At 74.2% G+C, this 57,671-nt stretch carries 34 protein-coding genes (1 of these 34 cut by a window edge); 26 read left to right on the plus strand and 8 right to left on the minus strand.

Features of this window, described 5'->3' with window-relative positions; genetic code table 11:
- Positions 1-107: 107 nt before the first annotated feature.
- Positions 108-434, minus strand: a complete 327-nt coding sequence (locus tag ACFVTF_RS12795; RefSeq protein ID WP_371521493.1) for a hypothetical protein — start codon at positions 432-434, stop codon at positions 108-110.
- Positions 431-736: an SAV_915 family protein gene (locus ACFVTF_RS12800; RefSeq protein ID WP_371521495.1), complete on the minus strand. Its 306-nt coding sequence runs from the start codon at positions 734-736 to the stop codon at positions 431-433. The genes ACFVTF_RS12795 and ACFVTF_RS12800 overlap by 4 nt, the downstream gene beginning before the upstream one ends.
- A gap of 236 nt (positions 737-972) precedes the next feature.
- Here ACFVTF_RS12800 and ACFVTF_RS12805 point away from each other — a divergent pair, with 236 nt between their 5' ends.
- From ACFVTF_RS12805 to ACFVTF_RS12815, 3 genes are all read left to right on the plus strand, one after another.
- Positions 973-1,407, plus strand: a complete 435-nt coding sequence (locus ACFVTF_RS12805) for a helix-turn-helix domain-containing protein (RefSeq protein WP_371521497.1) — start codon at positions 973-975, stop codon at positions 1,405-1,407.
- A 105-nt stretch (positions 1,408-1,512) separates the two neighbouring features.
- Positions 1,513-1,869 carry a DUF4180 domain-containing protein gene (locus ACFVTF_RS12810; RefSeq protein WP_387812838.1) on the plus strand — a complete coding sequence of 119 codons (357 nt, stop codon included), beginning with the start codon at positions 1,513-1,515 and terminating at the stop codon, positions 1,867-1,869.
- Between the two features lie 166 nt (positions 1,870-2,035).
- Positions 2,036-4,258 carry an NADP-dependent isocitrate dehydrogenase gene (locus ACFVTF_RS12815; protein WP_387812841.1) on the plus strand — a complete coding sequence of 741 codons (2,223 nt, stop codon included), beginning with the start codon at positions 2,036-2,038 and terminating at the stop codon, positions 4,256-4,258.
- A 97-nt stretch (positions 4,259-4,355) separates the two neighbouring features.
- Here ACFVTF_RS12815 and ACFVTF_RS12820 read toward each other — a convergent pair whose 3' ends face one another.
- Together ACFVTF_RS12820 and ACFVTF_RS12825 are read right to left on the minus strand one after the other, a co-directional pair.
- The gene (locus tag ACFVTF_RS12820; RefSeq protein ID WP_371521501.1) at positions 4,356-4,988 is read right to left on the minus strand and encodes a YdcF family protein; all 633 of its coding nucleotides are present in this window, start codon (positions 4,986-4,988) and stop codon (positions 4,356-4,358) included.
- Positions 4,989-5,073: 85 nt separating this feature from the next.
- The gene (locus tag ACFVTF_RS12825; protein WP_387812844.1) at positions 5,074-6,096 is read right to left on the minus strand and encodes a cytochrome c oxidase assembly protein; all 1,023 of its coding nucleotides are present in this window, start codon (positions 6,094-6,096) and stop codon (positions 5,074-5,076) included.
- Between the two features lie 248 nt (positions 6,097-6,344).
- Between ACFVTF_RS12825 and ACFVTF_RS12830 the strand changes: the two genes are divergently transcribed.
- Positions 6,345-7,334 (plus strand): NAD-dependent epimerase/dehydratase family protein, encoded by a 990-nt coding sequence (locus ACFVTF_RS12830; protein WP_387812848.1) that lies wholly within the window; start codon positions 6,345-6,347, stop codon positions 7,332-7,334.
- Between the two features lie 129 nt (positions 7,335-7,463).
- Here the strand turns inward: ACFVTF_RS12830 and ACFVTF_RS12835 are convergent, their stop codons facing one another.
- Positions 7,464-9,575 (minus strand): phosphocholine-specific phospholipase C, encoded by a 2,112-nt coding sequence (locus ACFVTF_RS12835; protein WP_371521507.1) that lies wholly within the window; start codon positions 9,573-9,575, stop codon positions 7,464-7,466.
- Positions 9,576-9,850: 275 nt separating this feature from the next.
- Between ACFVTF_RS12835 and ACFVTF_RS12840 the strand changes: the two genes are divergently transcribed.
- Positions 9,851-11,869 carry a transglycosylase domain-containing protein gene (locus tag ACFVTF_RS12840; protein WP_387812852.1) on the plus strand — a complete coding sequence of 673 codons (2,019 nt, stop codon included), beginning with the start codon at positions 9,851-9,853 and terminating at the stop codon, positions 11,867-11,869.
- Positions 11,870-11,956: 87 nt separating this feature from the next.
- Here the strand turns inward: ACFVTF_RS12840 and ACFVTF_RS12845 are convergent, their stop codons facing one another.
- Entirely contained in the window at positions 11,957-13,234 is a 1,278-nt protein-coding gene (locus ACFVTF_RS12845) for a hypothetical protein (RefSeq protein ID WP_387812854.1), read from the minus strand.
- A 186-nt stretch (positions 13,235-13,420) separates the two neighbouring features.
- Positions 13,421-16,759 carry a cytochrome P450 gene (locus ACFVTF_RS12850; protein ID WP_387812856.1) on the minus strand — a complete coding sequence of 1,113 codons (3,339 nt, stop codon included), beginning with the start codon at positions 16,757-16,759 and terminating at the stop codon, positions 13,421-13,423.
- 174 nt (positions 16,760-16,933) lie between these two features.
- Here ACFVTF_RS12850 and ACFVTF_RS12855 point away from each other — a divergent pair, with 174 nt between their 5' ends.
- The 3 genes from ACFVTF_RS12855 to ACFVTF_RS12865 all read left to right on the plus strand — a co-directional run bounded on the left by ACFVTF_RS12855 (position 16,934) and on the right by ACFVTF_RS12865 (position 19,739).
- Positions 16,934-17,599 (plus strand): LuxR C-terminal-related transcriptional regulator, encoded by a 666-nt coding sequence (locus ACFVTF_RS12855; RefSeq protein WP_387812858.1) that lies wholly within the window; start codon positions 16,934-16,936, stop codon positions 17,597-17,599.
- 164 nt (positions 17,600-17,763) lie between these two features.
- Positions 17,764-19,278: an MFS transporter gene (locus ACFVTF_RS12860; RefSeq protein ID WP_387812861.1), complete on the plus strand. Its 1,515-nt coding sequence runs from the start codon at positions 17,764-17,766 to the stop codon at positions 19,276-19,278.
- The gene (locus ACFVTF_RS12865; RefSeq protein ID WP_387812863.1) at positions 19,278-19,739 is read left to right on the plus strand and encodes a MarR family winged helix-turn-helix transcriptional regulator; all 462 of its coding nucleotides are present in this window, start codon (positions 19,278-19,280) and stop codon (positions 19,737-19,739) included. Before ACFVTF_RS12860 ends, ACFVTF_RS12865 begins: the two co-directional genes overlap by 1 nt.
- Positions 19,740-19,786: 47 nt before the next feature.
- On the opposite strand, the gene ACFVTF_RS12870 is transcribed toward ACFVTF_RS12865, so the two are convergent.
- A complete protein-coding gene (locus ACFVTF_RS12870; protein WP_387812866.1) occupies positions 19,787-20,899 on the minus strand; it encodes an alkene reductase in 1,113 nt (370 codons plus the stop codon).
- A gap of 120 nt (positions 20,900-21,019) precedes the next feature.
- Between ACFVTF_RS12870 and ACFVTF_RS12875 the strand changes: the two genes are divergently transcribed.
- From ACFVTF_RS12875 to ACFVTF_RS12960, 18 genes are all read left to right on the plus strand, one after another.
- The gene (locus tag ACFVTF_RS12875) at positions 21,020-21,394 is read left to right on the plus strand and encodes a MerR family transcriptional regulator (RefSeq protein WP_371522981.1); all 375 of its coding nucleotides are present in this window, start codon (positions 21,020-21,022) and stop codon (positions 21,392-21,394) included.
- A 220-nt stretch (positions 21,395-21,614) separates the two neighbouring features.
- Positions 21,615-22,910 carry a helix-turn-helix domain-containing protein gene (locus tag ACFVTF_RS12880; RefSeq protein WP_387812869.1) on the plus strand — a complete coding sequence of 432 codons (1,296 nt, stop codon included), beginning with the start codon at positions 21,615-21,617 and terminating at the stop codon, positions 22,908-22,910.
- Between the two features lie 246 nt (positions 22,911-23,156).
- A complete protein-coding gene (locus ACFVTF_RS12885; protein ID WP_371521524.1) occupies positions 23,157-23,558 on the plus strand; it encodes a cobalamin B12-binding domain-containing protein in 402 nt (133 codons plus the stop codon).
- Positions 23,555-24,856 (plus strand): methylaspartate mutase, encoded by a 1,302-nt coding sequence (locus tag ACFVTF_RS12890; RefSeq protein ID WP_387812871.1) that lies wholly within the window; start codon positions 23,555-23,557, stop codon positions 24,854-24,856. The genes ACFVTF_RS12885 and ACFVTF_RS12890 overlap by 4 nt, the downstream gene beginning before the upstream one ends.
- A 109-nt stretch (positions 24,857-24,965) precedes the next feature.
- Entirely contained in the window at positions 24,966-25,958 is a 993-nt protein-coding gene (locus ACFVTF_RS12895) for an asparagine synthetase A (protein WP_371521528.1), read from the plus strand.
- Entirely contained in the window at positions 25,955-27,226 is a 1,272-nt protein-coding gene (locus ACFVTF_RS12900) for a glutamate synthase-related protein (protein WP_387812874.1), read from the plus strand. Before ACFVTF_RS12895 ends, ACFVTF_RS12900 begins: the two co-directional genes overlap by 4 nt.
- A 213-nt stretch (positions 27,227-27,439) precedes the next feature.
- Positions 27,440-32,155: an amino acid adenylation domain-containing protein gene (locus tag ACFVTF_RS12905; protein WP_387812876.1), complete on the plus strand. Its 4,716-nt coding sequence runs from the start codon at positions 27,440-27,442 to the stop codon at positions 32,153-32,155.
- Between the two features lie 32 nt (positions 32,156-32,187).
- Positions 32,188-36,669 (plus strand): amino acid adenylation domain-containing protein, encoded by a 4,482-nt coding sequence (locus ACFVTF_RS12910; RefSeq protein WP_387812878.1) that lies wholly within the window; start codon positions 32,188-32,190, stop codon positions 36,667-36,669.
- 9 nt (positions 36,670-36,678) lie between these two features.
- Complete coding sequence (locus ACFVTF_RS12915; protein ID WP_387812880.1) at positions 36,679-38,451, plus strand: non-ribosomal peptide synthetase; 1,773 nt, start codon at positions 36,679-36,681, stop codon at positions 38,449-38,451.
- A complete protein-coding gene (locus ACFVTF_RS12920; RefSeq protein ID WP_387812883.1) occupies positions 38,448-39,245 on the plus strand; it encodes a thioesterase II family protein in 798 nt (265 codons plus the stop codon). Before ACFVTF_RS12915 ends, ACFVTF_RS12920 begins: the two co-directional genes overlap by 4 nt.
- A gap of 2 nt (positions 39,246-39,247) precedes the next feature.
- A complete protein-coding gene (locus ACFVTF_RS12925) occupies positions 39,248-40,432 on the plus strand; it encodes a cytochrome P450 (protein ID WP_371521540.1) in 1,185 nt (394 codons plus the stop codon).
- Between the two features lie 144 nt (positions 40,433-40,576).
- Positions 40,577-40,789 (plus strand): MbtH family protein, encoded by a 213-nt coding sequence (locus tag ACFVTF_RS12930; RefSeq protein WP_063350320.1) that lies wholly within the window; start codon positions 40,577-40,579, stop codon positions 40,787-40,789.
- 8 nt (positions 40,790-40,797) lie between these two features.
- Entirely contained in the window at positions 40,798-41,793 is a 996-nt protein-coding gene (locus tag ACFVTF_RS12935; RefSeq protein ID WP_387812888.1) for a TauD/TfdA family dioxygenase, read from the plus strand.
- Positions 41,794-41,837: 44 nt separating this feature from the next.
- Entirely contained in the window at positions 41,838-55,124 is a 13,287-nt protein-coding gene (locus tag ACFVTF_RS12940) for an amino acid adenylation domain-containing protein (protein WP_387812891.1), read from the plus strand.
- 6 nt (positions 55,125-55,130) lie between these two features.
- The gene (locus tag ACFVTF_RS12945; protein ID WP_387812894.1) at positions 55,131-56,453 is read left to right on the plus strand and encodes an MFS transporter; all 1,323 of its coding nucleotides are present in this window, start codon (positions 55,131-55,133) and stop codon (positions 56,451-56,453) included.
- Between the two features lie 93 nt (positions 56,454-56,546).
- Positions 56,547-57,359, plus strand: a complete 813-nt coding sequence (gene ddaH, locus ACFVTF_RS12950; RefSeq protein ID WP_387812896.1) for a dimethylargininase — start codon at positions 56,547-56,549, stop codon at positions 57,357-57,359.
- Positions 57,326-57,457 carry a hypothetical protein gene (locus ACFVTF_RS12955; RefSeq protein ID WP_387812899.1) on the plus strand — a complete coding sequence of 44 codons (132 nt, stop codon included), beginning with the start codon at positions 57,326-57,328 and terminating at the stop codon, positions 57,455-57,457. Before ddaH ends, ACFVTF_RS12955 begins: the two co-directional genes overlap by 34 nt.
- 109 nt (positions 57,458-57,566) lie before the next feature.
- A protein-coding gene (locus ACFVTF_RS12960; protein ID WP_387812902.1) for a hypothetical protein crosses the window boundary here: on the plus strand, positions 57,567-57,671 show its beginning. 132 nt of this gene lie beyond the right edge of the window; only the first 105 of its 237 coding nucleotides appear in the window; its start codon is at positions 57,567-57,569; its stop codon lies beyond the right edge, outside the window.

Raw genomic sequence — 57,671 nt, forward strand, 5'->3', positions numbered from 1 at the left:
CCGGCGGGCGGGGGGGGCGCGTCGTGCCCCGGGTGGCGGGGGGGCGGCGCGGGGGCGCGGCCGCGGCCCCCCCCGACCGGGGCGCGGGGAGGCGGACAGGACAGGGCTCAGGGGACCGGGCGGAGGGTGACGGGTCGGGGGGTGAGGGCGCGCAGCACCAGGTCGATCCGGACCTTGGCGGCCCCGGCGCGGTGGAGGGCGGTGGCGACCGCCCGCAGTTCCTCGGGGCCGGTGCAGGCGAGGCGGAGCTCCAGGTCGGCGTCGCCGGCGAGGGAGAGCCCGCCCTGGACGGCCGGGTGCTCGGCCGCCAGCCGGTCGAAGTCGAGCGGGACCGGCCCGTAGCTGACCCGGGCGAGGGCGTGCAGTGCCCGGGCCGGCTCAGGTGGTTCCGGTTCGGGGTCCGGGTCCTCGGGGACCAGCTGGAGGGCGGTCACCGGTGCTGGAGCTGTGCGGTCGGGGTGGGGGCGAGCGGGGCGGCGGGGGCGGTGACGGGCGGGGCGACCAGGCGCGGGTCGAGGACGAGGGTGTCGATGCCGAGCGGGGCGGTGAGCGCGCGCAGGGCGGGTTCACCGAGTTCGGTGAAGGCCTGGCCCGGCCCGAAGAGGGCGGCGAGCGACTCGGGGCTGGAGAAGCCGACGGCGCAGCGGCGGCCGTCGCGCAGGCGGAAGAGGCGGAGGGCGGTGGTGGTGCCGGTACCGGAGACGGTGACCGGAACGTGCCAGACGAGGCGGGCCATGCGAGTGCTCCCGGGTGGGGTGGTGGTGCCTGCCGGAACTGCTGCTTCGACGCTAGGCCGGGTTCCGCCGGGCGTCGCCGGTCCTGACGCGGCGTTGACCGAATGGGTGGGTGCGTTGACGCACCCCTGACGGTCGGTTCACCCGAGTGGACTAAACCACTCCCTATCATTACGTAAACATCCCTATCGGATGGTATGTTTCCTGCGGATGGGGACGTTCGAGAGGATGGTCGCAGGTGGCGCAGTACTACTCGGTGGAACAGGTGGCCGAACTGCTCGGCCTGCACGTGCGCACCGTCCGCGGCTACATCCGCGACGGCCGGCTCGCCGCGGCCAGGATCGGCAAGCAGTACCGGATCGCCCGTGCGGACCTGGAGGCCTTCACCGGCGCCCCGGCCGCCCCGCCCGCGCCCGCTGCCGGCGCCGGCGCGCGGCGGGCCGAGGTGTCCGCCGTCGTCCGGATCGAGAACGTCGACCGGGCCGCCGCCGACCGGCTGTCCACCGCCGTCATGGCCGCGATCGCCGGCCCGCGCGAGGGCGGCCGGCCGCTGCACGTCGAGAGCGTCCACGACGAGGAGCGGGAGACCCTGCGGCTCGTCGTCCTCGGCGATCCGGCCGACACCGCCGCGCTGCTCGGCATCGTCCACACGATGACCTCGTCCATGCACTGACGCCGGCCGCGTCGGATGGCGTCGGTCACACCGAATCCGCATCGGGATCCGCATCGGATCCACGGCGGATCCATAGAGGATCCTCATCGACCAGGGAGAACGGCAATGCCCGAGCAGTACGGCACGACGGTCCTGCGGCTGCCCGCGGAGGGCGCGCCGATCCGCGAGGAGCAGGACGCCATGGACGTGATCGGCGACGCGTTCGGCCGCGGCGCCTCCTGGGTGGTCGTCCCCGTCGCCCGGCTGCACCCGGACTTCTTCACGCTGCGCACCCGGGTCGCCGGCGGCATCGTGCAGAAATTCGTCAACTACCGCGTCGGCCTCGTGGTCCTCGGCGACATCGCCGACCACGTCGCGGCGAGCGACCCGCTGCGCGACTTCGTCCGGGAGAGCAACCGCGGCCGGCAGCTCTGGTTCCTCGCCGACGAGACGGAGCTGGCGGCCCGGTTCACCGAGGTCTGAGCGTTCTCCGCTTGCCCCGCACCCGCCCCGGGACCACGGTGGAGCTGACCGTCGGCGCGCCCCCGGGGTGCCCGGCGCGCGCTCCGGGGCGGGGGCGAGGTGGAGCTAGGGGGCCGTGACGAGATATCTTGACGTCAAGACGTTGGAGACGTGAAGCGGAGTACCGATGACTGACTCGACCATCATCTATACGCACACCGACGAGGCTCCGGCCCTGGCGACCTACTCGTTCCTGCCGGTTGTCCAGGCATACGCCTCGACGGCGGGTGTGCGCGTGGAGACCCGCGACATCTCCCTGGCCGGGCGGATCATCGCGAGCTTCCCGGAGCGTCTCGCCGAGGGCCAGCGGATCGAGGACGCCCTCGCCGAGCTGGGCGACCTCGCCAAGACCCCGGGCGCCAACATCATCAAGCTGCCGAACATCTCGGCGTCCATCCCGCAGCTGAAGGCGGCCGTCGCCGAGCTGCAGGCCCAGGGCTACGCGCTCCCGGACTACCCGGACGACCCGCAGACCGACGAGGACAAGGACGTCCGCGCCCGTTACGACAAGGTCAAGGGCAGTGCCGTCAACCCCGTCCTGCGCGAGGGCAACTCGGACCGCCGCGCCCCGGGCTCGGTGAAGAACTACGCCAAGACCCACCCGCACCGTATGGGCGCCTGGTCGGCCGACTCCGAGACCAACGTCGCCACCATGGGCCAGAACGACTTCCGCTCCACCGAGAAGTCCGCCGTGATCGCCGCCGACGGTGCGCTGCGCATCGAGCTGGTCGCCGAGGACGGCAGCGCCACCGTGCTGCGCGAGCGCGTCCCGGTGCTGGCCGGCGAGGTCGTCGACGCCTCGGTGATGCGCGTCGCCGCCCTGCGCGAGTTCCTGACCGCCCAGGTCGAGCGCGCCAAGGCCGAGGGCGTGCTGTTCTCGGTCCACCTCAAGGCCACCATGATGAAGGTCTCCGACCCGATCATCTTCGGCCACGTCGTCCGCGCCTTCTTCCCGAAGACCTTCGCCAAGTACGGCGAGGTGCTGGTCGCCGCCGGTCTGGACCCGAACAACGGCCTCGGCGGCATCCTCAACGGCCTGGACGGCGTGCCGCACCTGGGCGCGGAGATCAAGGCCTCGTTCGAGGCCGAGCTCGCCGAGGGCCCGGCCCTGGCGATGGTCGACTCGGACAAGGGCATCACCAACCTGCACGTCCCGAGCGACGTCATCGTCGACGCCTCGATGCCGGCCATGATCCGCACCTCCGGCCACATGTGGGGCCCGGACGGCCAGGAGGCCGACACCCTCGCCGTGCTGCCCGACAGCAGCTACTCCGGCGTGTACCAGGCCGTCATCGACGACTGCCGCGCCCACGGCGCCCTGGACCCGGCCACCATCGGCTCCGTGCCGAACGTCGGTCTGATGGCCCAGAAGGCCGAGGAGTACGGCAGCCACGACAAGACCTTCGAGATCGCCGCGGCCGGCACCGTCCGCCTCGTCGACGCCGAGGGCAACGTGGTGCTGGAGCAGGCCGTCCAGCCGGGCGACATCTTCCGCGCCTGCCAGACCAAGGACCTGCCGATCCAGGACTGGGTCAAGCTGGCCGTCACCCGCGCCCGCGCCACCGGCGACCCGGCGGTGTTCTGGCTGGACGAGAACCGCGCCCACGACGCCGTCCTGATCGAGAAGGTCAAGAAGTACCTGCCGGAGCACGACACCACCGGCCTGCAGATCGAGATCAAGTCCCCGGTCGAGGCCACCACGTTCTCGCTGGAGCGCATCCGCCGCGGCGAGAACACCATCTCGGTGACCGGCAACGTGCTGCGCGACTACCTGACCGACCTGTTCCCGATCCTGGAGCTGGGCACCAGCGCCAAGATGCTGTCGGTCGTCCCGCTGATGGCGGGCGGCGGCCTGTTCGAGACCGGCGCCGGCGGCTCCGCCCCGAAGCACGTCCAGCAGCTGGTCAAGGAGAACTACCTGCGCTGGGACAGCCTCGGCGAGTTCTTCGCCCTGGCCGCCAGCTTCGAGCACCTGGCCACCAGCACCGACAACGCCCGCGCCCAGGTGCTGGCCGACACCCTGGACCGCGCCACCGGCACCTTCCTCAACGAGGACAAGTCGCCGAGCCGCCGCCTCGGCGGCATCGACAACCGCGGCAGCCACTTCTACCTGGCCCTGTACTGGGCCCAGGAGCTGGCCCAGCAGACCGCCGACGCCGAGCTGGCCCAGGCGTTCGAGGGCCTGGCCAAGGCGCTCGGCGAGCAGGAGACGACCATCGTCGACGAGCTGAACGCCGTGCAGGGCTCGCCGGTCGACCTCGGCGGCTACTACCAGCCGGACCCGGCCAAGGCCGCGGCGGTGATGCGCCCGTCGAAGACCTTCAACGAGGCGCTCGCCAACCTCGCCTGATTCCAGGGGAGTCGTAGCACCGGGAGGCTCCCGGGTCCGGTACCGGACCCGGGAGCCTCCCCGCGTTCGGGGCCCGGCGCGATCGCCCGGACACGCCCTAGCCGAGAAGGGCCCCGGTGCCCGCGAGGAGCAGGAGGGCGGCGGCGTTGGCGCGCGGGTACGCGAGTGCCGTGCCGACCGCCTCCCGCAGCAGTGCGTACGGGCCGTGGGCGAGCAGTCCGTCCGCGCCGACCACCCGGCCGGGGGCGCCGGCCCGGCGGGCGGCGAGTGCGGTGCGGGCGGTGTGGAAGCCGCTGGTGACGACCGTGCACCGGTAGCCGGGCCGTTCGGCGGCCATCAGCGCCGCGCTGAAACGCAGGTTCTCGACGGTGTTCACGGCCCGTTCCTCGCGCCGGATCCGGTCGGCCGGGACGCCCCGGGCGGTCAGGTAGCGGGCCATCGCGGCGGCCTCGGTGCACTCCTCGTGCGGGCCCTTCCCACCGGTGACCAGGAGCAGCGGCGCGTGCCCGGCGGCCTCCTCGGCGGCGAAACGTTCCAGCGCGGCGTCCAGCCGGGCCGCCAGCGGCGGGGCGGGCTCGCAGCCGTCCAGGGCGGCGCCGAGGACCACCAGGTAGTCCGCCCCGACGGGGGCCGGGCGGCGCCCCTGCCGCAGCGCGCAGCCGAGGAAGCCGAGCAGCCAGAGCAGGACGTACCCGCCGAGCAGGACGGCGACGATCAGCAGAGCGTGCATACCGTCCGAACGTATACGGCGGAACCCCCGTTCCACTGGGCGGTTTCCAGGGGACGGGGGTTCCGTGGTGCAGGCGGCGGCGGGCTCAGCCGGCGTCGGCCGCGGGGGTGACGGGGGTGACAGCGGCGGCGGGGGAGGCCGGGGAGGCGGGGGCCGCCGGGCGCGGGCCGCGCTTGTGCAGCGAGGCCAGATAGGCGTTGTACGCCTCCAGCTCGGCGTCGCCGCTGCGCTCCTCGGCGCGGTCGGAGCGGCGGGCCTGCCGCTGTTCGGAGCGCATCCACTGGTACACCAGCGCGATCAGCACGATCGCGGTCGGGATCTCGCCGAACGCCCAGGTGATGCCGCCGGCCAGCTTCTGGTCCTCCAGGAGGTCGGTGCCCGGTGGCGCGCCCTCCACGGTGAAGGTGGTGACCAGCGGGTGGCTGGCCATCATCACGGCCACGCCGAAGAAGGCGTGGAACGGCATGCCCATGAACAGCTCGATGATCCGCATCACGTGGCCGGGGCGGTGCGGGCCCGGGTCCACGCCCATGATCGGCCAGAAGAAGGCCAGACCGGTGAGGAGGAAGTGCACCATCATGAAGATGTGCCCGGCGCGGTACTGCATCAGGAAGTCGAACAACGGGGTGAAGTAGACCCCGTACAGGCTCGCGATGAACATCGGGATGGTGAAGGCCGGGTGCGAGATCACCCGGACGTACCGGCTGTGCAGCAGCGCCACCAGCAGCTCGCGCGGCCCGCGCGGGCGGCCCTTGCCGGCCGGCCGCAGCGCGCGCAGCGCCAGCGTGATCGGGGCGCCCAGCAGCAGCAGGATCGGCGTCAGCATGGACAGCACCATGTGCTGGATCATGTGCGCGCTGAACAGCACCATGCCGTAGTCGTTCAGCCCGGTGCAGGTGACCAGGACCAGGCTGCCGACACCGGCCGCCCAGCCGAACATCCGGCCGATCGGCCAGCGGTCGCCGCGCCGGTGGAGCCGGACCACGCCCGCCGTGTACAGCGCCAGGGCGACCAGGCCGCCCAGCAGGAACACCCAGTCGGGGGACCAGGTCCAGACGTTGGACAAGGTGAACGGGCCTAGCTGGGTCATCCCGCCGTGGTGGTGCATGCCTGACATTCCGTCGCCCATCGGGGGGCCCTGCTTTCCGTCCTCGTGGCCCCTGGAGGGGGTCCGGTTCGCCCGTTTTGCTTGGGCTACAGCCTAGGTGGGCCTTACCTCGGGCCGTGCCCCGCCCCCTCCGTACGGGTGGCCGCCGGGCGGGTGGCGGCTGGATAGACTGACCGGCCGGTCGGCGGCGACACGCCGGGACGGCGACACGGGACACGCCGGGACGGCGGGACGGCGAGGGGTGCGGCATGGCGGCGGGACGGCGGCAACCGGAGCGCACCACGGTCGCGCTGACCGGGGCGACCGGCTTCATAGGCGCCGCGGTGCTGGCCGCCCTGACCGCCCGCGGCGCGCGGGTGCGCGCGCTGGCCCGCGAAGTGCCGGACGGGCGCGGCCCGGCCGCCTGGGTGCCGGGCGACCTCGCCGACGGGGCGGCGCTGAGCGCGCTCTGCGAGGGTGCCGACGTCCTGCTCCACCTGGCCTCCCGGGTCTCCGGCGGCGCCGAGGAGTGCGCGGCGGTGAACGTGCGCGGCACCGAGGCGGTGACGGCCGCCGCGGCCCGGGCCGGGGTGCGCCGGATCGTCCACCTGTCGACGACGGCGGTGTACGGCGAGGGGCCGCACTCCGGCATAGCGGTCGACGAGGTGCCGGCCGCCCCGGTCTCCGAGGCCAGCCGGACCAGGCTGCTCGGCGAACGCGTCGCGCTGGCGGCCGGCGCCGTCGTGCTGCGGCCCGGCCTGGTGACCGGGACGGGCGACCGCTGGGTGGTGCCCGCGCTGGCCGAACTGGTCCGCCGGGTGCCGGTGCCCTGGGCGGGCGGGAACGCCAGGCTCTCCGTGGTGGACCGCACCGACCTGGCCCGGCTGATCACCGCGCTCGCCCTGGACGACCACGCCGTCCCGCCCGGCGTCCAGCACGCGAGCCACCCCGACCCGGTCCGGGCCGGCGACCTGCTCGCCGCCCTGGCCGGCCTCGGCCTGTTGCCCGCCCTGCCCGGCGCGGACGGCCCGGACGGCGCGAACGGCCCGGGCGCCTCGTGGGACGAGTGCCGGCGGCTGCTCGCCGCCACCCCGGGCCGCGTCTCCGAGCGGCAGTTCTCCCTGATCGCCCGCGACCACTGGTACCGGGGGGACGACGTCTGGCGCCTCGCCGCCTGCCCGCCCGGCCCCGGCCCCCTCGCCCGGCTGCCCGCCGCCGCTCCCTGGTACCGCCAGGCGCTGGGGCTCGGGAGTGTCTGACGATTCCCACCGGAGTTGTCGGACACGCCCAGCCGCACCGGCGTAGGACGAAACGCCGGTGCGGCGGGCCGGTTCAGGCGCTGTGCCGTCGGTCGGGAGCCGGGCCGACGGTCAGGGCCGCGCCGTCGGTCAGCGGGGGCCGGGGTCGCTGGTGCCGGGGCGGCCGTTCTCCAGATGGCCGGCCCAGCGGCGGCGGAAGGTCGGGCCGTCGGTGGCGGCGACCGTGATGTCGTACCAGCGGCTGTCGGGGCGTATGTCGAAGGTGAACTGCGCCGAGGCGCCGCGCCGGAGGCTGCGGCTCTGCTGCGAGCCCTTGGCGTAGGCGTTGGCGACGGTCACCGTCCGGGTGACCGGCCCGTTGTTGGTGATCTTGACGCGCACCTTGGACTTCTGCGGGTCGAACAGCGCGACCAGCTCCGTCCGGGCGGTGCCCTCGAACTCGTACACCGACCCGTTCGGGCCGTGGGCGGCCAGGTGGTAGTCGCCGGAGGCGGAGTGCGGCCAGAAGTCGCCGAGGGTGTCGCCGCCCGAGATGGTGTAGCGGCGGGGTGCGGCCTTCGGCGCGGTCCGGTCGTAGACGTAGAGCCAGGCGCCCGCCTCGCCCCGGTTCTCCAGGTCCAGCTGGAACCGCCCGGGGGTGTCCGTCTCCTCCTCGTTGAGCACCAGGTCGTACGGGAGGGCGCGGGCCGGCCGGACGCCGGGCTCCTGGGTGGGCATCCGCTGGGGCAGCGGCACCTGGTACGGCTTGCCCTGCGAGGCGATCGGCGCGGGCACCGGGATCGAGACCGGCCGCGGGTCGGCGCCGGAGAAGTCGAGCGCCGAGGTGAGGTCGCCGCAGACCGACCGGCGCCAGGCGCTGATGTTGGGCTCCTCGATGCCGAACCGGGCCTCCAGGAACCGCAGGACGGAGGTGTGGTCGAAGGTCTCCGAGCAGACCCAGCCGCCGCGCGACCACGGGGAGATGACCAGCATCGGCACGCGCGGGCCGAGGCCGATCGGCTGGAGGCCGCCCGGGTCGGCGCCGGGGACCAGCGGGCTCATCTCGCCCGGGTGCTTGCCGAGGTCGAGCAGTTCGTCGCGCAGGCTCGCCCTCAGGTCGGCGGAGACGATGCCCTGGCCGCCCGGGCCGCTGACGACCGGCGGCATCGGCGGGACGACGTGGTCGAACAGGCCGTCGTTCTCGTCGTAGTTGATGAGGAAGACCGTCCTGCCCCAGACCTCGGGGTTGGAGGTGAGCGCGTCCAGCACGAGGTTGATGTAGTACGCGCCGTCGGTGGGCGTCGCGGACGGGTGCTCGCTGTACTTGTACGGCGGGACGATCCAGGAGACCTGCGGCAGCCGGCCCTGCTGGACGTCGGCGCGGAACTCCTTCAGCGTGTGGTCGGTGGCGCCCTTGTCCACCAGGGGGCCCGACGCGCCCTCGGCGACCTGGTACCGCTCGAAGAACATCAGCGAGTTGTCGGTGTAGTTGTCCGTGGGGGTGCCCGGCTCGCCGGAGCCGCCCTGGTACAGCTTCCAGCTGACGCCGGCCTTCTCCAGGCGCTCGGGGTAGGTGGTCCAGGTGTAGCCGTTGGTGTTGTTGCGCTCCTCCAGGCCGGGGCCGTTGGGCTTGCGGCCGTACACGTTGCGCGGGTCGCTGGTGCCGGTCCACAGGTAGATGCGGTTGGGCGCGGTGTCGGCGTGGACGGAGCAGAAGTACGAGTCGCAGAGGGTGAAGGCGTCGGCCAGGGCGAAGTGGTACGCCAGGTCCTGGCGCTTGAGGTGGCCCATCGTCATGACGTCCTGCTTCTGGTTCACCCACTGGTCGTGGCGCCCCTCGTTCCAGGCGAGGTGGCCGCTGCTCCAGCCGTGGTCGGTGCCGGCCTGGTACTCGGTGGTGTTCCGGGGGTCGATGTACCAGGGCAGCACCTCCTGCTCGGAGGCGGGCAGGCCGCGGTCGTGGTAGCGGCCGGTCTTCACGGCGGCGGCGGGCTGGTGCCAGTTCGGCCGACCGTCGGGCAGCAGGGTGGGGCGCGGGTCGTCGAACCCGCGCACGCCGCGCAGCGTGCCGAAGTAGTGGTCGAAGGAACGGTTCTCCTGCATCAGGACGACGACGTGTTCGACGTCCTCGATCGAGCGGGTCCGGCCGATCGCGGGCAGTGCCAGGGCCTTGCTGACCGCGGGCGGGAACGCGCCGAGGCCTGCGGCGGCTGCGGACGCGCCGCTCAGCTGGAGGAATCGGCGCCGGTCGATGGAGGCCACGTGGTGTCCTTCCTTCTCGGGGTACGGGGGGTGCCAAGAAGGTTCGAACATAGGGGCCGCAGCCAGGCCGTACGAGGTCCCCCAGCGAACGCCGCATGAGTTTTCAGCCAATTCCTGTCTAGCCAACTTCTCGTGACCCATCGGCGGCGGGTCTCCATCGACCGCCGGTCCGCGCGGTATGACCGTGATCACATCAATTCCGTTGTGCCGTGGTCCGACCCCCACCGCGTCTGAGTTCGGGGGTCTGTGCCCACGAGCGAATCGGAGACCGGACTGTGCGTGCTGACCAAGGTGGCGGGGCGGAGAAGGAGAAGCCCGGAGGGGAGAAGCCCGAAGGGCGGCGGTGGATCGACTACCCGCGCAGAGGCCGGCGCGGAGTCCGCCGCTGGCTCCCGTCCTGGCGGCAGCTGCTCCTGGTGGCGGGGGCCGGGTCGGCGGTGCTGACGGGGTGGCTGACCTGGTTCTACGTCACCACCAAGGTCCCGGAGGACCTGAACGCCTTCGCCACCCAGCAGAACAACGTGTACTTCTGGGCGGACGGCACCGAGATGGCGCGGATCGGTGAGACCAACCGGCAGGAGGTGCCGCTCGACCAGGTGCCGGAGTCGGTGCAGTGGGCCGTCCTGGCCGCCGAGAACGAGACCTTCTACTCGGACCCGGGGATCTCCTTCACGGGCATCGGCCGCGCGGTCTACCAGATGGCCACGGGCGGTGAGACCCAGGGCGGCTCGACCATCACCCAGCAGTACGTCAAGAACAACTACCTGAACCAGCGTCAGGACTTCTCGCGCAAGCTCAGCGAGATCGTCATCGCGATCAAGCTGGACCGGCGGATGAGCAAACAGGACATCCTGGCCGGCTATCTGAACACCAGTTGGTTCGGGCGCGGCAGCTACGGCATCGAACGGGCCGCGGCGGCGTACTACGGAAAGGACGTCTCGCAGCTCAACCCGAGCGAAGGGGCGCTCCTCGCCGCGTTGTTGAAGGGGGCCGGGCAGTTCGATCCGGGGATCAGCGCGAACAACCACCGGCGGGCCGAGGAGCGGTGGTCCTGGATCCTGGACCGGATGGTGAAGGTCGGCAAGCTCTCCGCCGCCGAGCGCGCCGGGTACACGGTGTTCCCCGAACCCAGGGCCCAGCCGAAGGCGGCGGGCCTGAGCGGGCAGGTCGGGTACCTGGTGGACATGGCCAGGACGTACGTGGAGGGCCACAGCGACATCACGCAGGCCCAGTTCGACCTCGGCGGCCACCAGATCTTCACCACCTTCGAGAAGCCGAAGGTCACCGCGCTGGCCGCCGCGGTGCGGGACGCCACCAAGGGGATCGACCCGGACAGCCGCGAGGCCGACCGGTTACTGAAGGTCGGCGCCGCCTCGGTGGCACCGGACGGGAGGATCGTCGCGCTCTACGGCGGAACCGACTACCTGAAGCAGGGCTTCGACAACGCCAACACCTCGACGGTGCCGGTCGGTTCGGCCTTCACCCCGCTGGTCTACGCCTCGGGCCTGAGCGAGGGCGTGCAGCGCCAGCGGGGCGGCAGCCGCACCCCGGTGACGCCCACCACCACCTACGACGGCGACGACGGCGTGAACGTGATGACCCCGGAGGGGCCGTACTGGGGGCGCAACGGGCGGATAGCGAAGACCGCCAACGACGGCAAGCGGAGCTGGGGGAAGGTCACCCTGAGGAGCGCGGTGGAGCAGTCCGTCAACGGGCCGATGATGCAGCTCGCCATGGACGTCGGCCTGGACCGGGTGCAGAAGACCGCCGCCGACCTGGGCCTGCTCCCGGGCAGCATGGGGGAGTTGGTGCCGGCCTTCGGCGTCGGGAACTCCACACCGAGCGCGATCAGGACCGCCGACGCCTACGCCGCCTTCGCCGCGGGAGGCAGCCACACGGAGCCGTACTCCGTCCTGAGGATCACCCGGAACGGCGAGCCGCTCGGGCTGCGCCTGCCGACCGCCGTGCAGGCGCTGGCCCCGCAGGTCGCGGGGGAGGTGGACGCGGCGCTGAAGAGCGCGGTCCGCACCGGGAGCGCCAAGGCGGTGGCGGAGGCCGGGCCGGACCTGGCGGGGAAGCCGGGGACGACCCCGGACCGTACGGCGGGGTGGTTCGTCGGCTACGACGCGCGGATGTCCACGGCCGTCACGGTGTTCCGGGCGGACCTGAAGGACATGAAGCTGCTCTCGCTGGAGGGGCTGGGCGGCGCCGCCCCGGACACCCCGGACTCCGCGTTGCCCACCCAGATCTGGACCTCGTACATGAAGGCGGCCGGTGGCCCGGGAGGACGGTAGGGCCTGGGGCCGGTAGGACCGGTAGGACCGGTAGGACCGGGCGGCCGCGGGGCGTGGTGTCACGGCCCCGCGGCCGCCCGGGCCCGGTCACTTGACCAGGCGGGACCAGTCGGCCGGCTGCCCCGGGTCCAGCGCGCGCAACTGGTCGAGCACCTTGGGGTCCTGGGCGTCCAGCCAGTCGGCGACCTGGCGGAAGGACACGCAGCGGACGCCCTCCCGGGTGCAGACGCTCTTCATCACGTCCTCGATGGCCTGCATGTAGATGCCGCCGTTCCAGTTCTCGAAGTGGTTCCCGATGAAGAGCGGCGCCCGGCTGCCGTTGTAGACCCGTTCGAAGCCGTTGAGGTAGCCGTTCCGGGTCTCCTTCTCCCACGCGTCGTACTTCTTCGGATCGCCCTTGGTGGTGTCCACGGACTGGTTGGCGAGGAAGTTGTAGTCCATCGAGAGGACCTGGGTCGATTTGCCCGGGTAGGGCAGCAGTTGGAGCGGGAAGTTCCAGATGCCGTCCTTCTTGCCGGGCCAGACCTGGAACTCGCCCGGTGAGCTGGCGTCGTACCGGAAGCCGGCCGCCTTCTCGGCCGGGAGCAGGTTCTTCTGGCCCTGTAGGCAGGGGGCGCGGCCGCCGACCGCCTCCTTGGTGTAGTCGAAGGGCAGCGGCGGGAGGTTCTTGAAGCCGGTGTTGGTCTTCCAGTTGGTGACGAAGGAGATCGCCTGGTCGAGCTCGCTCTTCCACTCCTCGGTGCTCCAGTCGTCACCGCCGCCCTTGGAGTCGCAGAAGTGCCCGTTGAAGTGGGTGCCGATCTCGTTCCCGTCCTGCCAGGCCAGGCGCAGTTGCTCCAGGGTGTCCTTGATGTGGGCGTCGGTGGCGAAGTCGATGGCGGAGGCGCCGGCGTCGTGCTGCGGCGGGTGGTAGAGCGTGCGTTTGGACTTGGGCAGGGTGTAGATGCCGCTGAGGAAGAACGTCATCTGGGCGTTGTTCTCCGTGCCCAGCTTGCGGAAGCGCGAGAACTGCTCGTCGTCGCCCTCCAGCGCGCCGTCCCACGAGAACACCACGAACTGCGGAGGCTTCTCGCCGGGCTTCAGCTTCTCGGGCCGGGGTTGTTTGGGCTGCGGGCCGGTGTCGGAGGTGGAGCCGTCGCCGAGCACCTTGACCTGGCCGTCCCAGGTCGGCGTGGCGCTGGGGGTCGGGGTGGCGGCGGGGCTGCTGGGGCTGTCGGAGGGTGTGCCGCTCGGGTCGGGTGTGCTGTCCGGGGCGGCGTCGGCGGTGGCCGGTCTGCCCTTCGAGTCGGGGCCTCCCGTGCCCAGGCCGAGGGCCACGACGACCCCCGTTGCCAGCAGGACAGCCACGCCACGGGCAGGACGCACCGTTCCTCCGCTTCTCCGACCCACCGTCAGGTATTGGTCGGATAGTCATACGTATGGTGCGAACATCAGAACACCTTGATCGACAATGTGTCGAGGCTTGCACGGAAGGGGAGTTGGGAGACATGTGTGCGGCAGGAGGCCGGCCACACCCCGGGTGGGTGTGGCCGGCCTCCTGGTCGGGTGGGCTCAGCGGCCCGCGTAGACGTCCTCGACGTAGCGGCGCTCGTCGATCAGGCCCTGGAGCCATGCCTGGGCCTGGCCCTCGTCGGCACCGGGGGTCCGGCTCAGGTAGAGCTCGCGGAAGGCGGCGCGGACACCCGGGGCCATCCGGGCGCCGTCGCCGCACACGTAGACCTCGGCGCCGGCGGTGAGCAGGTTCCAGACCTCCGCGCCCTCGGCGGCGATGCGGTCCTGGACGAAGCGCCTGCCGTCGACGGGCTGTTCGCTGAAGACCGGGCGCATCGAGACGGCGCCGGCCTGCTCGGCGGCGAGCAGTTCGTCGCGGTGCAGGTAGTCGGCGTCGGGCGCGTCGCAGCCGAAGTAGAGCAGGGCCGGGGCGAGTTCCCCGTCCGTGGCCCGGTCGGTGGCGGTGGCCCGGTCGGGGGTGGCGGCGGCGAGCAGGGCGCGGCGGTCGGCGACCGCGCCGCGGAACGGCGCCAGGCCGGTGCCGGCCGCGATCATGATCACCGGGGCGCGGTGGTCGATCCGGAACGTCTCGCGGCACGGCTGGAGGCGCGCCAGCACGGTGTCCCCGACGGCCACCCGGTCGAGGTAGCCGGAGCCGACACCCCGGAAGGAGCCCCGGCCGGAGCGGGCCGGGGCGTCGAGCACGGAGACCATCAGGTCCACGTGGCGCGGGGCGCTGGTCGGCGACGTGGAGATGGAGTACATCCGGGGCCGGATCGGCGGCAGCAGTTCCAGCAGCACCGGCCAGGTCAGGACCTCCCGCAGGGCTGGGTGGTCCTCGACCAGCTCCAGCAGCGTCCGCGGGTCGTCCTCGGGCAGCGCCCGCAGCGCGGCCCGCTCGGGCGGGCAGGGGTTGAGGTCGGCCAGTGTCGCGCGCTGGGCCGCGTTCGGTCGGTCCTGCAACTCGACGTGGTGGGTGAGCAGTTCGCGAACCGTCAGCGGCCGGTCCACGGCCAGGATGGTGCGCCGGTTCGCCATGATGGCGAGCAGGGTGTCCGGGTCGGCGCCGAACACCTTGGCGGCGCGCTCGACCAGGGCCGGGTCGTTGGCCGGCAGCACCGAGACGTGGTCCGCGGTGCGGTAGTCGACGCCCTCCGGCAGGGCCAGCCGGACCAGGCGCTTGACCCGGGGGTAGGCGGGGTCGGTGAGGCTGCCGACCGCCGTGACGGTCAGTCCGATCACGCGGCGCTTCGCGGCCAGGGCGTCCAGCGAACCGCCGGCCAGCTCGGTCACGGTGTACGTCTCCAGGGGGGCGGCCTCGGCGGGAGCGGGAGCGGGAGCGGGCGCGGTGCCGGCGGCGGGGGCGACGACGGGTGCAGCGGCGTCGCCGTACCGCTCCAGCAGGGTCCGGCTCAGCGCCGTGGTGAACTCCGCCACCTTCCCGGCCAGATCGCCGGAGGCGTCGGCCGCGCCCCGGGCGAGCAGCCGGGTGCCGCCCAGGGCGGCGAGGCCCTCGTCGATCAGCGTCGGCACGCGCTGGTACGTGGCGGCGTACGTCCGGTCGCCGATGCCGAGCACCGCGTACCGGACGTCCTTCGCGAACCCGGCCGCGCCCTCGGCGCCTTCGCCGCCCTCGGCCTGCCCGGCCTGCCCGGCCTGCGCGGTCGCGGCCTGGAGCCGGCGGACGAACTCCGCCGCGTCGTCCGTCGGCTGGCCGTTGTACGAGGCGGCGGTGATCACCACCGGCCGGTCGGTGGGCAGCCCGTCCGCGTAGGCGTCCAGCGGGGCGACGGCGGTGTCGCAGCCGAGCGCGGCCGCCACGTCGGCCAGCTGCCGGGTGAACTCCCGGCAGGCGCCGTAGTTGGAGCCGTGCAGGAGCAGCAGGCCGGTGCCCTGGCGGACCCGCCCGGGCAGGTCGGCGGCGCGGACCGGCGCGTCCACCACCGCCGGGGGCGTGGGCGTGCGCGGGGCGAGGGCGAGGGTGAAGTCGTCGGGCTTGATGGTGAGCGTCTGCTTGATGGTCAGCCGGTAGTCGGCGTGGTCGATCAGCCGGTAGCGGTGGACCAGCATGCCGAGCAGCATGGTCGCCTCGTGCAGCGCGAACTGCCGCCCGATGCAAGCGCGTTCACCGGTGCCGAAAGGCTTGAAGGCGTGCGGTGAGCGGGCCGCCTCCGGCTCGGGGTCGAAGCGGGAGGGGTCGAACAGCTCGGGGTTGTCGCCCCAGACGGGGTCGCGGTGCAGCATCATCGTGGCCACCAGGACCGGCTCCCCGGCGCGGACCGGGATGCGGCCGCCGAGCAGGGTGTCCGCGCGGGCCTCGCGGCTGAACGCGGGGGCCGTCGGCCACAGCCGCAGCGCCTCGTTGAGCACCTGCCGGGTGTACCGGAGCCGGCCGACGTCCTCGTACGAGGGCTCCGGGTCGGCCTGGTCGCCCCAGAGCGCGTCCACCTCGCGCTGGACCTCGCGGAGCACGGCGGGGTGCTTGACGAGGTAGTACAGGGCGAAGGAGAGCGCGCCCGAGGTGGTCTCGTGGCCGGCGATCAGGAAGGTGATCACCTGGTTGCGGATGTTCTCGGCGTCCAGTCTGCTGCCGTCGGCGGGGTGCACGGCGTCGAGCATCAGGCCCAGCAGGTCCTCGGCCGGGCCCTGTTCGGGGCTGCCGGCGCGGGCGGCGATCACCTCGTCCACCACCGAGGCCAGGTACCGGGCGTCGCCCTGGGCGGCCTCGTCGCGCTCGCTGTGGTCGAGTTCCGGGTCGCGCAGGAGCTTGTTCATCGCCCAGTCCAGGGAGCGGACCATCGCCTCGACGAAGGGGTGCGGCTCCTCCCGGTCGAAGGAGCCGAAGTCGAAGCCGAACCCGGCCAGCCCGATGGTGTCCAGGGTCATCCGGGTCATGTCGCCGGGCACGTCCACCACCAGTCCGGCGGCCGACCGGCCGTCCCAGGACTCGATCAGGCGGCGGGCCACCCGCAGCATCACCGGGTGGTAGGTGCGCATCGAGCCGAGCGCGAAGGCGGGCATCAGGATGTCGTGCGCCCTGGCCCAGTTCGGCTCCGCGTTGTACGCCGTGAACAGGCCGTCCCCGGTGAACGCGCGGACGTTCTCCAGGGCCGGTCCGATCGACTTGGTGAACCGCTCCTCGTCGGCCAGCTCCTCGACCAGGTCCAGGCCGGTGACGATCAGGGTGTCCCGTCCGTGCAGGCGCTGGACGAAGACCGGGGCGTGCTGCCGGGCCAGTTCCATGGTGCGCAGCACGGGGGCGGCGAGCGGCGGCGCCGACGAGATGTCGACCAGCGGCACTCCGACGGTGCTCTGCCGGGGCACCAGGGTCTCGGGCGGGAGCCCGGCCCCGGCCGGATTCGCGGCCCCGGCTGCCGCCGGGGTCATCGTCTCGGTCATGGGTTGTCGCCTTCCGTGGCAGGAGAAACCTCGTCGTCCTCCACTCTCGCCCGAGCGGGGCGGGAACCCGGGCCCGAGGACTACATGTTTGTGCAGTAGCGGCGGTCGCGAAAGACTTGTCAACGGGCCGTCAGATCTGCAGCACGCGGTAGCCGTACATGGGAGGGGCCGGGCATGAGACTGACCGACTGCGAGTCGACCGCGGAGAGCTGGCAGGACCTCGCCGTCATCTGGCGCAACCGGACGCTGCGGTTGCTCGACCACGTGCCGGTGGCGCTGGCGGTGTGCGAGTTCAGCGGCCGGATCATGATCGTCAACCGGGCGATGGCCGCCGAATTCGGCCTGCTGCCCGGGCAGTTGCGCAACCGGAAGATCCTGGAGTTCTTCACCCTCCGGGACAGCGCCACGATACCGGCGCTCGCCGAGGCCGTCCGCCTGCACCGGCGCTCGCAGTACCCGGCGCCGGTCTCCTGGTCGGCCGCCGACGGGACCGAGCGGAGCGGCGAGATGACCGTGGCCCTGGTCGGCGACACCCCGGAGGAGGCCCCGAACCTGCTGCTCTCGCTGCCCGTCCGTACCGAGCCGGCCCCCCCGCCTCCTGCCCCCCGCCCCGAGGTGAGCCCGATCGAGGCCCGGATCCTCGCCGCCGCCGCCCGCGGCGCCACCACCGCCCAGATCGGCCGGGAGATCGGCCTCACCCCGGACGGCGTCAACTACCACCTCGCCCGGCTCACCCGCCGCTGGCAGCTGCCCAACCGCACCGCGCTGGTCGCCCGCGCGTACGCCACCGGCGTCCTGGCCGCCGGCGCCTGGCCTCCGGAGCCGGCCCCCCGCCCGTGACGGGGGCGGGCGGGGGCGGCTCGCGGGCCGGGCCGGGCTGTGAGGAGCCGGGATGGGTGGGGCCGGGATGGGTGGGCCGGGGCTGTCCGGGGCTGGGCTGTTCGGTGATTTAGTTATATGCTCACAATGATTTCAACAATACAAATACTTGTGGAGCCCCCACCATGCCGGACGCCGCCCCACGACGGCCCTGGCTCGTGCTCGCCATCTGCTGCATGAGCCTGCTGATCGTCAGCCTCGACAACACGATCCTGAACGTCGCCCTGCCCGCCATCCAGCGCGACCTGCACACCTCGGTGTCCGGGCTGCAGTGGACGGTCGATGCCTACACGCTGGTGCTGGCCAGCCTGTTGATGCTCTCCGGCTCCACCGCCGACCGGGTGGGCCGCCGCCGGGTCTTCCAGATCGGGCTGGTGGTCTTCACCGCGGCCTCCCTGCTGTGCAGCCTGGCCCCCGGGCTCGGCTGGCTCGTCGTCGCACGGATGCTCCAGGCGGTCGGCGGATCGATGCTGAACCCCGTCGCCATGTCGATCATCAGCAACACCTTCACCGACTCCCGGCAGCGCGCCCGCGCCATCGGCGTGTGGAGCGGCGTCGTGGGCATCAGCATGGCCGCCGGGCCGATCGTCGGCGGCGCCCTGGTCGAGTCGGCCGGCTGGCGGGCCGTCTTCTGGATCAACGTGCCGATCGGCCTGGCCGCGCTGTTCCTGACCCGCAGGTACGTGCCGGAATCGCGGGCCCCGCGGCCCCGCCGGGTGGATCCGGTCGGCCAGGTGCTCGTCATCGTCCTGCTCACCACGCTCACGTACGCGATCATCGAGTCGCCGGAGCGCGGCTGGACCTCGCCGCTCGTCGTCGGCTGCGCGGCGGCGGCGCTGGGCGCGCTGCTGGGCCTGCTCTGGTACGAGCCCAGGCGCACCGACCCGCTGATCGAGCTGCGGTTCTTCCGCTCCGCGCCGTTCGCGGGCGCCACCGTGATCGCGGTCGCCGCCTTCGCCTCCCTGGGCGGGTTCCTGTTCGTCAGCTCCCTCTACCTGCAGAACGTGCGCGGACTCACCCCGCTGCACGCCGGACTGTTCATGCTGCCGATGGCGGTGATGGCGCTGCTGACCGCACCGGTGTCCGGCCGCATGGTGGCCTCCCGGGGGCCGCGCGTCCCCCTGCTCCTCGCCGGGACGGCCCTGTGCGCGAGCGCCGTGCTCCAGGCGCTCACCTACTCCGAGCACCTTCCGACGGCCGTGCTGGTCGTCGCGTACCTGCTCTTCGGCACCGGCTTCGGCCTGGTCAACGCGCCCATCACCAACACCGCCGTGTCGGGCATGCCCCGTTCGCAGGCCGGCGTCGCGGCCGCGGTGGCCTCCACCAGCCGGCAGATCGGCCAGTCCCTCGGCGTGGCCGTCGTCGGCGCCCTGATGGCGGGCGGCGCGTACGCGCACACGGCGGCCTTCACCGACGCCGGGCGGACGGCGTGGTGGATCATCGCCGGCTGCGGCGCCGCCGTGCTGGTCACGGGTACGCTCACTTCCGGCCGCTGGGCCCGGGAGACGGCCCTGCGCACGGCGGAGCGGCTCGCCGCCGAGGAGACGCCGGGGGCGCCGGGGACGCCGGAGGTGCCGGGGACGCCGGAGGTGCCGGGGGCGAGTGGGACGAAGGAGACGAAGGAGACGGTGAACACCTGATGGACCGCCCGCACACCGGCGAGCACCGCGACGGGGACGAGGCGGACGAGGCCGCCACCAGGACGGCGACCAGGGTCTGGCAGGGGCTGAACGCGCTCGTCCTGGAGCGCTACGACCGCCGCAAGACCGTCGCCGAAGCGCTCGGCATGAGCTTCAGCCGGGTCAGGGCGCTGCGCCGCCTCGGCGCCGACCCGATCACCCTGCGGGACCTGGCCGAGCGGCTGGGCAGCGACCCGCCCTACACCACCGTCATCGTCGACGACCTGGTGCGGCGCGGCCTCGCCGAACGCGTCACCAATCCCGCCGATCGCCGGTCCAAGCTGGTCCATCTGACCGAGGAGGGCCAGGCGAAGGCCGCCCTTGCCGCCAGGATCCTCACCACCCCGCCCGACGACCTGCTCGCCCTGCCCCCGGAGGACATCCAGGCGCTCGACCGCGTCCTGGCGAAGCTCCTGGACTGAACCTCCCGGGGCGGGGCGCCGCCGCGGCGGCCTCGGGCGGGTGGCGGCTACGGCCGCGGGTCGACCGTGTGCTGGTAGGCCGAGTAGGTCAGGTAGCCCCGGTCCCCGCCCTGGTAGTAGGTGGCTTCGTCGGCCGGGGCGATCGGGGCGCCGGTGCGCAGCCGTTCGACGAGGTCGGGATTGGCGAGGAAGGCACGGCCGAAGCTGATCAGCTCGGCGCCGAGGCCGAGCCAGTGGTCCGCCGCCTCGCGGTCGGTCTGCTTGGGGCCCAGCGGAAGCACCGGATTCATGATGAGCGTGCCCGGCCAGGCGCGGCGCAGGGCGAGCAGGGTCGGCTCGTCCGTCGTCGCCTCCAGGTGGACGTAGGCGAGTCCGAGGCCGGCGAGTTCGCCGAGCAGGGCGGTGTAGAGCTCCAGGACGTCCTCCTCCGCCACGCCCCAGAAGGTGCCGCCGGGGGAGAGGCGGATCCCGGTCCTGGCGGCGCCGACGGCCTCGACGGTGGCGGTGGCGGCTTCGACGGCGAAGCGGATCCGGTTGCGCACCGGGCCGCCGTAGAGGTCGGTGCGCAGGTTGGCGTTGGAGGAGAGGAACTGCGAGATCAGGTAGCCGTTGGCGCCGTGCAGTTCCACCCCGTCGAAGCCCGCGTCGACGGCGCGGCGGGCGGCCTCGGCGTAGGAGCGGGCGTGTTCGGGGACCTCGCCGGTCTCCAGGGCCCGGGGGACCGGAGCGGGCTGCGGACCGCTCGGGGTGAACACGTCGCCGGTGGCGGGGACGGCCGAGGGGCCGACCGGCTGGAGCCCCGTGGTGTCCGGGTGCGAGACCCGGCCGCCGTGCATCAGCTGGGCGAAGATCCGGCCGCCGTTGGCGTGCACGGCGGCGGTCACCTGGCGCCACGAGGCCGTCTGCTCGTCGGTGTACAGGCCGGGCGTGCCCGGGTTCGACTGGCCGATCAGGCTCGGCTGGACGCCTTCGGCCACGATCAGTCCGGCGGTGGCCCGCTGGGCGTAGTAGGTGGCCATCGAGGCGGTGGCCAGACCGTCGGCGGTGGCGCGCACCCGGCTCATCGGCGCCATCACCACCCGGTTGGGCAGCGTGAGTTCGCCGAGCCGGTAGCCGGTGAGCAGGGTGCTCGACGGGGCGGACGTGGCGGACGTCGTCATGGGGAGGTCCTTCGGTCGAAGTCACGGACCCGGTGCCCGGGCCCGTCCTCCGTTACGCTAAAACCTGACATTGATGTCAGAGGCAAGTCCTGTGACGTGGATCACGACCCGGAGGTGCCCGTGCGGATCGGAGAACTCGCCGAACGCGCCGGGGTGAGCGTCAGATCCCTGCGCTACTACGAGGGGCAGGGCCTGCTGGCCAGCACCCGCAGCGCCAGCGGGCAGCGCCACTACGTCGACGGCGCGGTGGCGCGGGTGCTGTTCATCCAGCGCCTCTTCGCGGCGGGGCTGTCCAGCCGCGCCATCGCCGAACTGCTGCCGTGCGTGGACGCGCCCAGCGAGGAGCACTCGGCGGCCGCGCTGGAACGGATGGGGCAGGAACGGGCGAAGCTCGACGCGCACATCGCGGACATGGCCAGGACCCGTGACGCGCTCGACGAACTGATGGACACGGCCCGTGCCGCGCTCGAGGAGCAGTCCGCCGACAGGCTGTGAGGCCCGCGTGAAGGTCGTGGGTGGGGCCGGTGATCGGCCGTTGATCGGGCGTAGACGGCGAGCCTGGAGCATCTGGAACCGGAGGGGACCGGTTCGGAGGCCACAGCCTGACCACCGGGTCCCACGCGGTCGGACCACGGACCGCGCGGGTGCCCAGCGCTGATGCCGCCACTGGTCCCGACCCCCATCAGGAGTCCGGACCACGAAGGGCAGACGAGGCATGGACGGCGGGCAGTGGGTGCAAGCGGTGAGGACGGCGGCGGGCTTCGGAGAGCAGTTGAGGGTGCGGCGCGAGCGGATCGGCCTGACCCAACAGTGCCTGGCCGATCACGCCACCCTGAGCGTGCGGGCCATCCGGGACATGGAGAGCGGCCGAGTGAGACGGCCGCGGAACGAGACCGTCCGGCTGCTGGCGGACGCGCTGCGGCTGGAGGGCCGCAGCCGGGCGGACTTCGAGGAGGCCGCCCGCCGGCACCCGCTCGCCGACGAGCCGGCCGCCGTGGCGCCGGTCGCCCCGCCGGTGGCGCGCGGAGCCATCGTCGGCCGGGAGATGGAGGCCGAGGTGCTGTCCGACGCCTTCGCCGTGCACGGGGACCGGCTGGTCTCGCTGGTGGGGCTCGGCGGGGTCGGCAAGACCCGGCTCGCCCTGGAGGTGGCCCGCCGCCTGCACCTGGCCGCCTGCTGGTCGGTGCGCTGGGTGGACTGCTCCGGTGACTCGGCCCCCTGGCACGGCCGGATGGACGACATCGTCCGGGACATCGGCGACCGGCCCGCCCTGCTGGTGCTGGACGGCGCCGACGGCGGGGTCGACGCCGGGCAGCTGGACGGGCTGTTCCACCACTGCCCCGGGCTGCGGGTGCTGATCACCGCCCGGGAGGCCTGGCCGCTGCCCGGCGGGCAGGTCGTCCCGCTCGCCCCGCTGCCCGTACCGGCCCCCGAACTCGACGCCGACCCGGAGGCGTTGGCGCAGATCGGCGCCGTCCGGCTGCTGCTCTCGCACCTGCGCCGGCTGCGCCCCGGCTACACCCTGGAGCGCTCCGAGGCCCCCGCCGTGGCCGCGCTCTGCCGCCACCTGGACGGCCTGCCGGGGGCGTTGGAGCGCGCGGCGGGGTGGACGCTGGTGCAGTCCACCGCCCAGCTGCTGGCCCGGCTGTCGGCCGGCCCGTTCACACTGGCGGCACCGCCGGTGGTGTACGGCACGCGCGGTGACGTCCGGGACGAGGTGGAGCCCGCGATCCAGCGGTTGACGGAACGCCAGCGGGCCCTGCTGGACGTGCTCGTGGACGAGCCCGGCGACTGGTCGGGGGAGGACGCGGTGGTCCGCAGCGGCTGGGCGCCGCAGACCTGCCTGGCGACGGTGCACGAACTGCTGTCGCGCGGACTGATCCGCAGCGTGACCGCCCGCGACGGGGTGCGCTTCACGGTGCTCAACGTGTGCCGCCGCCTCCTCCAGGAGGAGCCCGGGCACCGGTTCGCGCCGGCCGCGGACGTCCAACTGCTCGCCGTCGCGGGCTGACCGCGCGGCGGCAGGCCGGCCGGGTGTCGATACTGCCGCTTCTTGCCCGCATCTTGCCGCACGAGCTGCCGGTCGCCGGGCCCGATCGTTCCTAGCGTTCTCCGTGGGGCTGGACCGCCGCGGAATACGCGCCGGAATTCCCGGGCCGCCGGCTGGGGCGTCGGCGGAATTCCATCGACGATCGCTACCGACGAGGGCTGGGCTGTGGAGCACGGAAACGCCGAAGAGAACAGACTGGACGTCGTCGTGACGACGACGGCCTCCGATTCGCACACCTGGAACCTGGTGTTCCTGCAACTGCTGCTGGAGGAAATGGGCCACCGGGTGACGAACCTGGGCGCGTGCGTCCCCGACGCCCTGCTGCTCTCCGAATGCCGCCGGATCGAACCGGACCTGATCGTGGTCAGCAGCGTCAACGGGCACGGCTACCAGGAAGGGCTGCGGGTGATCCCGGCCCTGCGCGCCTGCCCGGAACTGCGGCGCACCCCGACGGTCATCGGCGGCAAGCTCGGCATCGCCGGAACCGACGACCCCGACCGCGAGCGCACACTGCTGGCGGCCGGCTTCGACCGGGTCTTCGAGGAGGGCTCCGCGGTGGCCGGGTTCCGCGAGTTCGTCGACGGACTGCGCTCCCGGGTCCTGCTGTGACGAGCTTCGGCGCGTTCGTGGCGCAGGCCGCGGAGGCCGGCGCACTGGTGGTCCAGCCCCGGATGGGGATGGCGCAGGCGGCCCTCATGCGGGAGGGCCTGCTCGCCACCCGGGCGGCGGCCGCCGTCACCGTCGGCACCATCACCCTGGACAGCTACACCCGCACCGGCGACCTCGACGCCGCGCGGCGGGCGCTGGCCGCCGGGGCCGGACTCAACGGCTACCCGATCGCCACCCACCCGGTCGAGGTCACCCGGGCGGTCCTGGCCGGGGTGGCGGACGCGGGCTTCCCGGTGCAGGTCCGGCACGGCTCGGCCGCGCCGGAGCACATCATCGGGGCGCTGCTGGCGGCCGGCCTGGACGCCACCGAGGGCGGGCCGGTCTCCTACTGCCTGCCGTACGGCCGCACCCCGCTGCACGAGGCGGTGGCCCGCTGGCAACGCAGCTGCGAACTGCTGTCGTCCATGCGGGAGTTCGGTGCGGATCCGCACCTGGAGACGTTCGGCGGCTGCATGATGGGCCAGCTCTGCCCGCCCTCGCTGCTGATCGCCATCAGCGTCCTGGAGGCGCTGTTCTTCCGCCAGCACGGGCTGCGCAGCATCTCGCTCAGCTACGCCCAGCAGGCCAACGCCCGCCAGGACGAGGAGGCGCTGGCCGCGCTCGGCCGGATCGCGGGCGAACTGCTCGCGGACGTCGACCACCACCTCGTGGTGTACGCGTACATGGGCGTGTACCCGCGCTCGCCCGGCGGCGCCCGGCTGCTGCTGGAGGACGCCGCGCGGCTCGCGGTGCGCGGCGGCGCCGCCCGGCTGATCGTCAAGACCACGGCCGAGGCGCACCGCATCCCGACCGTCGCCGAGAACGTCCGGGCGCTGGAGACCGCCGCCGCGGCCGCCACCGCGGAACGCGCCCGCCCCCGGCCCGCCGCCCCGCCGGACACCGGGATCGAGGCCGAGGCCAGGGCGCTGATCGGCGCGGTGCTCGACCTGGACTCCGACGTCGGGCGGGCCCTGGTGCGGGCGTTCGCGGCCGGCTACCTGGACGTGCCGTACTGCCTGCACCCCGACAACGCCGGGCGGACGCGCAGCTCGATCGGCCCGGACGGACGGCTGCTGTGGTCCGCCGTCGGCTCGATGCCGATCGGCGGGCCCGCCGAGGGCGGCCGGGCGCCGATCCTCGGCTCGGCCGGGCTGCTGGCCGCGCTCTCCCAGGTCCAGCAGCGCTACGACGAGCGGGCCGAACGCTCGCCCGCACCCGCACCCGAACCCGCACCCCGGGGCCTGCCCGCCTCCCGGTGAGACGCCCGGTGGGAGGCCCGGTGAGAAGTCCGGTGAGAGGCCGGGTGAGCCGCCGGGTGAGAAACCACGCTCCACGCTCCACGAGAGAACGAGAGAAGAGGACCCGACCATGTCCGACCCCACGCTCCTGCCGCCGACCGACCCGGGCCGGCACCTGACCGCGCCGGCCACCCGCAGCGCGCTCCGGATCCAGCAGCACCTGCTCACCGCGGCCCGCGAGTTCCTGCGCGGCCGGGGCTTCACCGAACTGCTGCCGCCGATCATCGGCCCGGTCACCGATCCCGGTGCGCGCGGCTCCAAGCAGGTGGACATCGACTTCTACGGCCACCGCTACAAGCTGATGACCAGCGCGATCCTGTACAAGCAGGCCTCGCTGCTCGCCTTCGACAAGATCTTCTGCATCGCCCCGAACGTCCGCCTGGAACCGCTGGAGACCGCCGGGACGAGCCGCCACCTCGCCGAGTTCCACCAGCTGGACGTGGAGGTCGCCGGCGCGAGCCGGGACGACGTCGTCCAGCTGGCCGAGGACCTGGTGGTGCACATGGTCGACAGCACCGTCCGCGCGCTGCCCAAGGAGTTCGCCGAACTCGGCCGGGATCCGCAGGCCTTCGCCGAACTGCTGCAGGGCTCCTTCGGCCGCATCCGGCACGCCGAGGCGGTCGCCGAACTCCAGGGCATCGGGCACCCGCAGAGCCCCGAGGCCGAACTCGACTGGGAGGGCGAGGCGTTGCTGTCGGCCCGCCGGGACCGGCCGTTCTTCGTCACCGACTACCCGAAGGGCTCGCGCGGCTTCTACGACCGCGAGCACCCCGACGACCCGGGCCTGCTGCGCAACTTCGACCTGCTGGCGCCCGAGGGCTACGGCGAGCTGTGCAGCGGAAGCCAGCGCACCAACGACTACGCGGAGATCGTCACCCGGATGCGGGAGACCGGCGAGAACCCGCAGAAGTACCGCTGGTACCTGGACCTGGTGCGCGAGGGCGTGCCGGCCAGCGCGGGCTTCGGCATCGGGGTCGAGCGGCTCACCCGGTACGTCGCCGGGCTGGACGCCGTCTGGCAGGCCAGCGCCTTCCCGAAGATCGCCGGGGTGGTGTCCCCGTGAGCGACCTCAGCGCGCCGGGATTCCCGGAGGAGGAGGTCCGGAACCGGGCCCGCGCCGGGGCGGCCGCCGCCTTCCCGCCCGCCGAGGAGTACGGACACGTGCTGTTCGGCGCCGGCCGGCCGGGGGCGGCGGACCGGGCGGCGCCGTCGGACGCCCTGGACGCGCTGCGGATCGTCCCGCCGCTGTTCCTGCCGCAGCGGCTGGCCAAGCTGATCGACCTCGGCCGCGAGCCCGACTACCGGGACGTCGAACTGGCCACCGCCATCGGCGGGTTCGCCTCCGCGCTGCCGGTGTACGTCTCCGCCACCGGCTCCACCCGGGCCGCCGGCGGTGACCTCGGGCTGGCGCTGAGCCGGCAGGCCGGGGCGCTCGGCATCCCGATGGTGATCGGCGAGAACGTGGTGCCGGTCAACGGCTACGGCCGGCTCGGCGAGGCGGCCGACCGCACGCTGCTCGGCCGGCTGCGCGCCTACACCGAGGAACTCCCGGACGGCCTCGGCGGCGTGGCCGTCCAGCAGAGCACCGAGGACGCCGACGCCGAGGTGTGGAACCTCGTCCACAGCGACCCGGCCGCCCTGCCCCTGCTGGAATCCGGACGGCTGGCCTTCGAGTTGAAGGTCGGCCAGGGCGCCAAACCGGGCCTGGGCGGCATGACCGTGCTGGAGGCCGAGGCCGCCGCCGCACTGGGCGACCGCTTCGGGCTGGACCCGTTGTTCGGCGACGGGCGGGTGCTGCGCGCCGCCACCCCGGGCACCTTCACCGCGGAGATCCTGCGCCAGCAGATCCGGCTGATGCGCAACAACTATCCGCGGGTGCGGATCTGGGTGAAGCTCTACCCCGGCCGGGACGTGGCCGAGGCCGCCCGGGTGGCGCACGAGGCCGGGGCGGACGCCGTCGTGGTGGACGGCGCCGAAGGCGGAACCGGCTGGGCGCCCGGGGTGTTCCTGCCGCACGTCGGACTGCCGCTCGCGGAGTGCCTGCGCCGGCTGGCGGTCGCGCCGCCGCCCTCGCTGCTGGTCTCCGGGCGGATCTGGGAAGGCGCCAGAGCGGTCAAGAGCCTGGCCCTGGGGGCCCGCGCGGTGGGCCTCGGGCGGGCGGCGCTGCTCGCCGTGGCGGAGGACCGGGAATCCGGGCTCCGCCGTTTCGTGGACTGTCTGGCGCTGGAACTCCGACTGCTGATCAGTGCGCTCGGAAAGTACGCGCCGCAGGCCCTGGACCGGGAGGACGTCTGGTCCCCCGAGGAATACGGAATCACCGCCGGCCGGTAGCCCCGGCCTGCCCGGGACCATTCCTGCGGCAGGTCCGGAAAGCGGCACCGGAAACTGCCGATTTCCTTCCTCATTTCCTGCCGATAGGGCCGTCGAATTCCCCCTATCGTCGAACTCGTCGCCGATTCATCTCACTTCTGGGGCTGGATGATGTCCTCTCGCGGTTTCCCTACTGAGAATGCTGCGCCCGAAATCACGGCGCCTGAGATCAAGGTGTCCGCTTTCGAGCCGTTCGCCTCCGCCGTCCGCCGCTTTCCGGAGCGGCCGGCCGTTCGCACCGGCGGCCGGACCGTCAGCTACCGGGAGCTGGACGGCCTGACCGCCGCGCTCGCCGCCCGGCTCGCCCCCGGGGTGACGGTCGCCGTCACCGGCCGCGACCGGCTGGACCACGTGGTCGCGCTGCTGGCGGTCCTGCGGGCCGGCGCCACCTACCTGCCGCTGGACCGGGAGGCCCCGGAGGAGCGCAACCGCTGGATCACCGAGGACGCCGGGGCCTCCCTGGCCCTCGGCGGCGAGGAGCTCACCGAGCTCGGCGGGCTCGGCGACGGCGCGGGTGCCGTTGCCGGTGCCGGCTACGTCATCTACACCTCCGGCACCACCGGCCGCCCGAAGGGCGTGCACGTCCCGCTCGCCGCGCTGACCGGCCACCTGGCCGCCGCCGTCCGGACCTTCGGCCTGACCGAGCAGGACGTGGTGCTGCAGTTCGCCCGTCCGACGGTGGACGTGGCCGTGGAGCAGGTCCTCGGCGCGCTGTCCGCCGGGGCCTGCCTGGTCCTCCCGGAGCACCGGCTCCTCTCCCCGGCCGAACTGCTGGACCTGCTGGACGCCGAGGGCGTCACCGTCGCCAACCTGGCCGCCGGCTACTTCCAGGACGTGGTGGCGGCCCTGGGCGGCCGGGTGCCGCGCACCCTGCGGCTGATGATCTCGGGCAGCGACAAGCTGGAGCCCGCCACCGCCGCCGCCTGGTGGGCCGCCACCGGGGTGCCGCTGCTGAACGCGTACGGACCGACCGAGACGGTGGTCACCGCCACCACCCACCGGCTCGCGGGCGAGCAGCCCGAGGCCGGCGTGCCGATCGGGACCGCGCTCGGCGGGCGGCGGCTCTACGTGCTCGACGAGCGGCTGCGTCCGGTGCCGCCCGGCACGGCCGGCGAACTGTACGTCGGCGGGCCGCTGCTGGCCTCCGGCTACCTCGGCCGCCCGGGCCTGACCGCCGACCGCTTCGTCGCGGACCCGTTCGTGAGCCCGTTCGCGGCCCCGCTCGCAGACCCGCTCGCAGACCCCGCCGCAGCGCCGAGCGGCGCTCCCGGCGCGCGGATGTACCGCACCGGCGACGTGGTGCGCCGCAGCACCGAGGACGGGCCGCTGGAGTTCGTCGGCCGCAGCGACCACCAGGTGAAGGTCCGCGGCTTCCGGGTCGAGCCGGGCGAGATCGAGCAGGTGCTGGCCGGGTACCCGGGCGTCACCGGCTGCGTGGTGGTGGCGCGCGAGGGCCGGCTGGCCGGGTACCTGACCGGCGCCGCGCCGCGGTACGCCGAGGCGCGGGACTGGCTGGCCGAGCGGCTGCCCGAGCACATGATCCCGGCGACGCTCACGGCGCTGGACGCCTTCCCGCTGACCGGCGGCGGCAAGGTGGACCGCCAGGCCCTGCCCGAGCCGCAGGCCGCGCCCGAGGGCCGGCCCGCCGGCCGCCCGCCGCGCACGCCCGCCGAGCAGCTGATCGCGGCGGTCTGGGCGGACGTGCTCGGGGTGCCCGAGGTCGGGGCGGACGACAACTTCTTCCACCTGGGCGGCGATTCGCTGACGGCCGTGCGGGTGGTGGGCCGGGTCTTCGACGTCTTCGGGATGGTGTCCCCGTACACCATCTTCGACGCGCCGACGCTGGCGGAGTTCGCCGCCGCGGTGACCGCCGCCTCCGGCGGTGAGCGCCCGGCGCTGGTCCGCTCGGGCGCCGCCGAGGCCCCGCTGTCCAAGTTCCAGCGCGGCCTCTGGTTCCTCGACCAGTGGAACCCGGACGCGCCGACCTACGTGGTGCCCTGGGTGTTCCGGTTCGCCGGGCCGGTCGACCCCGAGCTGCTGCGGCAGGCGCTGGCCGGGGTGGTGGCGCGGCACGAGAGCCTGCGGACGACCTTCGAGCTCGCCGAGGACGGTCCGCGCCAGGTCGTCCACCCGGCCGTGGAGCTGCCGTTCACGCTCACCGAGACCACCGCCGACCAGGTGGACGACCTGGTGGCCGAGGCCGCGCTGGAGCCCTTCGACCTGGCGGCCGGGCCGCTGGTGCGGGCGCGGGTCTTCCGGACCGCCGGGGCGACCACGCTGCTGCTGCTCCTCCACCACATCGTCTGGGACGAGGGCTCGCTGCCGGTGCTGGAGGCCGAACTCCAGGAGCTGTACGCCGCGGCGGCCGAGGGGCGCCCGGCCGAGCTGCCGGAACTCGCCGTCCAGTACGGCGACTACGCGGCCTGGCAGTACCAGGACGACACCGCCGAGCGGCAACTCGACTACTGGCGCGAGCAGTTGGCCGACGCGCCGGACGCCGACGCGCTGGCGCCGGACCACCCCCGCCCCGAGGAGCAGGCCTTCCGCGGCGCGTTCCACCGCTTCGCGATGCCGGATCCGGTGGCCGGGGCCGTCCGGGCGCTCGCCCGCAGCGAGGACGCGACCCCGTTCATGGTGCTGCTCGCCGGGCTGGCGCTCACCCTGCACCGCCGCTCCGGGCAGCGCGACCTGGTGCTCGGCTCGCCGGTGAACGTCCGTGGCCGGGCCGAACTCGACGGCCTGATCGGCTACTTCGTCAACCTGCTGCCGCTGCGCCTGAAGGTCGAGGAGGGCGTCTCCTTCCGCGAGCTGGTCCGGCACGTGCGCGAGGTGTCGATCGCCGGCTACCGGCACCAGGAGGTGCCCTTCGACGACATCGCGAACGCGGTGGTGGAGGAACGCCCCGAGGACCGCAACCCGCTGTGCCAGGTGCTGCTGGAACTGCACCCGCTGGACACCCGCCCGCTGACCGTCGGCGGCTGCGAGGTCACCCGCGAACTGCACTCCAACCCCGTCTCCCGCTTCGACCTGTCCGTCTCGGTGGACGACCGCGGCACCGGCTTCACCGGCCGCTTCGAGTACGACAGCGACCTCTTCGAGGCCGCCACCATGGCCGGCCTGTGCGAGCAGTGGCTGGGCACCCTGGCCGCCGCCCTGGAGGTGCCGGGGCACGCCCTGTTCGAGGCGCAGGCCGCCCGGGCCCCGCAGGCCACCGCCCTGATCTCCGGTGAACGGACCGTCCCGTACGGCGAGTTGAACGCCGCCGCGAACCGGCTGGCCCGCCACCTGGTGGGCCTCGGCGTCGGCCGCGGCGACACCGTCGCCGTACTCGCCGAGCGCGGGCCGGAGATGGTCACCGCGCTGCTGGCCGCCCTCAAGACCGGCGCCGCCTACACCCTGCTCGACCCGGACTTCCCGGCCGAGCGGCTGGCCGGCGCGGTCGCCGACACCGGCGCCGCCACGGTGGTCACCCACCGCCACGCCGCCGTGCCGTTCGCCGTCGAGCGCCAGGTGGACCTGGACGCCGCGGCCGACGAGCTGGCCCGGTACGCGGCGCACGACCTCGGCCTGCCGGTCGACGGCGGCGACCTCGCCTGCGTGATGTTCACCTCCGGCTCCACCGGCCGCCCCAAGGGCGCGGCCGTCCCGCACCGCGCGCTCACCACCACCTACCTCGGCCAGGACTACGCCCGCTTCGGCCCGGACGAGGTCTGGCTGCAGTGCTCGCCGGTTTCCTGGGACGCCTTCGCGCTGGAGCTCTACGGCGCGCTCTGCTTCGGCGGCACCTGCGTCCTGCAGCCCGGCCAGCGCCCGGACCCGCAGACCATCGCCGAGCTGACCCGCCGCCACGGCGTCACCGAACTCCAGCTCTCCGCCAGCCTGTTCAACTTCCTGCTGGAGGAGCTCCCGGAGACCTACGACGGCCTCAAACTGGCCATCACGGCCGGCGAGCGGGCCTCCGTCACCCACGTGGCCAAGGCCCTGGAGAACCACCCGGGCCTGGTGGTCGCCAACGGCTACGGCCCGGTCGAGAGCCTCGGCCTGACCACCTGCCACCAGGTCGGCCCGGAGGACGTCACCGGCAGCTCCGTCCCGATCGGCGTCGCGCTGAACGGCAAGGGCATCCTCGTCCTGGACGAGCTGCTGCGCCCCGTCGAGCCCGGCGTGATCGGCGAGCTGTACGCCTCCGGCGGCGGTCTCGCCTACGGCTACCTCGGCCGGCCCGGCCTCACCGCCGAGCGCTTCGTCGCCTCCCCGTTCGGCGCCCCCGGCGAGCGCCTCTACCGCACCGGAGACCTCGGCTACGTCAACGCCGGGGGCCTGCTGGAGGTCACCGGCCGGATCGACGACCAGGTCAAGATCCGCGGCTTCCGGGTCGAGCCCGGCGAGATCGAGGACGCGCTCACCCGGCACCCCGCCGTCCAGGAGGCCGCCGTCACCGTCCACGAACCCGCCCCGGGCGACCACCGCCTGGCCGCCTACGTCACCGTCGGGGCCGACGCGCCGGACCCGGAGGTGCTGCTCGACCACCTGGCCGGCCTGCTGCCCGAGCACATGGTGCCCGCCACCCTGGACGTCCTGGACGCCTTGCCGCTCAACCACAACGGCAAGGTCGACCGGAAGGCACTGCCCGCCCCCGCCGGGCGCCGGGCCGCCCCCCGCGACCCGCTGACCGAGGCCGAACGGCTGGTCGCCGAGGCCATGTGCGAGGTCCTCGACCTCACCGAGGTCGGCCGGGAGGACAACTTCTTCCGGATCGGCGGCAACTCGCTGGCCGCCGTCCGGGTCGCGATGCGGCTGTCCCGGGAGACCGGCACCCGCGTCCCCCCGCAACTGGTGTTCCGGGCCAGGACCGTGAGCGCCATCGCCGAACGGCTGGCCGCCCGATGACGGGCCGCACCGCACACGAAGGGAACGAGGCCGTGAGCCCGTCCGACCACCCGGCGCGCACCGCGCCCGCCTCGGGGCTGCAACGCGGCCTCTGGTTCCTCGACCGCCTCGATCCGCGGCAGGTCACCTACTGCACGCCGTGGACGGTCGACGTCACCGGCCCGCTCGACCTCCCGCTGCTCCAGGGCGCGCTGGACGCCCTGGTGGCCCGGCACGAGGTGCTGCGCACCACCTTCGCGCTGCACCCCGACGGCCCGCGCCAGCAGGTCCACCACGCCCTCGCCGTGCCGCTCGCGGTGACCGACCTGCGCCCGCAGGGCGGCCCCGGGCAGGCCGGACGCCTGGAGGAACTGCTCACCGCCCGCTGCGCCGAACCCTTCGACCTGGCCGCCGGCCCGCTGCTGCGCGCCGAGGCCTTCCAACTGGCTGACGAGCGCACCACGCTGCTGTTCACCGTCCACCACATCGTCTGGGACGGCTGGTCCGCCGAGGTCTTCGAACGCGAACTCGCCGACCTGTACGGCGCCGCGGTGCAGGGCCGGGCCGCCGACCTGCCGGAACTGACCGTGCAGTACGCCGACTACGCGGTGGAGGAGCTCGACACCTCCTTCGAGGAGCACCTGACCTACTGGAAGGAGCAGCTGCACGGCGCCCCCGCCCTGCTGGAGCTGCCCACCGACCGGCCCCGGCCCGCCGAGCGCGGCGCGGCGGGCCGGACCGAGGAGTTCGGGCTCGCCCCCGGCACGGCGGCGAGGGTGCGCGCCCTGGCCGAGGCGGAGGGCGTCACGCCCTTCACCGTCCAACTGGCCGCCTTCGCCCTGCTGCTGAACCGCTGGACCGGCGCCGACGACCTGGTGATCGGCACCCCCGTCACCACCCGCAACCGGCCCGAACTGGAGCACCTGCTCGGCTACTTCGTCAACCTGCTGCCGCTGCGCCTGCGGCTCGCGCCCGGGCTGAGCTTCCGCGCCCTGCTGGAGCACGTCCAGGACGTCGCCTTCGAGGCCTACGGCTACCTCGACGTGCCCTTCGACCAGCTGGTCGACCAGCTCGGCACCGCCCGCACCGCGCAGCACCCGCCGCTGGTCCAGGTGGTGTTCGGGGCCCACGGCGAGGACCGCACCCCGCTCGTGCTCGGCCGGGCCACCGCCGAGAGCCGGGTGCGCTCCAACGGCACCAGCAAGTTCGACCTCACCTGGTCCGTCTTCGACAGCAGCGGCACCGGCGGCGGGACGGGCGGCGGGACCGGCGAGCCCGGCGGCGAGCTGCGCGGCGAGGCCGAGTACCGCAGCGAGCTGTTCGACGCCGGGACGGTGCGCCGGCTGGCCGCTGACTTCGACGCCCTGCTCGGCGCGGCCCTGGACGACCCCGACGCCACCGTGCTGCGGCTGACCGGCCGCACCGCCGGGGCCGAGGCCGTCCGGGCCACCGACACCCCCGGCCACTGCCTGCACCGGCTGTTCGAGCAGGCCGTCGACGCCCACCCCGACCGGCCCGCCGTCAGCGACTCCGGCCACACCCTGAGCTACGCCGAACTCGACCGCCGGGCCAACCGCCTGGCCCACGCCCTGCGCGCCCGCGGCGCCGGCCCCGGCGACCGCGTCGGCATGCTGCTGGACCGCACGGCCGACGTCCTGGTCACCGTCCTCGGCGTGCTCAAGACCGGCGCCGCGTACGTGCCCGTCGACCTCGCCGCCCCCGCCGACCGCGCCGCGCTGGTCTTCGCCGACGCCGACGTCACCCACGTCGTCACCGACCGCCCGGACCGGGCCCCCGAAGGCCCCTGGCAGGCCTACGACCTGACCGCCGAGGCCGCCGACCTGGCCGCCCGGCCGGACCACCGGCCGCCGGCCGCCGGGCGCCCCGGCGACGTCGCCTACATCATCTTCACCTCCGGCTCCACCGGCCGCCCCAAGGGCGTCGCCGTCGCCCACGAGCACGTCAGCCGGCTCATGGCGGACGGCGCGGCGCACTTCGGCTTCGGCCCGGAGGAGACCTGGACGCTCTTCCACAGCTACGCCTTCGACTGGACGGTCTGGGAGATGTGGGGCGCCCTGCTGCACGGCGCCCGCCTGGTCGTCGTCCCCTACGTCACCAGCCGCTCGCCGGAGGAGTTCGCCGAACTGCTGGAGCAGGAGCGGGTCTCCTTCCTCTGCCTGACCCCCTCGGCGCTGCGCCAGCTGGAGCCCGTGCTGCGGCGCGGCCCGCGCGACCTGTCCGCGCTGAAGTGGATCATGCTCGGCGGGGAGGCGCTGGACCCGGGCGTCGTCCAGCGCTGGTTCGAACTCGACCCGCCGCCCCCGGCCCGGCTCTGCAACCTGTACGGCATCACCGAGACCACCGTCCACGTCACCACCCACGACCTGGCCGGCAGCGCCGGCTTCGAGCGCAGCCTGATCGGCGCGCCCATGCCGCACCTCACCGCCCAGGTCCTGGACGACTGGCTGCGGCCGGTGCCGCCCGGCGCGGCCGGCGAGCTGTACATCGGCGGCGGCAGCCTCGCCCACGGCTACTGGGGCCGCCCCGGCCTCACCGCGGGCCGCTTCGTCGCCGACCCCTACGGCCCGCCCGGCGCGCGGCTCTACCGCACCGGCGACGTCGCCCGGCGCCTGCCCGGCGGCGGCCTGGAGTACATCGGACGCGCCGACTTCCAGGTCAAGCTGCGCGGCTTCCGGATCGAGCTCGGCGAGATCGAGAACGCGCTCGCCGCCCACCCGGACGTCGACGCCTGCGTCGTCACCGTGCACGACGACCGGCTCGCCGCGTACGTCACCGGGCGCGAGCCCGCCGACGTCCGCGCCTTCCTCGGCCGCTCGCTGCCCCCGTACATGGTCCCGGCCAGCTTCACCGTCCTGGAGTCGCTGCCGCTCACCGTCAACGGCAAGGTGGACCGCGCCGCGCTGCCCGCCCCCGGCCAGCGCAGCACGGCCACCGGAGGCCGCCACGTCGAGCCGCGCACCCCGGAGGAGGAGGCCTTCGCCGCCGTCTGGACGGAGGTCCTCGGGGTGGACGGCATCGGCGTCCACGACGACTTCTTCCACCTCGGCGGCGACTCCATCCGGGCCGTCCAGCTCGCCGGCGCGCTGCACGAGCGCGGCTGGGGGGTGAGCCTGCGGGACGTCTTCAACGCCCCCACGGTCGCCGCCCTGCTGCCGCTGGCCGAGCCCGTCGCCGAAGGCCCGGCCGACCACGAGCCCTTCTCCCTGATCACCCCGGAGGACCGCGACGACCTGCCGCCCGGCCTGGCCGACGCCTACCCGATGGTCTCCATGCAGCTCTCCATGGTCTTCCACATGGAGATCGCCGGCGGCACCGACAGCTACCACAACGTCAACTCCTACCGGATCTCGGGCGACCTCGACGAACAGGCCTTCCGCCGCTCCGTCGCCGAGGCCATGGAGCGCCACGCGGTGCTGCGCACCGGCCTCGACCTGTCCGGCTACGGCGAACCGCTCCAGCTCGTGTACGGGCGGCTGCCCGCGCCCGTCGAGTTCACCGACCTGCGCGGCGAGCCCGACCAGGACACGGCGGTCCGCGAGGTGTTCGACACCCACCGGTGGACGCCCTTCGACCTGACCGCCCCGCCGCTGTTCCGGATCACCGTGCAGCGCCTGGCCGAGGACGCCTTCCAGCTCACCATCTCCGAGCACCACGCCATCCTCGACGGCTGGAGCTTCACCTCGCTGTTCACCGAGATCCTGGAACGCCACACCGCCCTGGCCGCCGACCCGCTCGGCGCCCCCACCCCGCCGCCGCGCACCGCCTTCCGCGACTTCGTGGCCGTCGAACGGCAGGCCGCCGGGGACGAGCGCTCGCTCGCGTACTGGCGCGACCGGCTGTCCGGCGTCAGCGGCCAGTCCTTCCCCGGCAGCGAGGACGTGCACGAGGCGCCGCGCACCGTCGAGCGGGTGCTGCCCGAGGCGCCCGAGCAGCTGCGGCAGGTCGCCGACGCCCTGGCCGTGCCCCTCAAGTCGGTCGCGCTCGCGGCCCACCTGCACGCCCTCGCCGCCATCACCGGGCGACGGTGCGTCACCACCGGCCTCGCCGTGAACGGCCGGCTGGAACGGCTCGGCGGCACCGAGGTGTACGGGCTGTTCCTCAACACCGTCCCGCTGAGCTGCGAGCCCACCGACGACCTGCTCGCCCTGGTGCGCGAGGTGCACCGGGAGGAACTGGACATGATGCCGCACCGCCGGGTGCCCTTCGCCCGGCTCGCCCGGCTGATGACCGACACCGCGCTGGACAGCCAGTTCGGCTACCTGCGCTTCCACGCCCTGGGCCGGCTGAGCTCCGCCCGCATCGTGGACGGCCGGATCGGCTGCGAGCCGACCCTGCGCCACGAACCCAACAGCTTCGCGTTCGGCGCCTCGCTGATCCAGGACCCGGTCTCGCAGCGCGTGCTGCTCGCCGTGGACCACCAGCGCTCCCTGGTCACCGACACCACCGCCGAGCAGTTCATCGACACCTACACGGCAGCCCTGCACGCCATGGCCGCCTCCGTCCGAGAGTCCTGAGGAACCGTCATGACCGACCTCCTGCGCCGCCTGCGCGATGCCGTCGCCGCCCACCCCGAGCGCACCGCCGTCCTCGACGGAACGGCCCGCCTGGACTTCGCCGAACTCGACCTGCGCACCGCCGCACTGGCCCGCGCCCTGCGCGCCCACGGCGTCGGCCGCGGCGACCGGGTCGGCGTCCACCTCGCCCGCACCGCCGACCTGCCGGTCGCCCTGCTCGCCGTCTGGCGGGCCGGCGCCGCCTACGTCCCGCTCGACCCGGCCTACCCCGTCGAGCGGCTGGCCTTCATGGCCGCCGACGCGCGGCTCGCGGCCCTGATCAGTACGGACGGCCTCCCGGCGGCCCAGGGCGTGCCGGTCCTGCGCCCGGACGCCGCCGGTCCGGACGCCGTCGCCGACGGGCCCGACCTGCCGGAGGCGGCCGACCCGCTCGACCCCGCCTACGTCATCTACACCTCCGGCTCCACCGGGCTCCCCAAGGGCGTCGAGGTGCCGCGCGGGGCCGTCGCCGCCCTGGTGGAGGCACTGGAGGCCACCGGCGCCTACCGCGCCGAGCCCGGCGTGGTCGGCTGGAACGCCAGCGTCTCCTTCGACGCCTCCGTCCAGCAGTGGGCCCGGATCTGCCGCGGCGACACCGTCCTGGTCATCGGCGACGAAGACCGCGCCGACCCGGCCCGGGTGGCCGCCCTGCTGGCCGAGCACGCCGTCACCGACCTCGACCTGACCCCCTCGCACTGGGAGCTGCTGCGCGAGCCGCTCACCGGCGCCCGGGTGCCGCGGCTGTTCATGGGCGGCGAGCCCGTCCCCGAGCACACCTGGCGGGAGCTCGCCGACGGCGGCATCGACGCGATCAACCTGTACGGGCCCACCGAGTGCACCGTCGACGCCGTCACCGCGCCGATCAGCGGCCCCGGCCCGCACCTGGGCGAGCCGCTGCCCGGCGTGCGCCTCCACCTGCTGGACGAGAAGCTCGCCCCGGTCGCCGACGGCCTCGTCGGCGAGCTCTACCTCGCCGGGCCCGGGCTCGCCCACGGCTACCCGGGCCGCCCCGGGCTGACCGCCGGACGCTTCGTCGCCGACCCGACCGCCCCCGGCGAGAGGATGTACCGCACCGGCGACCAGGCCCGGCGCGGCGAGGGCGGCCGCCTGGAGTACGTCGGCCGGGTGGACCGCCAGGTCAAGCTGCGCGGCTACCGGATCGAGCTCGGCGAGGTCGAGCACGCGCTGGCCCGGCTGGAGGGCGTCCAGGCCGCCGCCGTCACCGTCCACGAGCCCGCCCCCGGCGACCGCCGGCTCGTCGGCTACGTCACCGGCGCCGCCACCGCCGCCGAACTGACCGAGCGCCTGCGGGCCGCCCTGCCCGCGCACCTGGTGCCCTCGGCGATCACCGTGCTGGACGCCATGCCGCTCACCCCGAACGGCAAGGTCGACCACGCGGCCCTGCCCGTCACCGCGGCGCAGCCCGCCCCCGCGGCCGGGGAGGCGCCCGCCGAGGGCCCCGGCGGCCTGGCGGAGCAGGTCGCCGAGGTCTGGCGCACCGTGCTCGGCCTGACCGGCGTCACGCCCACCGACGACTTCTTCTCGCTCGGCGGCCACTCGCTCGCCGCGCTGCGCGTCGTCCACCTGCTGCGCCGCCGGCTCGGCATCGAGCTCCAGCTGCGCCACCTGCTGGACTCGGCCGACCTGGCCGCCTTCACCGCCACCGTCGGGAAGGCCGTCGAGGCCGGCACCGCCGCCCCCCGTCCCGCCCTGACCGCCCGCGCCCGGGTCAGCGGCGCATGACCACCGCCACGCGGGTGCGCCCCCGCGTCGAGGGGGACTGGCTGCTCGTCCCCGCGCCCCAACCGCACCGCCCGTTCCGGCTGTTCTGCTTCCCGCACGCCGGGGGCGACGCCACCGCCTACACCCCGCTCGCCCGCGCCCTCGCCCCGACCGCCGAGGTCTGGGCCGTGCGCCCGCCCGCCCGCGGCGGCCGCCTCGGCCACCCGATGCCCGCGAGCTTCGACCTGCTGGTCGACGCCGTCGTGGACGCCCTCACCCCGCACCTGACGGGCCGGTTCGGCTTCTACGGGCAGAGCTTCGGCGCCCTGCTCGGCTACGAGGTCGCCCGGGCGCTGCCCGCCGAGCGGCGGCCCGAACTGGTGGTCGCCGCCTCCGCCTCGCCGCCCGCCACCTGGGCCGGCCGGGACCGCCCGCAGCACACCGCGGACGACCTGCTGCGCCTCGCCGGCATGGGCGAACTCATCGAGGGCGACCCAGAGTTGAAGGAGCACGCGCTCCAGGGCATCCGGACCGACCTGGCCGTGGTCGCCACCTACCGCCCCCGCCCGCACCCGCCGATCGGCTCCGACCTGCACACCGTCGCCGGCGCCGACGACCCGATGCTCGGCTCCGCCGGGCTCCAGGGCTGGGCCGTCCACACCCGGGGCGCCAGCGGCCACCACATCGTCCCCGGCGGCCACCTGCTCGCCACCGTCGACGGGCCCGGCCCGGTCGACCTGCTGACCTCCCTCATCGAGCGACCGGGCCCGGGCCACCGGACCGGCGCCGCCGCCGACCAGTCCACGACGGAGTAGCCATGCTGACCACCACCGCGGTCGACCTCACCGACCCGGGCCTGTGGGCCCGCCCCGACACCCCCGCCCTGGTCGCGGAACTGCGCCGGGAGGCCTCCGTCCACCGCACCGACACCGTCGACGACGGGCCGATCTGGTCGGTGCTCTCCTACCGGCACTCCGCGGAGGTGCTGCGCAACGCCACGCTCTACAGCTCCGAGCAGGGCTCGCTGCTCGGCGCCGGCGAGGGCAACGTCCCGGTCGGCTCCGGCCGGATGATGGCCCTCACCGACCCGCCCCGGCACCGCGAACTCCGCGCGCCCGCCAACCCGTTCTTCGCCCCCGGCCCGGTGCGCGGAGCGTCCCGCGGCATCACCGAACTCGCCGCCTCGATCGTCGACCGGGCCGTCGAGCTGGGCGAGGTCGACCTCGTCGACGCCGTCTCCGCCCTGCCGCTGTCCGTCATGTGCGACCTCCTGGACGTCCCCGAGAAGGACCGCGAGATGGTCGAGCGGGTCTGCGACGTCGCCTTCCTCGGCCGCACCCCCGAGGAGCGCCGGGCCGGCCACCAGCAGCTCATCCCCTACCTGCTGCACCAGGTGATGCTGCGCCGCACCGACCCGCGCGACGACCTGATCAGCAAGATGGCCACCTACCGGGTCGGCGGCAAGCTGCTGCCGATCGAGGACGTCGTCCTCAACCTGGACAACATCGTGGTCGGCGGCGTCCAGACCGTCCGCCACACCGCGGCCATGGGCCTGCACACCCTCGTCCAGCACCCGGAACTGTGGCGGCAGTTGCAGCGGGGCGAGGTCGGCATGGACTCGGCGCTGGACGAACTCCTGCGCTGGACGTCCGTCGGGCTGCACACCCTGCGCACCGCGAGCCGGGACACCGAGCTCGACGGCCGCACCATCCGGCGCGGCGACCGGGTCGCGGTCTGGGTGTGGTCCGCCAACCGGGACCCGGAGGCCTTCGAGCGGCCCGAGGAGATCCTGCTCGACCGCGCCCCCAACAAGCACCTCGCCCTCGGCCTCGGCGCCCACTACTGCATCGGCGCGCCGCTGGCCAAGGCCGAACTCGGCGCCCTGTTCACGGCGATGCTGGAGCGCGTCGCCGTGATCGAGCCGACCGGGCCGGTCGTCCACAACCGCTCGATCATCAACTTCGGCCTGGACCACTTCCCGGTGCGCCTCACCCCGCGCTGAACCGGCCCGCCGCGGACCGCGCCGAACCGGCCCGCCACACCCTGCCGACGGGCGCCCGAGACGAACTGCCGCGTTCCTGCCGCGACTCCTGCCGTTGCGCCCCCCGGCCCGCCCCTACCTTCGAAGCAACCCAAGGAGGACACCATGAGCAACCCGTTCGAGGACGACAACGCCGGCTACCTGGTGCTGGTCAACGACGAGAACCAGCACTCGCTGTGGCCGGTCTGGATCGACGTGCCGGCCGGCTGGACCACCGTCCACGGCGAGGACACCCGCCAGGGCTGCCTCGACCACATCGAGGCCAACTGGACCGACATCCGGCCCGCCAGCCTGACCGCCTCCCTCGCCCGGCAGTGAGCGCGACCATGCTGACCTGGGAACTGAACCCCGGCCGTCCGGCCCTCGCCCACGCCCCGCGCACCGCCGACATCGGCGAGGCCCGCGCGTGGCTGCGCGAGAACGAGACCGAGCTCACCGAAGCCCTGCACCGGCACGGCACGATCTTCCTGCGCGGCCTGCCGGTCGCGAGCACCGAGGACGTCGCCGCCGTGCGCGACGTCCTCATCCCCGAGCGCACCCCCTACCGGGAGAAGGCCACCCCGCGCAGCGACTACGGCAACGGCGTCTTCTCCTCCACCGACCTGCCGTCGCCCCAGCCGATCCGGATGCACAACGAGAACAGCTACACCCTCACCTTCCCGGGCCGGCTGCTCTTCGCCTGCCTGACCGCCCCCGAGGAGGGCGGCGCCACCCCGACCGCCGACTGCCGCCAGGTGCTCGACCACCTGCCCGCGCACCTGGTCGAGCGGATGCGGACGTCCGGCTGGACGCTCACCCGCAACTACTCGGACTACGTCTCGCTCGGCTGGCGCACCGCCTTCGCCACCGAGGACCGGGCCGAGGTCGAGGCCTACTGCCGGGAGAACGGCATCACCTGGGAGTGGCTGCCGGACGGCAACCTGCGCACCGGCCAGCTGCGCCCCGGCACCATCCACCACCCGGCGACCGGCGAGGAGGTCTGGTTCAACCACCTCGCCTTCTGGAGCGAGTGGTCGCTCGACCCGGACATCCGCGAGGCGATGACCGACGAGTTCGGCCCGGACGGCTTCCCGTTCAACACCGGCTTCGGGGACGGCGAACCGCTGGAGCGCGCCGACGTCGACGCCCTCAACGAGGCGTACCACGCCGCGACCGTGCGCGAGCGCTGGCAGGTCGGCGACGTGATGCTGGTCGACAACGTGCTGTGCGCGCACGGCCGGGACCCGTACCGCGGCGACCGCAGGATCGCCGTCGCGATGGGGCAGCCCCTCGACGTCCTGGACTGCCGGCCCAGCGTCCGGCCCACCCTGGCCGTCGCCTGATTGTCCCGACCACCCCGTGCCGTGACGTGAGTAGAGGAAGCACCGTGATCCCGGTTTCGTACGCACAGCAGCGTCTCTGGCTGATCGACCAGATCGAGGGGCCGACCGCGCTGTACAACCTTCCGTTCGCCCTGCGCCTGCGCGGCGAGCTCGACACCGCCGCGCTGCGTGCCGCGACGGTGGACGTGGTCGCCCGGCACGAGGCCCTGCGTACGGTGTTCCCGGTGGCCGGGGGAGTCCCGGTGCAGCAGATCCTGCCGGCCGAGGAGGCGCAGCCGCGCTTCCTGGTCGTGGACTGCGCACCGGACGACTACCCCGCCCGCCGGGACGCGGCCGCCGCCGAGACCTTCGAGCTGAGCCGCGAACTGCCCATCCGGGTCACGGTGTTCACCCTCGCTCCGACCGAGCACGTGCTGCTCGTCGTCCTGCACCACATCGCCGGCGACGGCTGGTCGCTCGGCCCGCTGCTGCGCGACCTCGCCACCGCCTACCGGGCCCGGCTCGCCGGCCGCGCCCCCCACTGGGAGCCGCTGCCCGTCCAGTACGCCGACTACGCGCTCTGGCAGCGCGACCTGCTCGGCGACGAGCGCGACCCCGAGAGCCTGCTCGCCCGCCAACTCGACCACTGGCGAACCGCGCTGGCCGGACTCCCGGAGGAGCTGGAGCTGCCGACGGACCGCCCCCGCCCGCCCGCCCCCACCGGCGCCGCCGACTCCGTCGACCTCACCTGGGGCGCCGACCTGCACGGCGCCCTGCTCGACCTCGCCCGCGCGCACCGCACCACCCTGTTCACCGTCCTCCAGGCCGGCCTGGCCGCACTGTTCACCAGGCTCGGCGCCGGCACCGACATCCCGCTCGGCACCGGCCTCGCCGGCCGCGCCGACGAGGCCCTGGACGACCTGGTCGGCTTCTTCGTCAACTCCCTGGTGCTGCGCGCCGACACGTCCGGCGACCCGAGCTTCGCCGAACTGCTCGGCCGCGTCCGGGAGGCCCAGCTCGACGCCTTCGCCCACCAGGACATCCCCTTCGAGCGCCTCGTCGAGGAGCTCAACCCGACCCGCGCCCTCGGCCGCCACCCGCTGTTCCAGACCCTGCTGGTGCTCCAGAACCACGGACAGGACGCCGAACTCGACCTGCCCGGGCTGGAGTCCGCACCCGAACCGATCGGCCTGCGGGTCGCCAAGTTCGACCTCAACATCGGCATCGCCGAACGCCACGGCCCCGACGGCGCCCCCGCCGGGCTCACCGGCTCGATCGAGTACGCCGCCGACCTCTACGACCACGCCACCGTCGCCGCCCTGGCCGCCCGGCTCGGCCTGCTGCTGACCGGCGCCGCCGCCGACCCGCACGCCCCCATCGCCACCCTCGACGTCCTCGCCCCCGAGGAACGCACCCGCATCCTCACCGAGTGGAACGCCACCGGCGCCCCGGGCCGGCCCGGGACCCTCGCCGAGTCCTTCGAGCGCCAGGCCGACCGGACCCCGCACGCCACCGCCCTCGCCCACGACGGCGGCACCCTCGACTACGCCGAACTCGACGCCCGGGCCAACCGCCTCGCCCACCACCTGATCGACCTCGGCGTCGGCACCGAGACCCCCGTCGCGATGCTGATGGAGCGCTCCGTCGAGGTCGTCGTCGCCACCCTGGCGATCCTCAAGGCCGGCGGCTGCTACGTGCCCATGCACCCCGGCCTGCCGCCCGAGCGGATGACCGACGTGCTCGCCGACACCGGCGCCCCCGTGCTGCTCACCGACCGCGCCGACCCGGGCTTCCCGCACCGGGCCGTGGTGGTCCGCCCCGGCGACGAGGCGGCCGCCCCCGCCCACCGCCCCGGCGTGCCCGTCCACCCGGACCAGCTCGCCTACGCGATGTACACCTCCGGCTCCACCGGCCGCCCCAAGGGCGTCGCCGTCCGCCACCGCGACGTCCTCGACCTCGCCGCCGACCGGCGCTGGCAGGACGGCCGGCACGAGCGGGTCCTGCTGCACTCCCCGCACGCCTTCGACGCCGCCACCTACGAGATCTGGACGCCCCTGCTGGCCGGCGGCACCGTCGTGGTCGCCCCGCCCGGCGCCCTCGACGCCACCTCCCTGCACGCCGTCACCACCCGCCACGACGTCACCGCCGTCTTCCTCACCAAGGCCCTGTTCGACCTCGTCGCCGAGCAGGCCCCGCAGACCTTCGCCGCCCTGCGCGTCGTCTGCACCGGCGGCGAGGCCGCCTCCGGCACCCTGATGCGGCGCGTCCTGGACGCCTGCCCCGACCTGCTGCTCGCCCACGTCTACGGGCCCACCGAGACCACCACCTTCGCGACCCACCACCCGCTCGTCCACGCCGACCTCGACGGCCCCCGGGTGCCGATCGGCGGCCCGCTCGACGCCATGCGCAGCTACGTCCTCGACGCCCGGCTGTGCCCCGTCCCGCCCGGCGTCCCGGGAGAGCTGTACATCGCCGGTGCCGGGCTGGCCCGGGGCTACCTGAACCGGCCGGGGCTGACCGCCGAGCGGTTCGTCGCCTGCCCGTACGCGCCGGGGGAGAGGATGTACCGCACCGGCGACCTGGTGCGGCTGCGCACCGACGGCGCCGTGGAGTTCCTCGGCCGGATCGACGGCCAGGTCAAGCTGCGCGGCTTCCGGATCGAACTCGGCGAGATCGAGGCGGCGCTCTCCCGCCACCCCGCCGTGCGCCAGGTCATCGTGATCGCCCGTGAGGACCGCCCCGGCGACACCCGGCTGGTCGCCTACTGCACCGCCGACGCCTCGCTCACCCCGGCCGAGCTGCGCACCTTCGCCGGCACCACGCTGCCCGGCTACATGGTCCCCGCCGCCGTCGTCCTGCTCGACGCGCTGCCGCTCAACGCCAACGGCAAGGTCGACCGCCGGGCCCTGCCCGCCCCGGACGTCGCCGCCGACGGCACCGGCCGCGAGCCGCGCGACGAGCGCGAACGGGCGCTGTGCGAGCTCTTCGGCGACCTGCTCGGCATCGACGACATCACCATCGACGACGACTTCTTCGCCCTCGGCGGCCACTCGCTGCTCGCCACCCGCCTCACCGGGCGGGCCCGCGCCGAACTCGGCATCGAACTCGCCATCGGCGACCTCTTCCAGGCCCCCACCGTCGCCGGGCTCACCGACCGGCTCGCCGACCGCGCGGCCGACGTGCCGGCCCCGGCCCGCCCGGCGCTGCGGCCCGGCCCCCGGCCGGACCGGGTGCCGCTCTCCTTCGCCCAACGCCGCCTCTGGTTCCTCGCCCAGGCCGAGGGCCCCGCCGCCACCTACAACGTGACCCTCGCCCTGCGGCTGAGCGGCCCGCTCGACCCCGCCGCCCTGGCCGACGCCCTCGGCGACACCGTCCGGCGGCACGAGGCCCTGCGCACCGTCTTCGCCGTCCACGACGGCACCCCCCACCAGCACGTCCTGGACGGGCCGACCGCCCCGCTGCTCACCACCACCGACCGGCCGGTGGACGAACTCGCCCGCCACACCTTCGACCTGGCCGCCGACCTGCCCCTGCACGCCTACCTGCGGCCCGAGGGCCCGGACGAGCACGTCCTGGTCCTCGTCCTGCACCACATCGCCGGGGACGGCGCCTCGCTGGGCCCGCTCTACCGCGACCTCACCGACGCCTACCGGGCCCGGCTCGCCGGCCGCGCCCCCGACGGCGAGCCGCTGCCCGTCCAGTACGCCGACTACGCGCTCTGGCAGCACGCCCTGCTCGGCGACGAGGACGACCCGCAGAGCCTGGCCGCCCGCCAACTCGCCTACTGGCGCGACGCGCTGGCCGACCTGCCGGAGGAGCTGCCGCTGCCCGTGGACCGCTCCCGGCCGCCGGTCGCCACCCACCGCGGCGCCGTCGTCCCGCTGGAACTCGACGCCGAACTGCACGCCCGCCTCGGCGAGCTCGCCGCCCAGCACGGCGCGACCCTGTTCATGGTCCTCCAGGCCGCCTACGCCACCCTGCTGCACCGCTTCGGCGCCGGCACCGACCTGCCGATCGGCACCCCGGTCGCCGGCCGCCTGGACGAGGCCGTCACCGACCTGGTCGGCTACTTCGCCAACACCCTGGTGCTGCGCACCGACCTCTCCGGCCGGCCGGGCTTCGCCGAACTGCTGCGCCGCGTCCGGGACACCGACCTCGCGGCGTACGAGCACCAGGACACGCCGTTCGAGCGCCTCGTCGAGGAGCTCAACCCGGTCCGCTCGCTGGCCCGGCACCCGCTGTTCCAGGTGATGCTGACCTTCGCCACCGCCGCCGAGGCCGGACCGTCCTTCCCCGGCGTGGCGGCGGCGGAGGAGCCCGTCGACTACGGCACCGCCAAGTTCGACCTCAAGCTGTCGCTGACCGAGCGCCACCGCGCCGACGGCACCCCGGGCGGGCTCGCGGGCGGGCTGGAGTACGCCACCGACCTGTTCGACCGGGAGACGGCGGAACGGCTGGGCGCCGCGCTGGTCCTGATCCTGCGGCAGGCCGCCGCCGACCCGGACCAGGCCGTCACCGCCGCCGAGGTCCTGCCCCAGGACGAGCGGGCCGCGCTGACGGCCGGCCCCGCTCCGGCCGGGGAACCGCTGCTGCTCCCGGCCGTGTTCGAGGCTCAGGCCGTGGCGACTCCGGAGGCGGTGGCGCTGGTCCACGGGAGCACCGCGCTGACCTTCGCGGAGCTGAACGCGCGGGCCAACCGGCTGGCGCACCGGCTGATCGCCGCCGGGGTCGCCCCCGGATCGGTGGTGGCCCTCGCCCTGCCGCGCTCGGCGGAGACGGTGGTCGGGCTGCTGGCGGTGCTCAAGGCCGGCGGCGCCTACCTGCCGCTGGACGCCGAGTACCCGGCGGAGCGGACGGCGCACATGCTCGCGGACGCCGCGCCTGCCCTGGTGCTGACCGACGCCCGCTGGCCGCTGCCCGAACTGCTGGCCGCCCTGCCCGTCCTGGACGTCACGGATGTCACGGACGAGCCCGGCCCGGCCCAGGACCCGCGGCCCCGCCTGCACCCGGAGGACGCCGCGTACGTGATCCACACCTCCGGCTCGACCGGCCGCCCCAAGGGCGTGCTGGTGCCGCACCGCAGCCTCGCGGCCCTGCTGGCCGGCCACCGGGCCACGGTGATCGCGGACGCCGAGGCGGCGCACGGCCGGCTGCGGGCCGCGCTGACGGCGTCGCTCTGCTTCGACGCCTCGCTGGAGGTCGTGCTCTGGATGGTCGCCGGGCACGAGCTGCACCTGATCGGCGACGAGGTCCGCCGGGACGCCGCCCTGCTGGTCCGCCACGTGCGCGGGACCGGGATCGACACGCTGCACGTCACCCCCTCGTACGCCGAGCAACTGGTCGAGGAGGGCCTGCTGGAGGAGCCCGCGCCGAAGCTGCTGCTGCTCGGCGGGGAGGCCATCGGCCAGGGCCTGTGGACCAGGCTGTGCGCGTCCCCGCTGACCGCCGGCCACACCATGTACGGCCCCACCGAGTCCACCGTGCACGCCCTCACCCGGCCGCTCGACGGCACGGACCGGCCGGTGCTCGGCCGGACGGTCGCGGGGACCGCCGGGTATGTGCTGGACGAGTACCTGAACCCGGCGCCGGTCGGCGTCCCCGGGGAGCTGTACCTGGCGGGGGCCGGGCTGGCCCGGGGCTACCTGAACCGGCCGGCTCTGACCGCCGAGCGCTTCGTCGCCAGCCCGTTCGCCGAGGGCGAGCGGATGTACCGCACCGGGGACCTGGTCCGCCGCACCCGTGACGGCGAGCTGGAGTACCTCGGCCGCACCGACCACCAGGTCAAGGTCCGGGGCTTCCGGATCGAACTCGGCGAGATCGAGAGCGTTCTGGCCGCGCACCCGCAGGTGCACCGGGCCGCCGTCCTGCCCGACGACAGCGGCCTGCGCCTGGTCGCCTACGTGGTCGCCGACGGCCCCCTCGACCCGGCCGCACTGCGCGCCTTCGCCGCGGAGACACTGCCCGGCTACATGCTCCCGGCCGCCTTCGTCGAGCTGCCCGCCCTGCCGCTGAACGCCAACGGCAAACTGGACCGCGCCGCGCTCCCGGCCCCGGACTTCGCCGCCCTCGCCGGCGGCCGGGCCGCCCGCACCCCGCAGGAGGAGATCCTCTGCGGCCTGCTCGCCGAGGTGCTGGGCCTCGACGCGGTCGGCGCCGACGACGACTTCTTCGCGCTGGGCGGGCACTCGCTGCTCGCCACCCGGCTGCTGAGCCGGGTCCGGGGCGCGCTGGGTGCGGAGTTGGGCATCCGGGACGTCTTCGAGGCGCCGACCGCGGCCGGGCTCGCCGACCGCCTCGACGCGGGCTGCGACCGGCTGGCGCTGAGTGCCCGGGCCGAGCGGCCCGAGCGGGTGCCGCTGTCCTTCGCGCAGCAGCGGCTCTGGCTGATCGACCGGATGGAGGGCCCGAGCGCCCTCTACAACTCGCCGCTGGCCCTGCGGTTGGCCGGGGAGCTGGACACCGCCGCCCTGGAGCTCGCCCTCGGCGACCTGGTGGCCCGGCACGAGAGCCTGCGCACGGTGATCGTCGAGACCGACGGCGAGCCCCACCAGTTGATCCGGCCGGCCGACGCGGCGGCGGTGCCCTTCGACGTCCGGGACTGCCCGGCCGACGAGGTCGCCGAAGCGGTCGACGCGGCCTCCCGCCGGGCCTTCGACCTGGCCACCGAACTCCCCCTCCGGGCCGTCCTGTTGCGCACCGCCGACCAGGACCACGTGCTGGTCCTGGTGCTGCACCACATCGCGAGCGACGGCTGGTCGACGGGCCCGCTGGTCCGCGACCTCGCCGAGGCCTACGAGGCCCGGGCGGCGGGCACCGCACCCGAGCGGGCGCCGCTGCCGGTGCAGTACGCGGACTACGCGCTCTGGCAGCGCGAGCTGCTCGGCGAGGAGGGCGATCCGGAGAGCCTGGCCGCCCGCCAACTCGCCTACTGGCGCGACGCGCTGGCCGACCTGCCGGAGGAGCTGACGCTGCCGGCGGACCGCCCCCGGGGCGCCGTCGCCAGCCACCACGGTGACCGGGTGTCGCACCTCCTGGGCGCCGAACTCCACCGCAAGCTGGTCGCGTTGGCCCGCTCGCAGCGGGTGACGGTGTTCATGGCCCTCCAGGCCGCCCTGGCCGCCCTGCTGACCCGGCTCGGCGCGGGCACCGACGTGCCGATCGGTTCGGTGGTGGCCGGGCGGTCCGACGAGGCGCTGGACGAGCTGGTCGGCTTCTTCGTCAACACCCTGGTGCTGCGCACCGACACCTCGGGCGACCCGAGCTTCACCGAACTGCTGGCCCGCGTCCGGGAGACCGACCTTGGTGCCTACGCGCACCAGGACGTGCCGTTCGAGCGGCTGGTGGAGGAGCTGAACCCGGCCCGCTCGCTGGCCCGGCACCCGCTCTTCCAGGTCATGCTGGTGCTCCAGAACAACGAGCAGGCCGACGCATCGCCCACCGGCCCGTGGGGCGAGGCGCTGCCGGCGGCCACCGGAGTCGCCAAGTTCGACCTCAACCTGATCGCCCAGGAGTCCTTCGACCCGGAGGGCGAACCCGCCGGGATCGACTGCGCGCTCGACTTCGCGACGGACCTCTTCGACCGGGAGACGGCCGAGGCGGTCGTCCGCCACTTCGCGCGGCTGCTGACGGCGGCCGTCCGGCGGCCGGACACCCGGATCGGGCTGCTCCCGTTGGTCACCCCGGCCGAGCGGGCCGAACTGCTGGGCGGGTCGGTGCCGTTGGCGGTGGGGGTGCCGTTGGTTCCGGCCGTGTTCGAGGCTCAGGCCGTGGCGACTCCGGAGGCGGTGGCGCTGGTTCACGGGGGTGCCGCGTTGACCTTCGCGGAGCTGGACGCGCGGGCGAACCGGTTGGCGCACCGGCTGATCGCCGCCGGGGTCGTCCCCGGATCGGTGGTGGCGTTGGCGCTGCCGCGTTCGGTGGAGTCGGTGGTCGGGCTGTTGGCGGTGCTCAAGGCCGGCGGCGCCTACCTGCCGCTGGACGCCGAGTACCCGGCGGAGCGGACGGCGTACACGCTGGCGGACGCGGCGCCGGTGCTGGTGCTGAGCGACGGGCGCTGGCCGCTGCCGGAGGTGCTGGCGGGGCTGTCCGTCCTGGACGTCACGGATGCGCCCGGTCCTGCGGAGGGTCTGCGGCTCGGTCTGGGCGCGGCGGACGCGGCGTACGTGATCTACACCTCGGGTTCGACCGGTCGCCCCAAGGGGGTGGTGGTGTCGCACGGGAGTATCGCGGCGCTGCTGGCGGGTCACCGCATGGAGTTGATGGCGGGTGAGGAGCGGCGGAAGGTCGCGTTGACGGCCTCGCTGTGCTTCGACGCCTCGTGGGACGGCGTGCTGTGGATGGTCGCCGGGCACGAGCTGCACCTGATCGGCGACGAGGTCCGCCGGGACGCCGCCCAGCTGGTCCGCCATGTGCGCGAGGCCGGGATCGGTGTCCTGGAGGTCACCCCTTCGTACGCCGAACAGCTCCTGGCGGAAGGACTGCTGGAAGCACCGGCGCCGGGCCTCCTGCTGCTGGGGGGTGAGGCCGTGGGTCAGGCGCTGTGGACGCGGTTGCGGGAGGCGCCGGGGACTCGGGCGTACAACCTGTACGGTCCGACGGAGTCCACCGTGGACGCGCTGGTGCAGCCGCTCGACGGCACGGACCGGCCGGTGCTCGGCCGGACGGTCGCGGGGACTGCCGGGTACGTGCTGGACGAGCACCTGAACCCGGTGCCGGCCGGTGTCCCGGGGGAGTTGTACCTGGCCGGGGCCGGTCTGGCCCGGGGCTACCTGGGTCGCGCGGCCCTCACGGCCGAGCGTTTCGTCGCCAGCCCGTTCGCCGAGGGCGAGCGGATGTACCGCACCGGGGACCTGGTCCGCCGTACCCGTGACGGCGAGCTGGAGTACCTGGGCCGCACCGACGACCAGGTGAAGATCCGCGGCTTCCGGATCGAACTCGGCGAGATCGAGCAGGTGTTGACCCGTCACCCCGCCGTCCGCCAGGCCGTGGTGACCGTCCGGGAGAGCGGCGAAGGGGACCGCCGGCTGGTCGCCTACTGTGCGGTGGACGGCGCCGCCGCCCCCGAACTCGCGCATGTGCTGCGCCGGTTCGCCGGCGAGTCGCTGCCCGGCTACATGGTGCCCGCAGCCGTGGTGCCGCTCGACGCCCTGCCGCTGACCGGCAGCGGCAAGGTCGACCACCGCGCTCTGCCCGCACCGGACTTCGCCGCCCTGGCGGCGGCCGGTGGCCGGGCGGCCCGCAGTCCGCAGGAGGAGATCCTGTGCGGCCTGCTCGCCGAGGTGCTCGGCCTGGACACGGTCGGCGTGGAGGACGACTTCTTCGCGCTGGGCGGGCACTCGCTGCTCGCCACCCGGCTGCTGAGCCGGGTCCGCTCCGTACTGGGTGCGGAGTTGGGCATCCGGGACGTCTTCGAGGCGCCGACCGCGGCCGGGCTCGCCGACCGCCTCGACGCGGGCTGCGACCGGCTGGCGCTGAGTGCCCGGGCCGAGCGGCCCGAGCGGGTGCCGCTGTCCTTCGCGCAGCAGCGGCTCTGGCTGATCGACCGGATGGAGGGCCCGAGCGCCCTCTACAACCTGCCGCTCGTGCTCCGGGTGAGGGGCGAGCTGGACGCCGCGGCCCTGGAGCTCGCCCTCGGCGACCTGGTGGCCCGGCACGAGAGCCTGCGCACGGTGATCGAAGAGGAGGACGGGACCCCGTACCAGCGGATCCGACCGGCCGAGGCGGCCCGTGTCCCCGTCGAGCTGCTGCCCGGCGGCACCGCGCCGGAGGCCTGCACCTCGCGCCCGTTCGACCTCGCGGCCGAACTGCCGATCCGGGCCCACCTGATCCCGGCCGGCCGGGACGAGCACCTGCTCGTCCTGGTGCTGCACCACATCGCCGGCGACGGCTGGTCGATGGGCCCGCTGCTGCGCGATCTCGCCGCGGCCTACGCGGCGCGGGTGGAGGGCGCCGCGCCCGAGCGGACGCCGCTGCGGGTGCAGTACGCGGACTACGCGCTCTGGCAGCGTGAGCTGCTCGGGGAGCGTGAGGGCGACGGCCGGGACCTGGACCAGGACCAGGACCAGGACCAAGGCGGCCTCCTCGGTCGCCAACTCGCCTACTGGCGCGACGCGCTGGCCGACCTGCCGGAGGAGCTGACGCTGCCGGCGGACCGCCCGCGGGGCGCCGTCGCCAGCCACCGCGGCGACCGGATCGTCCACCCGCTGGGCGCCGAACTCCACCGCGAGCTGGTGACGTTGGCGCGCTCACAGCGGGTGACGATGTTCATGACCGTCCAGGCCGCCCTGGCCGCCCTGCTCACCCGACTGGGGGCCGGTACGGACATCCCGATCGGTTCGGTGGTGGCCGGGCGGTCCGACGAGGCGCTGGACGAGCTGGTCGGCTTCTTCGTCAACACCCTGGTGCTGCGCACCGACACCTCGGGCGACCCGAGCTTCACCGAACTCCTGGCCCGCGTCCGGGAGGCCCAACTCGACGCGCACGCACACCAGGACGTGCCGTTCGAGCGGCTGGTGGAGGAGCTGAACCCGGCCCGCTCGCTATCGCGCCACCCGCTCTTCCAGGTCATGCTGGTGATGCAGGGCGGCGGCGACGCGGCGCCGCTCGACGCGGCCGGTCTGGACGTCTCCGTCGAGCCGTCCGGCGGCGCGGTCGCCAAGTTCGACCTGAGCGTCGGCATCGGCGAGTCCTTCGACGCGGACGGCGCCCCGGCCGGTCTGGAGTGCGTGATCGACTTCGCCACCGACCTCTTCGACCGGGAGACGGTCGAGGCGATCGCCCTCCGGCTCGGCCGGCTGCTGGCGGCCGTGGCGGCCGGGCCGGACCGGCCGATCGGCCGGGCGGAACTGCTGTCCCCGGCCGAGCGGGCCGAACTGCTGGATGGCATGGTGCCGTTGGCGGCGGAGGTGCCGTTGGTTCCGGCCGTGTTCGAGGCTCAGGCCGTGGCGACTCCGGAGGCGGTGGCGCTGGTCCACGGGAGCACCGCGCTGACCTTCGCGGAGCTGGACGCGCGGGCCAACCGGTTGGCGCACCGGCTGATCGCCGCCGGGGTCGCCCCCGGATCGGTGGTTGCCCTCGCCCTCCCGCGTTCGGCGGAGTCGGTGGTCGGGCTGCTGGCGGTGCTCAAGGCCGGCGGCGCCTACCTGCCACTGGACCCGTCGTACCCGGCGGAGCGGACGGCCTACACGCTGGAGGACGCGGCGCCGGTGCTGGTGCTGAGCGACGGGCGCTGGCCGCTGCCGGAGGTGCTTGCCGGGCTGTCCGTCCTGGACGTCACGGATACGCCCGGCCCGGACGGGAGCCCGAGCCGTCGGCTGGAGTCGGCGGACGCGGCGTACGTGATCTACACCTCGGGTTCGACCGGTCGCCCCAAGGGGGTGGTGGTGTCGCACGGGAGTATCGCGGCGCTGCTGGCCGGCCACCGCATGGAGCTGATGGCGGGTGAGGAGCGGCGGAAGGTCGCGTTGACGGCCTCGCTGTGCTTCGACGCCTCGTGGGACGGCGTGCTGTGGATGGTCGCCGGGCACGAGCTGCACCTGATCGGCGACGACCTGCGCCTCGACGCGGCCGCCCTGGTCCGCCATGTCGGCACGCACGGCCTCGACGTGGTGAACTCCACCCCGTCCTTCGCGGCCCAACTGGTCGAGGAGGGACTGCTCGACGCCCCCGCCCCCAAGCTCGTCCTGCTGGGGGGTGAGGCCGTCGGTCAGGCGCTGTGGACGCGGTTGCGGGAGGCGCCGGGGACCCGGGCGTACAACCTGTACGGTCCGACGGAGTCCACCGTGGACGCGCTGGTGCAGCCGCTCGACGGCACGGACCGGCCGGTGCTCGGCCGGACGGTCGCGGGGACTGCCGGGTACGTGCTGGACGAGCACCTGAACCCGGTGCCGGCCGGTGTCCCGGGGGAGCTGTACCTGGCGGGGGCCGGTCTGGCCCGGGGCTACCTGGGCCGCGCGGCCCTCACGGCGGAGCGTTTCGTCGCCAGCCCGTTCGCCGAGGGTACGAGGATGTACCGCACCGGTGACCTGGTCCGCCGCAGCCGCGACGGCGGGATCGAGTACCTGGGCCGCACCGACGACCAGGTGAAGATCCGCGGCTTCCGGATCGAACTCGGCGAGATCGAGCAGGCGTTGACCCGCCACCCGGAGGTCGCCGCAGCCGTCGTCCGCCCGGACGACAGCGGCACCCGGCTGGTCGCCTACCTGGTCACCGACCGTCCGCTCGACCCGGCCGGGCTGCGGGCCTTCACCGCCGAGTCCCTGCCCGCCCACATGGTGCCCGCCGCCTTCGTCGCGCTGCCCGCCCTGCCGCTGACCGGCAGCGGCAAGGTCGACCACCGGGCCCTGCCCGCACCGGACTTCGCCGCCCTGCCGGCCGGCCGCCCGGCCCGCACCCCGCGGCAGCGCCTGCTGTGCACGCTGTTCGCCGAGACCCTCGGCCTGGACCGGGTCGGCATCGACGACGGCTTCTTCGACCTCGGCGGACACTCCCTGCTCGCCATGAAGCTGCTCTCCCGGATCCGCACCGCCCTCGGCGTCGACCTCGGCATGCGGGCGCTGTTCGAGGCGCCGACCGTGGCCGGGCTCGACCGCCGGCTCGACCAGGGCCCGGCGGCCGACGCCCTGGACGTCCTGCTGCCGCTGCGCACCGGCGGCGACCGGGCCCCGCTGTTCTGCGTCCACCCGGCGGCCGGCATCAGCTGGGTCTACTCCGGGCTGCTGCGCCACCTCGACCCCGAGCTGCCGGTGTACGGCCTCCAGGCCCGCGGCCTGCGCGGCGGGGCGCCGGCCAGCGTCGCCGAGATCGCCGAGGACTACGTGCGGCAGATCCGCGCGGTGCACCCGTCCGGCCCGTACCACCTGCTGGGCTGGTCCTTCGGTGCGGTGGTCGCCCAGGAGATGGCGGTCCGGCTGCGGGCCGAGGGCGCGCCGGTCGGCCTGCTGGCCCTGTTGGACGGCGCCCCGGCGGCCCGCACGGACGCCGCCCCGCCCACCACCGAACCCGCCGACACGCTGGCCGAGTTGCTGCGCTCGCTGGGCTACGATCCGGCGGACGGCAGCGGCCAGGCCGACCTGGCGGCCGTGCTCGGCGAGGCCGCGGACGTCCTGCCCGAGGTGTTCGACCGGCACCGCAAGCTGATGGCCGAGCACCTGCCCGAGCAGTACCGGGGCGACGCCGTGTTCTTCGGCGCCACCCTCGACAAGCCCGCCGACTGGCCGTACGAGCAGGCTTGGCGGCCCTACCTGGACGGCCGGATCGAGAGCCACCGCCTGGCCTGCGGGCACGGCGACCTGACCCGTCCGGAGTCCCTCGCACGGATCGCCGCCGTGCTCGCCGAGAAGCTTGGAGTGTGATCCGCGATGACCACCACCGTCCCCGCACCCGCCGCACCGCCGACCGGACCGTCCCGCGGCCGGTGGGGCCTGTGGGCCCACGCCGACTTCCGCCGGCTCTGGATCGGTGAGACCTCCAGCGGTCTCGGCACGGCCGTCGGGAGCGTGGCACTGGCCCTGGTCGCCGTCGTCACGCTGGACGCCGGCCCGCTCGCGGTCGGTGTGCTGAACGCGGCCGCCTGGCTGCCCTGGCTGTTCCTCGGCCTGCCGGCCGGCGCCTGGGTGGACCGCTGGCCGCGGCTGCGGGTGATGCTGGTCTGCGACCTGCTGCTGCTCCTGCTGTTCGCGAGCGTTCCGGTGGCCGGCTGGCTGGGCGTGCTCGGCATGCCGCAGCTGGTGGTGGTGGCCCTGCTCACCGGGGCGGTGAAGGTGTTCTTCTCCACCGCCTACGGGGCCGTGCTGCCGACCCTGGTCGGCAAGGAGGACCTGCTGGAGGGCAACGTCAAGCTGCGCTCCGGCGCCTCCGCGGCCGACATCGCCGGGCCGGGCGTGGCCGGTCTGCTGGCGCAGGCGTTCGGCGCGGCCAGCGGGCTGCTCGCGGACTCCGTCAGCTACGTGGTCTCCGCGATCTGCGTCAGCCGGATCCGGACGGTCGAGCAGCCGCCGCCGCGGTCCGCGCGGCGCGGCCTCCTGCGGGAGATCGGCGACGGGGTGCGCTTCCTGGCGCACGACCCGTACCTGCGGACGCTGGCACTGTTCGGCGCCGTCGGCAACCTGGGGCTGAACGGCATCCAGGCGGTGCAGACGGTGTTCCTGATCCGGTCGGTCGGCGTCGAACCGGGCGCGGTGGGCCTGGTGTTCGCGGTGGTCAGCATCGGCGGCCTGGCCGGGGCGACGATGGCCCGGCGGATCGCCCGCCGGCTCGGCAGCGCGCGCGGACTGCTGCTCTGCGAGCTGGTGGTGGCGCCGTTCATCCTGCTGCTGCCGCTCGCGGGGGAGCGGCTGCCGCTGGCGGTGTGCGCGCTCGCCTGGGCCGTCGCGGTGGGCGGGGTGATCGCCGGGAACGTGCTGGCGGGAAGCTTCAACCAGGCCTACTGCCCGCCGGAGATGATCGGCCGGATCCGGGCCAGCGCGGCGACCCTCAACTACGGCGCGATCCCCGTCGGCGCCCTGGCCGGCGGCTGGCTCGGCGAGGCGCTGGGCGCCCGCACCACCATCTGGATCATGGCGGGCGTGCTGCTCTCCGCCGGCGGGGTGCTGCTGGCGAGCCCGCTGCGGGGCCTGCGCGACTTCCCCGAGCGGCCCGAACTGCCCGAGCTGCCCGAACGCCCCGGGCGTCCCGTCTCCTGACCGGACCGCCGCAGCACCCGAACCACCCGCCCTGCCCGCACCTGACCTGACCTGACCTGACGTGGCCTTCCCTCCCGACCCCTGGAGCCTCCGATGACCCGCACCTCCCGCCCGCGCCACTACCTGATGTGCCGTCCGACCCACTTCGAGGTCACCTACGCGATCAACCCGTGGATGGACCCGGCGAAGCCGGTCGACACCGACCTCGCCGTCGCCCAGTGGGAGCGGCTGTACGCGCTCTACCAGGAGCTCGGTCACCGGGTCGACCTGATCGACCCGATCCCGGGCCTGCCCGACATGGTCTACGCCGCCAACGGCGCCACCGTGGTGGACGGCAAGGTGCTCGGCGCCCGCTTCCGCAACGCCGAGCGCGCCGCCGAGGGCCCGGCCTACCTGGAGTGGTTCCGCGCCCGGGGCTTCGAGACGCTCGATCCGGAGCACGTCAACGAGGGCGAGGGGGACCTGCTGCTGACCGCGGGCTCCGTGCTGGCCGGGCGGGGCTTCCGCAGCGTGACCGACGGGCACGCGGAGGCCCAGGAGTTCTTCGGGCGCCCGGTGATCGGCCTGGAGCTGATCGACCCGCGCTACTACCACCTGGACACCGCGCTCGCCGTCCTGGACGGCGACGAGATCATGTACAACCCGGAGGCCTTCTCGGCCGGCAGCCGTGCCGTCCTGCGCCGGCTGTTCCCCGACGCCCTGCTGGTGGACGGCGCCGACGCGGCGGTGTTCGGCCTCAACGCGGTGAGCGACGGCCTGCACGTGGTGCTGCCGGAGGCGGCCGTCGGCCTGGCCGCGCGGCTGCGGGAACGCGGGTTCCGGCCGATCGGGATGGACCTCAGCGAGCTGCTCAAGGGCGGCGGCAGCGTCAAGTGCTGCACCCTGGAGATCCGCGCGGCGGCCTGAACGGCGGCCTGAACGGCGGCCTGAACGGCGGCCTGAACGGCGGCCTGAACGGCGGCCTCGACGACGGCCTGAACGACGGTCTCGGCGGGCGGCCGTGATCAGTGGTGCTCGGCTGTAGATCCGCCGTTGAACGCTCCCGGCCAGACTGGTGGCACACCACGACGGAAGCCCTTCCCACCAGGGAAGCGAGCCAAGGGAGCACCAGAGATGACGCAGCGTCCGGCCACCACCCCCACCCGCCTCCGGCTGTTCACGGTCGGTCTCGGGGTGGTCGCCGCCCTGGGCGCCGGCCTCTCCGCCACGGCCGCCGTG

Source organism: Kitasatospora sp. NPDC057940 (assembly GCF_042887425.1).
Taxonomy (GTDB): domain Bacteria; phylum Actinomycetota; class Actinomycetes; order Streptomycetales; family Streptomycetaceae; genus Kitasatospora.

Bases quoted from the DNA above. Each gene is read 5' to 3' on its own strand.
- ACFVTF_RS12800 (WP_371521495.1), bottom strand. From the start codon at position 736: ATGGCCCGCCTCGTCTGGCACGTTCCGGTCACCGTCTCCGGTACCGGC.
- ACFVTF_RS12810 (WP_387812838.1), top strand. From the start codon at position 1,513: ATGCCCGAGCAGTACGGCACGACGGTCCTGCGGCTGCCCGCGGAGGGC.
- ACFVTF_RS12815 (WP_387812841.1), top strand. From the start codon at position 2,036: ATGACTGACTCGACCATCATCTATACGCACACCGACGAGGCTCCGGCC.
- ACFVTF_RS12820 (WP_371521501.1), bottom strand. From the start codon at position 4,988: ATGCACGCTCTGCTGATCGTCGCCGTCCTGCTCGGCGGGTACGTCCTG.
- ACFVTF_RS12825 (WP_387812844.1), bottom strand. From the start codon at position 6,096: ATGCACCACCACGGCGGGATGACCCAGCTAGGCCCGTTCACCTTGTCC.
- ACFVTF_RS12830 (WP_387812848.1), top strand. From the start codon at position 6,345: ATGGCGGCGGGACGGCGGCAACCGGAGCGCACCACGGTCGCGCTGACC.
- ACFVTF_RS12850 (WP_387812856.1), bottom strand. From the start codon at position 16,759: ATGACCGAGACGATGACCCCGGCGGCAGCCGGGGCCGCGAATCCGGCC.
- ACFVTF_RS12855 (WP_387812858.1), top strand. From the start codon at position 16,934: ATGAGACTGACCGACTGCGAGTCGACCGCGGAGAGCTGGCAGGACCTC.
- ACFVTF_RS12860 (WP_387812861.1), top strand. From the start codon at position 17,764: ATGCCGGACGCCGCCCCACGACGGCCCTGGCTCGTGCTCGCCATCTGC.
- ACFVTF_RS12865 (WP_387812863.1), top strand. From the start codon at position 19,278: ATGGACCGCCCGCACACCGGCGAGCACCGCGACGGGGACGAGGCGGAC.
- ACFVTF_RS12870 (WP_387812866.1), bottom strand. From the start codon at position 20,899: ATGACGACGTCCGCCACGTCCGCCCCGTCGAGCACCCTGCTCACCGGC.
- ACFVTF_RS12880 (WP_387812869.1), top strand. From the start codon at position 21,615: ATGGACGGCGGGCAGTGGGTGCAAGCGGTGAGGACGGCGGCGGGCTTC.
- ACFVTF_RS12895 (WP_371521528.1), top strand. From the start codon at position 24,966: ATGTCCGACCCCACGCTCCTGCCGCCGACCGACCCGGGCCGGCACCTG.
- ACFVTF_RS12915 (WP_387812880.1), top strand. From the start codon at position 36,679: ATGACCGACCTCCTGCGCCGCCTGCGCGATGCCGTCGCCGCCCACCCC.
- ACFVTF_RS12920 (WP_387812883.1), top strand. From the start codon at position 38,448: ATGACCACCGCCACGCGGGTGCGCCCCCGCGTCGAGGGGGACTGGCTG.
- ACFVTF_RS12925 (WP_371521540.1), top strand. From the start codon at position 39,248: ATGCTGACCACCACCGCGGTCGACCTCACCGACCCGGGCCTGTGGGCC.
- ACFVTF_RS12930 (WP_063350320.1), top strand. From the start codon at position 40,577: ATGAGCAACCCGTTCGAGGACGACAACGCCGGCTACCTGGTGCTGGTC.
- ACFVTF_RS12935 (WP_387812888.1), top strand. From the start codon at position 40,798: ATGCTGACCTGGGAACTGAACCCCGGCCGTCCGGCCCTCGCCCACGCC.
- ACFVTF_RS12945 (WP_387812894.1), top strand. From the start codon at position 55,131: ATGACCACCACCGTCCCCGCACCCGCCGCACCGCCGACCGGACCGTCC.
- ddaH (WP_387812896.1), top strand. From the start codon at position 56,547: ATGACCCGCACCTCCCGCCCGCGCCACTACCTGATGTGCCGTCCGACC.